51 protein-coding genes (1 of these 51 running past the window's edge) are annotated in these 57,671 nt (G+C 43.3%); 22 read left to right on the top strand and 29 right to left on the bottom strand.

Features of this window, described 5'->3' with window-relative positions; translation table 11 throughout:
* Positions 1-1,565: the 3' portion of a UbiD family decarboxylase gene (locus B4G94_RS20090; protein ID WP_286861416.1), read on the top strand. It extends 274 nt beyond the left edge of the window; the window shows 1,565 of its 1,839 coding nt (coding positions 275-1,839); its start codon lies off the left edge, out of view; it ends in the stop codon at positions 1,563-1,565.
* Between the two features lie 38 nt (positions 1,566-1,603).
* A complete protein-coding gene (locus B4G94_RS20085; protein ID WP_165309017.1) occupies positions 1,604-1,939 on the top strand; it encodes a HopJ type III effector protein in 336 nt (111 codons plus the stop codon).
* A 131-nt stretch (positions 1,940-2,070) separates the two neighbouring features.
* On the opposite strand, the gene B4G94_RS20080 is transcribed toward B4G94_RS20085, so the two are convergent.
* Positions 2,071-2,532, bottom strand: coding sequence for a VOC family protein (locus B4G94_RS20080; RefSeq protein ID WP_286861412.1), 462 nt, complete (start codon positions 2,530-2,532; stop codon positions 2,071-2,073).
* Positions 2,533-2,698: 166 nt separating this feature from the next.
* The gene (locus tag B4G94_RS20075) at positions 2,699-3,274 is read right to left on the bottom strand and encodes a Crp/Fnr family transcriptional regulator (RefSeq protein ID WP_286861409.1); all 576 of its coding nucleotides are present in this window, start codon (positions 3,272-3,274) and stop codon (positions 2,699-2,701) included.
* 238 nt (positions 3,275-3,512) lie between these two features.
* On the opposite strand from B4G94_RS20075, the gene asnB reads away from it, so the two are divergent.
* The 3 genes from asnB to B4G94_RS20060 all read left to right on the top strand — a co-directional run bounded on the left by asnB (position 3,513) and on the right by B4G94_RS20060 (position 7,227).
* On the top strand, positions 3,513-5,201 hold the full coding sequence (asnB, locus tag B4G94_RS20070; protein WP_108636831.1) for an asparagine synthase B: 1,689 nt from the start codon (positions 3,513-3,515) through the stop codon (positions 5,199-5,201).
* Positions 5,202-5,431: 230 nt separating this feature from the next.
* Positions 5,432-6,997, top strand: a complete 1,566-nt coding sequence (locus B4G94_RS20065) for a M20/M25/M40 family metallo-hydrolase (protein WP_286861406.1) — start codon at positions 5,432-5,434, stop codon at positions 6,995-6,997.
* Positions 6,998-7,014: 17 nt separating this feature from the next.
* Complete coding sequence (locus tag B4G94_RS20060) at positions 7,015-7,227, top strand: hypothetical protein (protein ID WP_286861404.1); 213 nt, start codon at positions 7,015-7,017, stop codon at positions 7,225-7,227.
* 98 nt (positions 7,228-7,325) lie between these two features.
* Here the strand turns inward: B4G94_RS20060 and B4G94_RS20055 are convergent, their stop codons facing one another.
* Both B4G94_RS20055 and B4G94_RS20050 read right to left on the bottom strand, forming a co-directional pair.
* Positions 7,326-9,503 carry a S9 family peptidase gene (locus B4G94_RS20055; protein ID WP_286861401.1) on the bottom strand — a complete coding sequence of 726 codons (2,178 nt, stop codon included), beginning with the start codon at positions 9,501-9,503 and terminating at the stop codon, positions 7,326-7,328.
* A 157-nt stretch (positions 9,504-9,660) separates the two neighbouring features.
* Positions 9,661-10,389, bottom strand: coding sequence for a 3-keto-disaccharide hydrolase (locus B4G94_RS20050; RefSeq protein ID WP_286861398.1), 729 nt, complete (start codon positions 10,387-10,389; stop codon positions 9,661-9,663).
* 183 nt (positions 10,390-10,572) lie between these two features.
* Between B4G94_RS20050 and B4G94_RS20045 the strand changes: the two genes are divergently transcribed.
* The 3 genes from B4G94_RS20045 (at position 10,573) to B4G94_RS20035 (ending at position 12,471) form a co-directional block, all read left to right on the top strand.
* Positions 10,573-10,941, top strand: a complete 369-nt coding sequence (locus B4G94_RS20045; protein WP_286861396.1) for a dihydroneopterin aldolase — start codon at positions 10,573-10,575, stop codon at positions 10,939-10,941.
* A gap of 80 nt (positions 10,942-11,021) precedes the next feature.
* On the top strand, positions 11,022-11,747 hold the full coding sequence (locus tag B4G94_RS20040; RefSeq protein ID WP_165309011.1) for an AAA family ATPase: 726 nt from the start codon (positions 11,022-11,024) through the stop codon (positions 11,745-11,747).
* Between the two features lie 280 nt (positions 11,748-12,027).
* Positions 12,028-12,471 (top strand): Hsp20/alpha crystallin family protein, encoded by a 444-nt coding sequence (locus tag B4G94_RS20035; RefSeq protein WP_121126728.1) that lies wholly within the window; start codon positions 12,028-12,030, stop codon positions 12,469-12,471.
* A 113-nt stretch (positions 12,472-12,584) separates the two neighbouring features.
* On the opposite strand, the gene B4G94_RS20030 is transcribed toward B4G94_RS20035, so the two are convergent.
* A complete protein-coding gene (locus B4G94_RS20030) occupies positions 12,585-13,022 on the bottom strand; it encodes an acyl-CoA thioesterase (RefSeq protein WP_286861392.1) in 438 nt (145 codons plus the stop codon).
* 117 nt (positions 13,023-13,139) lie between these two features.
* Here B4G94_RS20030 and B4G94_RS20025 point away from each other — a divergent pair, with 117 nt between their 5' ends.
* The 4 genes from B4G94_RS20025 (at position 13,140) to B4G94_RS20010 (ending at position 16,913) form a co-directional block, all read left to right on the top strand.
* A complete protein-coding gene (locus tag B4G94_RS20025) occupies positions 13,140-13,643 on the top strand; it encodes an RNA polymerase sigma factor (RefSeq protein ID WP_108636837.1) in 504 nt (167 codons plus the stop codon).
* Positions 13,633-14,274, top strand: coding sequence for a hypothetical protein (locus B4G94_RS20020; protein ID WP_165309008.1), 642 nt, complete (start codon positions 13,633-13,635; stop codon positions 14,272-14,274). The genes B4G94_RS20025 and B4G94_RS20020 overlap by 11 nt, the downstream gene beginning before the upstream one ends.
* A gap of 115 nt (positions 14,275-14,389) precedes the next feature.
* On the top strand, positions 14,390-16,045 hold the full coding sequence (locus B4G94_RS20015; RefSeq protein WP_286861388.1) for an ABC1 kinase family protein: 1,656 nt from the start codon (positions 14,390-14,392) through the stop codon (positions 16,043-16,045).
* 82 nt (positions 16,046-16,127) lie between these two features.
* Complete coding sequence (locus B4G94_RS20010; RefSeq protein WP_165309006.1) at positions 16,128-16,913, top strand: SDR family oxidoreductase; 786 nt, start codon at positions 16,128-16,130, stop codon at positions 16,911-16,913.
* A 129-nt stretch (positions 16,914-17,042) separates the two neighbouring features.
* Here B4G94_RS20010 and B4G94_RS20005 read toward each other — a convergent pair whose 3' ends face one another.
* Positions 17,043-17,636, bottom strand: a complete 594-nt coding sequence (locus tag B4G94_RS20005; protein ID WP_165309005.1) for a YceI family protein — start codon at positions 17,634-17,636, stop codon at positions 17,043-17,045.
* A gap of 107 nt (positions 17,637-17,743) precedes the next feature.
* Positions 17,744-18,331: a Crp/Fnr family transcriptional regulator gene (locus B4G94_RS20000; RefSeq protein WP_146191151.1), complete on the bottom strand. Its 588-nt coding sequence runs from the start codon at positions 18,329-18,331 to the stop codon at positions 17,744-17,746.
* Between the two features lie 276 nt (positions 18,332-18,607).
* On the opposite strand from B4G94_RS20000, the gene B4G94_RS19995 reads away from it, so the two are divergent.
* Positions 18,608-19,147, top strand: coding sequence for a GNAT family N-acetyltransferase (locus tag B4G94_RS19995; RefSeq protein WP_108636843.1), 540 nt, complete (start codon positions 18,608-18,610; stop codon positions 19,145-19,147).
* A 20-nt stretch (positions 19,148-19,167) separates the two neighbouring features.
* Here B4G94_RS19995 and B4G94_RS19990 read toward each other — a convergent pair whose 3' ends face one another.
* The 5 genes from B4G94_RS19990 to B4G94_RS19970 all read right to left on the bottom strand — a co-directional run bounded on the left by B4G94_RS19990 (position 19,168) and on the right by B4G94_RS19970 (position 23,179).
* The gene (locus tag B4G94_RS19990) at positions 19,168-19,569 is read right to left on the bottom strand and encodes a DUF1634 domain-containing protein (protein ID WP_108636844.1); all 402 of its coding nucleotides are present in this window, start codon (positions 19,567-19,569) and stop codon (positions 19,168-19,170) included.
* An 80-nt stretch (positions 19,570-19,649) separates the two neighbouring features.
* Positions 19,650-20,483, bottom strand: coding sequence for a sulfite exporter TauE/SafE family protein (locus B4G94_RS19985; protein WP_286861380.1), 834 nt, complete (start codon positions 20,481-20,483; stop codon positions 19,650-19,652).
* A 164-nt stretch (positions 20,484-20,647) separates the two neighbouring features.
* Positions 20,648-20,833, bottom strand: a complete 186-nt coding sequence (locus B4G94_RS19980) for a hypothetical protein (RefSeq protein ID WP_165309003.1) — start codon at positions 20,831-20,833, stop codon at positions 20,648-20,650.
* Between the two features lie 163 nt (positions 20,834-20,996).
* Positions 20,997-22,397 carry a HAMP domain-containing sensor histidine kinase gene (locus tag B4G94_RS19975; RefSeq protein ID WP_286861377.1) on the bottom strand — a complete coding sequence of 467 codons (1,401 nt, stop codon included), beginning with the start codon at positions 22,395-22,397 and terminating at the stop codon, positions 20,997-20,999.
* On the bottom strand, positions 22,394-23,179 hold the full coding sequence (locus tag B4G94_RS19970; RefSeq protein WP_286861375.1) for a response regulator transcription factor: 786 nt from the start codon (positions 23,177-23,179) through the stop codon (positions 22,394-22,396). The genes B4G94_RS19975 and B4G94_RS19970 overlap by 4 nt, the downstream gene beginning before the upstream one ends.
* A gap of 72 nt (positions 23,180-23,251) precedes the next feature.
* On the opposite strand from B4G94_RS19970, the gene B4G94_RS19965 reads away from it, so the two are divergent.
* The gene (locus B4G94_RS19965; RefSeq protein ID WP_286861374.1) at positions 23,252-25,765 is read left to right on the top strand and encodes a phosphocholine-specific phospholipase C; all 2,514 of its coding nucleotides are present in this window, start codon (positions 23,252-23,254) and stop codon (positions 25,763-25,765) included.
* Positions 25,766-25,969: 204 nt separating this feature from the next.
* Here B4G94_RS19965 and bioD read toward each other — a convergent pair whose 3' ends face one another.
* The 6 genes from bioD to bioB all read right to left on the bottom strand — a co-directional run bounded on the left by bioD (position 25,970) and on the right by bioB (position 31,803).
* Positions 25,970-26,602 (bottom strand): dethiobiotin synthase, encoded by a 633-nt coding sequence (bioD, locus tag B4G94_RS19960; protein WP_165309000.1) that lies wholly within the window; start codon positions 26,600-26,602, stop codon positions 25,970-25,972.
* 129 nt (positions 26,603-26,731) lie between these two features.
* On the bottom strand, positions 26,732-27,517 hold the full coding sequence (bioC, locus tag B4G94_RS19955) for a malonyl-ACP O-methyltransferase BioC (protein ID WP_286861372.1): 786 nt from the start codon (positions 27,515-27,517) through the stop codon (positions 26,732-26,734).
* Positions 27,518-27,534: 17 nt separating this feature from the next.
* Positions 27,535-28,242, bottom strand: a complete 708-nt coding sequence (locus tag B4G94_RS19950) for a DUF452 family protein (RefSeq protein ID WP_286861370.1) — start codon at positions 28,240-28,242, stop codon at positions 27,535-27,537.
* Positions 28,239-29,396 (bottom strand): 8-amino-7-oxononanoate synthase, encoded by a 1,158-nt coding sequence (locus B4G94_RS19945; protein WP_286861368.1) that lies wholly within the window; start codon positions 29,394-29,396, stop codon positions 28,239-28,241. Before B4G94_RS19945 ends, B4G94_RS19950 begins: the two co-directional genes overlap by 4 nt.
* Complete coding sequence (gene bioA / locus B4G94_RS19940; protein WP_286861366.1) at positions 29,396-30,682, bottom strand: adenosylmethionine--8-amino-7-oxononanoate transaminase; 1,287 nt, start codon at positions 30,680-30,682, stop codon at positions 29,396-29,398. Before bioA ends, B4G94_RS19945 begins: the two co-directional genes overlap by 1 nt.
* 41 nt (positions 30,683-30,723) lie before the next feature.
* Positions 30,724-31,803 carry a biotin synthase BioB gene (gene bioB, locus B4G94_RS19935; protein WP_286861364.1) on the bottom strand — a complete coding sequence of 360 codons (1,080 nt, stop codon included), beginning with the start codon at positions 31,801-31,803 and terminating at the stop codon, positions 30,724-30,726.
* Positions 31,804-31,966: 163 nt separating this feature from the next.
* Here bioB and B4G94_RS19930 point away from each other — a divergent pair, with 163 nt between their 5' ends.
* Positions 31,967-33,454, top strand: a complete 1,488-nt coding sequence (locus B4G94_RS19930) for a PLP-dependent aminotransferase family protein (RefSeq protein ID WP_286861362.1) — start codon at positions 31,967-31,969, stop codon at positions 33,452-33,454.
* Positions 33,455-33,924: 470 nt separating this feature from the next.
* On the opposite strand, the gene B4G94_RS19925 is transcribed toward B4G94_RS19930, so the two are convergent.
* The 3 genes from B4G94_RS19925 to B4G94_RS19915 form a co-directional block, all read right to left on the bottom strand.
* Positions 33,925-35,895: a transglutaminase domain-containing protein gene (locus B4G94_RS19925; protein WP_286861360.1), complete on the bottom strand. Its 1,971-nt coding sequence runs from the start codon at positions 35,893-35,895 to the stop codon at positions 33,925-33,927.
* A 125-nt stretch (positions 35,896-36,020) separates the two neighbouring features.
* Positions 36,021-37,280, bottom strand: a complete 1,260-nt coding sequence (locus B4G94_RS19920) for a carboxypeptidase-like regulatory domain-containing protein (protein WP_286861357.1) — start codon at positions 37,278-37,280, stop codon at positions 36,021-36,023.
* The gene (locus B4G94_RS19915) at positions 37,267-37,845 is read right to left on the bottom strand and encodes an RNA polymerase sigma factor (RefSeq protein ID WP_108636857.1); all 579 of its coding nucleotides are present in this window, start codon (positions 37,843-37,845) and stop codon (positions 37,267-37,269) included. Before B4G94_RS19915 ends, B4G94_RS19920 begins: the two co-directional genes overlap by 14 nt.
* 81 nt (positions 37,846-37,926) lie before the next feature.
* Between B4G94_RS19915 and B4G94_RS19910 the strand changes: the two genes are divergently transcribed.
* Complete coding sequence (locus B4G94_RS19910) at positions 37,927-39,789, top strand: vWA domain-containing protein (RefSeq protein ID WP_286861355.1); 1,863 nt, start codon at positions 37,927-37,929, stop codon at positions 39,787-39,789.
* Positions 39,790-40,082: 293 nt separating this feature from the next.
* Positions 40,083-40,493 (top strand): hypothetical protein, encoded by a 411-nt coding sequence (locus B4G94_RS19905; RefSeq protein WP_146191153.1) that lies wholly within the window; start codon positions 40,083-40,085, stop codon positions 40,491-40,493.
* A gap of 130 nt (positions 40,494-40,623) precedes the next feature.
* Here the strand turns inward: B4G94_RS19905 and pstB are convergent, their stop codons facing one another.
* The 5 genes from pstB to B4G94_RS19880 all read right to left on the bottom strand — a co-directional run bounded on the left by pstB (position 40,624) and on the right by B4G94_RS19880 (position 44,781).
* The gene (pstB, locus tag B4G94_RS19900; protein WP_108636860.1) at positions 40,624-41,370 is read right to left on the bottom strand and encodes a phosphate ABC transporter ATP-binding protein PstB; all 747 of its coding nucleotides are present in this window, start codon (positions 41,368-41,370) and stop codon (positions 40,624-40,626) included.
* Positions 41,360-42,217: a phosphate ABC transporter permease PstA gene (pstA, locus tag B4G94_RS19895; RefSeq protein WP_286861350.1), complete on the bottom strand. Its 858-nt coding sequence runs from the start codon at positions 42,215-42,217 to the stop codon at positions 41,360-41,362. The genes pstB and pstA overlap by 11 nt, the downstream gene beginning before the upstream one ends.
* The gene (pstC, locus tag B4G94_RS19890) at positions 42,207-43,097 is read right to left on the bottom strand and encodes a phosphate ABC transporter permease subunit PstC (RefSeq protein WP_108636862.1); all 891 of its coding nucleotides are present in this window, start codon (positions 43,095-43,097) and stop codon (positions 42,207-42,209) included. The genes pstA and pstC overlap by 11 nt, the downstream gene beginning before the upstream one ends.
* 6 nt (positions 43,098-43,103) lie before the next feature.
* Positions 43,104-43,964 carry a PstS family phosphate ABC transporter substrate-binding protein gene (locus B4G94_RS19885; protein WP_286861347.1) on the bottom strand — a complete coding sequence of 287 codons (861 nt, stop codon included), beginning with the start codon at positions 43,962-43,964 and terminating at the stop codon, positions 43,104-43,106.
* A gap of 322 nt (positions 43,965-44,286) precedes the next feature.
* Entirely contained in the window at positions 44,287-44,781 is a 495-nt protein-coding gene (locus B4G94_RS19880) for a hypothetical protein (protein WP_286861345.1), read from the bottom strand.
* Between the two features lie 130 nt (positions 44,782-44,911).
* On the opposite strand from B4G94_RS19880, the gene B4G94_RS19875 reads away from it, so the two are divergent.
* Positions 44,912-45,067 carry a hypothetical protein gene (locus B4G94_RS19875; RefSeq protein WP_286861342.1) on the top strand — a complete coding sequence of 52 codons (156 nt, stop codon included), beginning with the start codon at positions 44,912-44,914 and terminating at the stop codon, positions 45,065-45,067.
* A 225-nt stretch (positions 45,068-45,292) separates the two neighbouring features.
* Here B4G94_RS19875 and B4G94_RS19870 read toward each other — a convergent pair whose 3' ends face one another.
* Together B4G94_RS19870 and B4G94_RS19865 are read right to left on the bottom strand one after the other, a co-directional pair.
* Complete coding sequence (locus tag B4G94_RS19870; RefSeq protein ID WP_286861339.1) at positions 45,293-45,796, bottom strand: helix-turn-helix domain-containing protein; 504 nt, start codon at positions 45,794-45,796, stop codon at positions 45,293-45,295.
* Between the two features lie 431 nt (positions 45,797-46,227).
* Complete coding sequence (locus B4G94_RS19865) at positions 46,228-46,410, bottom strand: hypothetical protein (RefSeq protein WP_286861336.1); 183 nt, start codon at positions 46,408-46,410, stop codon at positions 46,228-46,230.
* A 257-nt stretch (positions 46,411-46,667) separates the two neighbouring features.
* Here B4G94_RS19865 and B4G94_RS19860 point away from each other — a divergent pair, with 257 nt between their 5' ends.
* Together B4G94_RS19860 and B4G94_RS19855 are read left to right on the top strand one after the other, a co-directional pair.
* Positions 46,668-47,555, top strand: a complete 888-nt coding sequence (locus B4G94_RS19860; RefSeq protein WP_286861334.1) for a sugar phosphate isomerase/epimerase family protein — start codon at positions 46,668-46,670, stop codon at positions 47,553-47,555.
* Positions 47,556-47,673: 118 nt separating this feature from the next.
* On the top strand, positions 47,674-48,492 hold the full coding sequence (locus B4G94_RS19855) for a universal stress protein (RefSeq protein ID WP_165308988.1): 819 nt from the start codon (positions 47,674-47,676) through the stop codon (positions 48,490-48,492).
* Positions 48,493-48,510: 18 nt separating this feature from the next.
* Here the strand turns inward: B4G94_RS19855 and B4G94_RS19850 are convergent, their stop codons facing one another.
* Positions 48,511-49,992: an FAD-binding oxidoreductase gene (locus B4G94_RS19850; RefSeq protein ID WP_286861330.1), complete on the bottom strand. Its 1,482-nt coding sequence runs from the start codon at positions 49,990-49,992 to the stop codon at positions 48,511-48,513.
* A gap of 141 nt (positions 49,993-50,133) precedes the next feature.
* Here B4G94_RS19850 and B4G94_RS19845 point away from each other — a divergent pair, with 141 nt between their 5' ends.
* Positions 50,134-52,899, top strand: coding sequence for a hypothetical protein (locus tag B4G94_RS19845; RefSeq protein ID WP_286861327.1), 2,766 nt, complete (start codon positions 50,134-50,136; stop codon positions 52,897-52,899).
* Positions 52,900-53,059: 160 nt separating this feature from the next.
* Entirely contained in the window at positions 53,060-57,619 is a 4,560-nt protein-coding gene (locus B4G94_RS19840) for a TonB-dependent receptor plug domain-containing protein (protein WP_286861324.1), read from the top strand.
* Positions 57,620-57,671: the final 52 nt, after the last annotated feature.

Raw genomic sequence — 57,671 nt, 5'->3', positions numbered from 1 at the left:
GGGCTGTTTTAAAAAAGCCATTCCAATATATCGGTTCATCCATGACCGCCCTGGGCGCCTTGCCCTGGAAGAAGAAATCAGGGGCTCCGATCCTACATGGTAAAACAAGCATTGGTAAACTTCCTCAAATTGTCAATTGGCCAATGGATGGTGGGGCCTTTGTTACCATGCCACAGGTGTATACCGAAGATGTAACTAAGCCGGGAATCATGCATGCCAACCTGGGCATGTACAGGATTCAGCTTTCAGGCAACGATTACATTCCGGATCGGGAAATTGGACTGCATTATCAGTTGCACCGCGGAATAGGTATTCATCAAACGAAAGCCAATGAGCTCGGTATACCACTTAAGGTCAGTATCTTTGTGGGCGGTCCGCCGGCGCATCCTTTGTCTGCGGTCATGCCGCTACCCGAGGGGCTTTCCGAAATGATCTTTGCCGGCGCATTGGGGAATAGAAGGTTTCGCTATTTCTATGATCATGAAGGTTTTTGCGTTTCGGCAGATGCAGATTTTGTTATTACAGGTACAGTATACCCCAATGAGAACAAACCGGAGGGACCTTTTGGTGATCATATTGGCTACTACAGTCTTACCCATCCTTTTCCCCTGATGAAAGTACATAATGTGTACCATAAGAAGGATCCGATCTGGTCCTTTACCGTGGTAGGGCGCCCGCCACAGGAGGATACAAGCTTCGGGGCACTGATTCATGAAATCACAGGGGCTGCGATTCCACAGGAGATCTCCGGACTGCATGCTGTCAACGCAGTAGATGCGGCAGGTGTGCATCCCTTGTTGTTTGCGATCGGATCGGAGCGCTATACACCTTATCAGACCGTGGACCGTCCGCAGGAAATTTTAACCATTGCCAATCAGATTCTCGGAAAAAATCAGCTGAGTTTAGCCAAATATCTTTTTATCTCGGCGCATGAGGATAATCCCAAATTGGATATCCACGATATTCCGGGATTCTTCGGTCATATCCTGGAGCGCATTGATCCGACTAGAGATCTGCATTTTCAGACCAATACGACGATAGATACCTTGGATTATTCGGGTGATGGATTAAACGCGGGGTCAAAGGTGGTGTTTGCCGCTGCAGGGACCAAGAAAAGAGTGCTTGCGCGTGAACTGCCGGCAAATTTTGATCTGCCAAGACCTTTCAACCGGGCGAAGTTTGTTATTCCGGGTGTATTGGCGGTTGAAGGTGCGGCCTTTACGAACTATGCGGATGAAGCTACGCTGATCAGGGAATGGTGCCGTGCCGCTGAAGGGCTGGCCTGGGAAGGCTTTCCGCTGTTGGTATTGTGCGATGATGCTGGTTTTACCGCTGAGACAGTCAATAATTTTGTCTGGACAACCTTTACACGCAGTAACCCCGCATTTGATATTCATGGCATTAAGAGTTTTACTGCATTCAAACATTGGGGCTGTGAAGGGCCAATTATTATTGATGCACGGAGCAAACCACATCATGCCCCGGCACTGATCAAGGATGCGGCCGTTGAGAAGCGAGTTGACCAATTGGGAGCTAAAGGGGGCTCGCTGCACGGAATTATTTAAGGACAACTAAACAAAATAAGTATAGACAATTTAATCTGATGAAAACAGAAGAATTATTAGCCAGATCAAAAGAGAATCAGCTGCAGTTTCAGGAGGTTCTGGATCATATTGCAGAAAACTATCATTATAGTCCAGCGGCATTTCAAAATGGAAGCCTGAAAAATATGGCAACGGAAAATCAGGGAAGTGCAAAAGTATTGTATTTTGCCAAACGCCACGATCTTTCGGCAGCAGACACCTTGTTTTTGTTTGCCGAGCATTATCAAAATGTGTTGGATAACCCAACAGGCGAAGGGCATCAAAATATCCGACAGTTTATGGCGAATGGCTGGAACGGTGTTGTTTTTGATGCGGATGTCCTAAGCGCTAAGTAAAATCGGGTAGCTTTGCGGTTTAGTCGAATGCAAACCAATGTCGCACAGAATGGTGTTGTTACCATAAAATAGAAAGGGGCTTCAATTGGAAGCCCCTTTTCCATATGCTGATCTATCGCATCATAATTTTTTTAGTCTTTACTTTCACAATCTTCATCTTTGCTGCCACCGAAATAGACCATCCAGCAGATGCCAAACTGATCTTGGAATGAGCTGTATAACTCCGCGAAAAATGTTTCACCCAAAGGCATTTCCACTACTTTTGCGTTGACGCTGAGGGCTTCATGGAGTGTTTTGGCTTCATCAGCATTGTCACACATCAACATGACATAAGTATTGTTGCCCTGTACATAGTGCTGGCCGAAAGCAGGAATAACGTCTGCTCCCATAAGCATGCTCTCGCCATTGATTGAAATGGCGGTATGACAGATCTTGTTTTTGGCTTCATCCGGAACTGGGGGCATTTGCGGATCAGCAGGAATATCACCATATCGCATGTACCCCGGATTTTTTGTTTTAAAGACTTTTTCGTAAAATGTGAAAGCTTCTTCACAGTTACCGTTGAAATTTAAATAAGCGTGTAATTTTGCCATGATTTCTAATTTTTGGATATATTGATTTTCTCAAATTTTTCTTTCCTATAGTATAGCAACCAGGAGGGCTATCTTCGGAAGTGAAGATAAAATTAAGCGGAACTTTCGATAAAAATCTTGCCCTAAGGCAAGATTTGAAAATAGACTTTTGTCGATGGGAAGAGCATTAATTGCCGTGAACAATTTCTTTGCGGATTCGGCTCAACGAAGTATCTGTGATGCCCAGGTAAGAAGCAATATGTTTCAGCGGGGCCTGTTGAATCAGGATGGGTTTTTCTTTTATCAGGTGCAGATAGCGGCTAGTCGCGGGCTCGGTGATCATCGCGATAGCTCTATTTTTGCTGTGAACCAGTTCCTGTGCCATCCATGAACGCCCCCATTCCCTAAATTCGGGGATGCGATGAAATAATTCCTGATGATCTTCAAATCGTATTTTCCAAAGCTTTGTGTCCGCAAGCGCCTGTATATTTTCCACGGTTGGGGTGCGCTGGAAAAAAGATGCGACCTCGATCACTACGTCATTATCACTACAAAAACCGATGGTGACTTCGTTGCCTTCGTAGTCGTGTAAAAAAGACCGTGTAAGTCCATGTTCTATTAAATAATAGGCATTGGACACCTGCCCTTTGCTTAAGATAAAATCGCCTTTTTTTATTGTAATGGCCTGGTGTTTCTCTTTTATGGAATTCAGTTCGTCCGTCGTGATAGCGAGGCCACTGTAAAAAGTTCCTATTAGATCCATTGTCCTTGGTTTATTTGATTACGTAGTGAATTTAAAGATAAATCTTGAAACGCTTTGTTAATTTGATGTGTGATTATTGTAAACAAAAAGCTGTTTTGTTGCTAATTTGATTTGTTTGAATGATGTTTGTTGATAAAAATATAATAAAATTTAAAAATTATTATGAATTTAGTTTTTAATTGTTTTACTTTGTATCAATAACATAATGTAAAAACGAAATATTTAAAATTTTCATAATATGTGTGGAATTATTGGCGCTTTTGAATTGAAGCAACCCGCAGACTCATTGAGATCCCAAGTATTGGAAATGTCGAAACGTATTCGTCACCGTGGTCCAGATTGGTCTGGTATATTCACTGGCGAGAAGGCTTTATTGGCGCATGAGCGATTAGCTATCGTTGATCCGAAATCGGGTAGTCAACCTTTGTACAGTCCAGATGGCAAAGTAGTACTGGCTGTGAATGGCGAAATCTATAACCACCATGAATTAAGAAATAGTCTTCCGGATTATGAATTTGCAACGCAGAGTGATTCCGAGGTGATATTGGCGCTTTATCTGGCCAAGGGGCCATCGTTTGTCGATGAGCTGAATGGTATCTTTGGTTTCGCCCTATATGATTCACGTGATGATTCATTTTTTGTAGCCCGTGACCACATGGGAATTATCCCGTTGTATTATGGAAAGGATGCACAGGGACAACTGTTCGTGGCCTCTGAATTAAAATCACTGGAGGGGTTCTGTGAAACGATTGAACAATTTCCTCCGGGACATTATGTATATAGCAAAGAAGGTATGGCCCCACAACGCTGGTACCAACGGGATTGGGAAACTTATGATACGGTAAAAGACAACGAGACGGATATTGCTGTTTTGCGTAAAGCCCTCGAAGATGCAGTACATCGTCAGCTGATGTCGGATGTACCTTATGGTGTATTGCTGTCGGGGGGACTTGATTCCTCGGTGATTGCTGCCGTGACCAAAAAGTTTGCGTCCAAGCGTATTGAAACGGACGATAAAGAAGAGGCCTGGTATCCACAATTGCATTCTTTTGCCGTAGGGCTGAAAGGGGCTCCGGATTTAATCGCTGCAAAAAAAGCAGCAGATCATATCGGAACAATCCATCATGAAATCAACTTTACCATTCAGGAAGGCCTGGATGCTATCCGTGACGTGATCTATCACTTGGAGACCTATGATGTCACGACCGTGCGTGCTTCAACACCAATGTACCTATTGGCGCGTGTGATTAAATCAATGGGCATTAAAATGGTGCTATCCGGTGAAGGTTCTGATGAGCTTTTTGGGGGCTATCTGTACTTCCATAAGGCGCCAAATGCACAGGAGTTTCACGAAGAAACTGTCCGTAAGCTAAAAAAACTGTATCTCTACGACTGTCTACGTGCCAATAAATCACTGGCAGCATGGGGTGTTGAAGGGCGTGTTCCTTTTCTTGATAAGGAATTTATGGATATTGCCATGCGTATCAATCCATCGGATAAGATGATCCGTGATGGTCGAATGGAGAAATGGGTCGTACGTAAGGCTTTTGAAGATTATCTTCCGGAAAGCATTGCTTGGCGCCAGAAGGAACAGTTTTCAGATGGGGTCGGATATAGCTGGATTGATACCTTAAAGGAACAGGCTGAAAGCAAGGTTTCAGATCAGGAATTTGCTGCCGCTGCAGAACGTTTTCCGATCAACACGCCAAAAAATAAGGAGGAGTTTTTGTACCGTACAATCTTTGAATCGCATTTTCCGTCTACTGCAGCTGCGCAGACCGTTCCGTCAGTGAAGTCTGTCGCCTGTAGCACGCCAGAGGCACTGGCATGGGATGCTTCATTCCAGAACCTGAACGATCCATCGGGTAGGGCTGTAGCCTCCGTACATCAGGAAAGTTATGAGAAATCCAAAGTCGAAGCCGTGTAACTAATCAACCAATCTCATATAATGTTGTAATAGGGGTATCCGAGGATATCCCTATTTTTTTTGAGCTGTAGATTCCCCAAGTCTGATCCCTGCTTCGTAAAGGCATAGGCAGCTGAAGAATTGCTTTGACATAAACAAGGGCTATGCGTATGTTTTTTGAATTATCTTTTGTAATTTTCCGAAAACCAATCCTGCCGAACCTACAGGATGCTGAACGAATTAACATACGAATGAAAGAATATACGAAACAAAGAAATCTGAGGTCTTTTGGACTGGCATTTTTGCTGTTGAGCAGCACAGCTATTTTTGCGCAAAATAAGGATGCCGTCGTTGCTGCCATTGTCCAGGAAGCTCAGGTCAATTCGCAGCTCGAAAACTATGCGTTTGAACTCGTTGATATGATCGGTCCACGTCTGGTCGGAAGTCCGCAGATGCAGCAGGCACATGACTGGGTCGTGAAGCAGTATACCGCGCTGGGTGCGGATGCACGTAATGAAGCCTACGGTGAATGGCGCTCCTGGGAAAGGGGCACCTCCCAGGTGACCATGACTTATCCGCGGATTAAATCGCTCGAAGGAACACAGCTGGCTTTTAGTCCGGCGACAAAAGAAAAAGGTGTGGAAGCTGAGGTGGTGGCGATGCCGCCATTTCGTTCTCAAGCTGACTTCCAGTCCTGGCTAAAGACAGTTAAAGGTAAAATTGTCCTGATCGGGATGAACCCCATTTCAGGTCGATCCGATGCCAACTGGAAGGAATCGGCTTCTGCCAAAGCTTATGAAAAATATCAGGCGCTCAAAAGTGAGCAGCTTAGGCAATGGGAGCTCAGTATGTCCTATACGGGGAGTACGCGACGGACTTTGCCATTGGTACTGGAAGCTGCCGGAGCTATAGGGGTAATCGATTCCTATTGGACCGAACTGCCCGGTATTACCCGTATTTTTGATGCAAAATCCAAACAGATTCCGGTCTTTAATATCGCTTTGGAAGATTATAGCCTCCTTTATCGCATGGCTGAACGTGGTGTCAAGCCGCGCATACTTTTGCAGGGAAAATCCCGGGAACTGGGAACGGCGAAGACGTATAACAGCATTGCTGAGATCAAGGGAAAAGAAAAACCAAATGAATATGTGGTCCTGTCGGCACACCTGGATTCCTGGGATGGAGCTACGGGGGCAACCGACAATGCAACAGGGGTCATCACGATGATGGAAGCCGTTCGTATCTTACGAAAAGTGTATCCCGACAACAAACGAACGATCTTGGTGGGCAATTGGGGCAGCGAGGAACAGGGGTTGAACGGCTCGTCGGCTTTTGTTGAAGATCATCCCGATGTCGCTAAAAATATTCAGGTGGTTTGGAACCAGGATAATGGAACCGGACGTATTGTGCGCATCGCTGGAAGTGGTTTTGAAAAAGCTTATGAATATATTGGCCGCTGGTTGCAATATCTGCCCGAAGAATTTCGTACTGAAATCCAGACGAGTTTTCCGGGTATGCCGGGAACCGGTGGGAGTGACCACTCTTCTTTTGTCCAAAAAGGAATTCCGGCTTTTGGTCTTTCTTCCACCTCTTGGGATTATGGAAAATTAACCTGGCATACCAATCGGGATACTTACGATAAAATTGTCTTTGATGAGGTTCGGCAAAATGCGATTATCGTCGCGGTGTTGACTTACCTCGCCTGCGAGGAACCGACCTTGGTGTCGCGCGACAAAATTGTGCTGCCCATTGATAAGGCAGGTAAACAAATGTCCTGGCCGACAAATTTACAATCCAAAAGAACAAGTGGTAATTGATGCTGAAGAATGGACTTGTGCCGTCTGTCTTTTTCCGCTGTTTGGGGTTGGTCTTCGGCCGTGTCGCCAGCGAGAAACTGCTATCTTACGGTCTGATCAGCGTTGGCTCCGATGCCTGGTTGGCCAAAGGGCAACAGGCGCACAATGGCAGCATTGTGCTGATTCCTGGCAATGGTAATAAGTTATGTTTCTTTATTGTCTTTCCCTTGCGTAACCGGATTGCAGAATAATACCAGTATCTTCTAATCGACTAATAATACCGGGCCAAATCCTTATTCAAAGGCGCCAATCGGAAAGAAAGGCGCCTTATGTTTAATGATATGCTCGTCTATTTTTTAAGGTGCTGATTAAAATAATCGGCAATTTTCTCGTACATATGAATGCGGTCCTTGCCCATTACATTATGTTCGTGGGTAGGGTATAAGAAATAATCGACCTGTTTTCCGGCTTTAATGCATGCTTCCAGAAATTCCATGCTGTTTTGTTGTACAACGACCGGATCCTGTGCGCCATGGATGATTAATAAACGTCCTTTCAGTTGATCCGCTTTATTTAGTAAAGACGTCAATTTATATCCTTCAGGGTTTTCCTGTGGGGTGTCCATATAGCGTTCACCGTACATAACCTCATAAAATTTCCAGTCGATCACCGGCCCCCCGGCGACTGCTGCTTTAAAAATGTCGTTATGATGCAACATAAATGACGTTGTCATAAAACCACCAAAGCTCCAGCCGAAGATGCCCATGCGTTGTTGATCGACAAAGGATTTTGATTTCAGAAATTCAATTCCTTTTAGCTGATCGGACATTTCATTTTGACCAAGGTTACGATGGGTAGCGGTATAAAAATCCCGGCCCCGGTAATTGGTGCCACGATTGTCCATGGTAAATACGATGTATCCCTGTTGCGCCATATAGAGATCAAAGTAGCCTGCACCACCCAGCCATTTGTTGGAAACCAGCTGGGAATGGGAGCCACCGTACAAATAGTACATGACCGGATATTTCTTGGCCGGATCAAAATCATTTGGATAGATAATGCGGCCGGTCAAAGGGTATTTGCCATCTGCCGAAGTCAGCTGGACAAATTCTATTTTTGGATTATTGATTTTTCCGTTGAACGGATTGTCAGCTTTGATCAGTACCGTTCCTTTGCCTGATTTGACCGCTTTGACCTGGATCATATTCGGCGTCTTCAGATCGCTATATTGATCATAGATATATTTTCCGTCATCACTCAGCGAGGCCTGGTGTATACCGGGTTCGTTTGTCAACTGAACCGTTTTTCCGGATTTAAGGTCTACCTCAAATAGCTGACGGTCCATGCCATTGTTGGTGACACCGATATAGCTTACTTTGTTCCCGTCCGCAGAAAAATCCAATAGATTGTCCAGCACAATATCCTGATAACCTAATTTTTTGATCAGTTTTCCTTCTGTATTGTAGAGGTACAGCTGGTTGTAGCCCTCTTTGTCGGACTGGTAAAGAAATTGGTCTGGCTTGTTAGGTAAAAATGTGAGCGGATTTTCCGGTTCTACCCAGGTTGTGGCAGTTTCCTCAAACAATGTTTTGACCAATGCGCCGTTTTCGGCATTGTATTTATTGAACTTAAGGTCATTTTGATCCCGGTTAAGTACACCCACATAGATAAATTTACCTGAAGGGTCCCAGGTTACGCAGGTCAGGTATTGCTCACTGTGGTCTCCGGTTTGTAGTGTTACCTTTTGCCCTGTCACTGTATTATAAATAACTAAAGTTACCTCTTCTGACTTCTGCCCTGTCATGGGGTATTTTGTCCATTTAATCTCGGCGACTTTAGGGCTCCATTGTGGCAGTGGATAGTTGGCAACCATAGTCTCGTTCTTGCGATAATAGAGCAGTTTGTCATTTTGAGCATTCCACCACATTCCTTTTTTTATGCCAAACTCCTGACGGTGGGTATAATCACTGCCATTGACGATACCTTTGTCGCTGTCACTGGTAACTGCAGTCACTTTTCCATCTTTGTCAACGATAGCAATGTTGTTGTCGAGCAGATAGGCAACTTTTGAAAAATCTGCGCTCAATTCACGGTTTGCTCCCTGACTATCGTTTCCGATAAAACTTTCGATGCTTTTTGATTTGACGTTGTAGGCTACGGTGTATACCTTGTCCTTTCCGTTTACCTGAAGCAACAATGAATTACCATCACGCCATTTGTAGTCATAAGGAAACATTTGCAAATGGAATGTCTCGTTTGGAATTGCGGCTTTTAAAGCTGCCTCAAGTTCTGTTTTCGACAGCAAGCTTGTTTCAGTCCAGTTGTTTTCCGCGCTTTTGGAGAACAGGTTTTGGTACGATTTATCGAGGTAAGAGAAGCTGTTTGATTTTGGGATCCAGGAAGTGGCAGGAATGGATGTTGGTGCGTAGGTGCGTGGTCCAAATACCGTTTCTTCCAAATTAAGGTTTCGTTGGGCATGGCTGGTTAGAGCGCTTGCCAACAAGAAGAATAGCGCAATTCTTTTCATTAGAATATTTTATTTTTAATGATGCTGTACCATCATAAGTGCTTTTTGTCGCTATGATGGCATTTGCTTTTAAATTTTATAGGGCTAAATTAGGTAAATAGCCCTATAAAACCTAGTACAGAATTGTTGCTTGTCTAACTGAAATTGTTGCCAATGCCTATAATTTGCGGAGCCAGATGTTTCTGAACTGCACCAGATCCCCATGATCTTGCAGGATAATAGGGCCCGGCCCATGGCTCACCTGTTTCGGTAGTCCGATGTATTCCGTTGTACCGTCAATCTGGGTGTTGTTTTGGACAATGACGCCGTTGTGAAGGACAGTAACTGTACCTTTGCTGATCAATAGACTGTCTTTATTAAACTGAGGTGCTTTGTAGATAATGTCGTAAACATGCCATTTGTCCGCTACAATAACCTGCGCTAGTGGTGGACGCTGCTTGTAAAGGCTCCCGGCGCCGCCATTGACATAGGTTGGATTGTTGTTGTTGTCGAGGACCTGGATTTCATAGAGGCCCTGCAAGAATATACCGCTATTGCCCCGACCCTGGCCTTCACCTTTGATCATTTCCGGACTTTTCCACTCAATATGGAGCTGAAAGTCGGTGAAATGCTCGGTGGTCTCTATATTTCCGCTTCCGGGTTTTACTTCAAGCGTATTATTGGCTACGGTCCAATTTGCTTTCCCCTTTTCGCTCTTCCATTTGCTCAGATCCTTGCCGTCAAAAAGTACGATGGCATCACTCGGGATTCCTTTGTCAAGCGTTACCGTAGGCGGGACAGGACTATAATATTCTGTGTCGCTAGCTTTCATATTTGTCTGGGCATAGACTGCGCTGGCGCCGCATAGGATCGCCATCGTTAGTGCCGAAGGTAAAGAAAAGTTCATCTGTTGGGTTTTTGTTGTATTTAAACTTAGGAAAATTTGTTTTTATATACAATTATAATTTCAGAATAGCGCGTATCCCGCAGCTTATGTTGGCGTATTGAGGCTGTTTGCATGAGCTGGACATCATGGAATTCGCGGAGACCATTGTTTTTTTGATTTGGAACAATTTGCTTAGGTTTGTGCATGGCAACCATTTTACAGACAGTATCCCTGAAAGAGGCGCGATTTTATGCGCCAATTGGCTATTACGAAGAAGAGCAGATTCTCGGTAATGAATTTTTTGTGTCCATTGATGTCTGTTTTCCTTTTGATAACACGGAAACAGAGGATTTGCGCAATACTTTAAACTACGAAGAGCTGTACCAGATTACGGCAAAGGTGATGCAGCCCCGACGGAAATTGCTGGAATCTGCCGCGGCAGAGATTCTGGAGCAGATTAGAACGGCCGTATCACATGCCGAAACAATCGTGGTTGTTATTCGTAAATCAAACCCACCTTTCGGCGGAGATCTGTCCTTTTCGGAGGTCAGTCTTAAATACCTGAAAGATTAATTTTCAAACTGGACCAGCGGAAGCCCGGAATGCTTGCTTAATTTTGCAGACCCATTGTATTAAAGTATTAAACTGATTAAATGAATATTTACGATCTTGTTATAGCCGATAAGGAAAAGATAGCACTAGCAGATGTTTTTTTAGCAGCTGATAGCCGGCAGAAGCTTCTGCAGCTGATCAAGGAACATCGTTATATCCGCGAACTTTCGGAATATGGCCTACCTGTAAGCAATAAGATTCTATTGCACGGTTATTCTGGCTGTGGAAAAACAACAACAGCAAAAGCGCTGGCGACAGCACTCGAGAAGCCCATCTATGTATTGAATTTAAGCAATCTGATCTCCTCCCGTATCGGTGAAACTTCACAGCATATCAAACAGGTCTTTGATAAGGCAGGTCGTGAAAAAGCGGTGCTGTTTCTGGATGAGTTTGACCAGATCGGGAAAGCACGCATCAGTGAAGAAAAAGATGTGGGTGAGATGCGACGCCTCGTGAATACGATTATCCAGCTGATCGACTATTTTCCAGCTGAAGCAGTATTGATTGCGGCAACCAATCATCCCGAAATACTGGACACGGCGATTATCCGACGATTCCAGCTTCGCCTGGCTTTTGAATTGCCGACTCAGGTACAGTTGGATGCTTATTACGATAAGTTGTTTTCGCCTTTTCCGCAATATGATGCCCTGGTATCACGCGTCTATGGAATTTCTTATGCCGAAGCAAAAGATTATACCTATAACGCCGTCAAATTTTTACTGATTGCGGCGCTGGAACATGGAGAAAAGCAGGGACAGGAAAGCTAAAGCCCTATTTTGATGTTTTGTCAAATTAAATTCTTCTGAAAACAGTTTGCCTACTGTGACGTTAATGCTATAACGGATAATGGGACATCGGCCCGTACCAATGACAAAATCGTTCAATTTTAAAGCTGTTTTAAATCTTGATGTGTCAATATGTCTTTTGTTTCTGTGATTGAATGACATTTTGTCTTTGTTTTGCGACTGGTACGTGAATTGAATATTCCCTACAAAAGAGTTAGAAAATAAAGCTTAACAAAAAATAAAAAAATTAGGAGGACAAAAAATGGCATTAATTAAATTCCCTACAAAAAGTTTAAACACCGATGCAGTAAACCCATTTGTGAATACCGTATTTGACAATCTGTTCAACGACAATTTTATCTCAGATCGTTTGGTATCACGTGTTCCTGCAGTAAATATCTCGGAATCTGAAAAATCATTTAAGATTGAAATGGCCGCTCCGGGATTGGATAAGTCAGATTTTAAAATCAATGTGGATAAAAATTTGATCACGATTTCAGCAGAGAAAAAAGACGAACAAACAAGTGAGGAAAAATTGTACAGCAAAAAAGAATTCAATTATAGTTCGTTTTCAAGATCATTTACTTTACCCGAAACTGTTGACTACAGCAATATTGAAGCAGCGTACGAAGGTGGAATATTGATCTTAACTGTCGGTAAGAAAGAAGACGCGATCATTGCAAAGCGTTTGATCGAAGTAAAATAGTTTATATAACGGGCATCGTCTGACTTAGGGTTGACGGATGTTTCATAAGATAGTTTTTAGGTTTAGTTTATGTTTTAATCCCCCGGCATCCATTTAGATTCCGGGGGATTTTTTTATCCAATTTCTTCGTATCCTGTGGCGCGTGGCACTTTGGCCAGATAGGGCTCCATTTCTTCGGGCAGTTTGGTCAGCTTTCGTCGTTTTAAATCAAGCCAGGCGCCGTCAACGTTGACCGTACAACACAGCGCTCCATCCTTGCGGTAGACCTGATGTACAAAAGAAAATCGGCTGTTTATCTTACTGTATTTGGTTAATTCGACCTTTACCTGTACATACTCGTCGAGATGTACTTCCTTGGAGTAGATCAGCTCTTCCCTGAATAGAATCGGTCCGATCTGAAACTCGGCGAACTTATCCAGCGAAAAGCCCATTTTGTTTAACATATTGCTCCGTGCCTGTGCACAGATATCCGCATAAGCAGAATGGCGCATGTGTCTATTGGCATCGATTTGCGCCCAGATGACCTGGCCTTCGTAAAATATATTTTCCATAATTATTATCCTGATTTGCCTCCTTTTTATGAACAATTTACATATTTTTAAATTAAGCTGTAACACTTTGTTTGTTTGCTATACTTATTAGCTGAAAAGATCTAAAAAAAATTACCATTGGCTCATTCGGAAACAGAATTTCTTCGATTGATTGACGAAAATAAAGGAATTATCGTCAAGGTGAGCCGTATGTATATGGATGACCATGAGGGGCGGCAGGATCTTTATCAGGAAATTGTATATCAGCTCTGGAAGTCTTACGCCTCGTTTAAGAATCAAAGTAAGTTTTCGACCTGGATGTACCGTGTCGCACTAAATACCGCGATGGTATTTTTAAAGAAAGAGAAGAAGCAGCAGATTTACGATAGCCTCGAGGAACGTCATGATTTTGCGGAAGAGTCCTATAATCCGGATAAAGATGAGCAGCTAAAAATATTCTATCAGGCAGTACATGAATTAAACGCGGTGGAAAAAGCATTGATCTTTTTATTTCTGGAAGGTCAGAGCCACCGCGAAATAGCCGCGTATTTAGGGATATCTGAAGTGAATGCGCGGGTTAAATTAAATCGTACCAAAGAGCGGATTCAACAAATCATTAAAAAATACAATTATGAATTTTGATGAATTAAAAAAATCTTGGCAAGAACAGCCCATGGATGAGGATTTGCAAAATCCAAATCTTAAACATTATAAGGAAGTCGGCAATATCATGGCCAAACTAAGACGTAATATCAAACGTGAATTTATTTCTTGGGTAGTCTGCATGTTTTTCCTGATTGCCGTACCTATGCTTCCTATCTATAAAATCTCCGGATATGCGGCTTTTGCCTATTACTTTTTTATTGTGCAGATCTCCCTGTCAAGCCTGCTTTACTATCGTCGGTTTTATTATCTGATCAAAAGTGCCAAACAAATTGATCTGCTCGCATCAAGGGAGCACCTTCTCAAACTGTATTATGATCTCAAATATGCCGTAGAGACCTATCGTATTGTCGCCTATGTCATGATTCCCCAGGGCTTATTTCTCTACCTCATTATGATTGGCCAAAATAGGGCAGTCGCCTGGTTTGAAAAATTGTATCACTTCAAGGAAACTTTACAGCAGGATCCTAACTTTATTTTATGGATCATCTTGTCTGCAATTATTTCTATCGTAATTATTGTAGTGATTACTGAAATTATGATCCGTGTCTATTACGGGGATTACGTTAAACAGATCAAAGAAAATTTGGATCAGATGGAAGCTGAATAGCTTGTTTTTGGACGGCCGAAACCTGCTGGAGTAAGTGAATTTTTACTTTCAGCAAACCGTAAAGCGAAAAAGGTAAGGTTTTTGTTCCGTATCTTGTTTTCGAAAATCCTTGTCCATGATGTACAATCCGACCAAGAAGTTACAGCGAAGTTCCCAGATATTAAGCATATTGGCAAAATATGGTTTCAAGGATGCTATTGCCCGGCTGCCCTGGAAAGGGTCAAGAGCGAGCTTAGAACGTAATATTGATGTTGACAAGATTAGTGTATACACACGTATCCGAATGGCTTTGGAGGAGCTTGGGCCTGCCTTTATTAAGTTAGGGCAGTCTGCTTCCACACGGGAAGGGCTGCTCCCAAAAGACCTGGTCGAGGAACTCAAACGTTTGGAAGACAATGTGCCACCCTTTGAAGTCAGCATCCGGGAATACCTTGCTGAGGAACTGGGATTAGACGTTACAGCGCAGTTTCAGAGCATCGATACCGAACCTTTTGCCGCAGCCTCTATCGCACAGGTATATCGGGCAACCCTAAAAGACGGAACAAAAGTCGTATTAAAAGTACGCCGGCCTGGAATAGATGAGGTCATGCGCGTCGATCTTGCGCTTATGCGGGATATCGCCAAGATCCTGACCATGTACAACGATGCCCTGGAGAATCTTAATCTTTCGTTGATTGTCGAATCTTTTGCAATGACGCTGCAGGAAGAAATGTCCCTGGTCATTGAACGGCATAACATCGAACGCTTTGCCAAGAATTTTAAAGGCAACAAACTAATCAAAGTGCCCAAAGTCTATCCTGATCTGTCTACTGACCGCGTGCTCTGTATGGAATACCTCGACGGATTCAAAGTGACGGATGTTGCTGAAATCAAACGGCGAGGAATGGACGTGGAAACCTTAGTCAAAAATGGGATCAACCTCTACCTGGAACAGGTGATTATCCATGGTTTCTTTCACGGTGATCCGCACCCCGGTAATATGATGGTAATGGCTGATGGCCGTATTGCCTTTCTCGACTTTGGCAACATGGGGAAATTGCTCGGAATTGACCGACGGCAGCTCGAAGAGTTTATTCAGTCTGCAATTTCCGAAGATGCAGTGCGACTCGCCGACGTTATTGAAGACGTGGCTGTCGTGAGCCATATCCCTGACCGAAATCAATTTGAGCGTTCCCTGTACGAAATATTCGACATGATCGATAATGTTTCCCTGGGTGATCTTAGTCTCGATCTGCTGTTCAATAAACTCTGGAAAATCATCGGTGATAATCGTTTGTATTTCCCAGAATATATCTATCAGCTGATGCGCGGCATCTCACTGATGGAAGGCATCGGCCGTCAGCTTTATCCTGATCTGAATATCATGGAAAGTATTAAGCCTTTTGCACGTCGGATTATGATGGAGCGGCTTTCGCCCGAAGCTATTTTCAAGAAAGGAAAGCATAAGATCGAATCTTTCGCACGGGATGTGGAAAAGCTTCCGGAAGACATGCGCGCTCTGGTGCGCCTTTTTCGTACCGGGAATTTTACGCTTAACCATCGCTTGATCAGCGCTCGCTCGTTCAATGCCATTCTCCGCAAAGGGGTAAACCGGATTGTGATCGGTATTATGTTTATGTCTCTCAACTTATTGGGTGGAATGGTTATTGTCGCACGTATTGAACCTCAATGGCTGGGGATTCCTGTTTTTGCCTGGATATGTCTGGGGTCAGCGTGGATCTTTGCCGTATATTTGTTTATCGCCATGATCAGGGCGAAGGATAATGATTAAATGGCTTGCTGGCATTAGCCTATTTTTTTGAATGATTTATGCAATGAGTAATCTCGGATAATCTAATAGCACAACACATATAATGGAAATCAATCTAATTGGAAAAAAGGCCCTGATCGGTGCCAGTTCTACCGGTATCGGCGCGGGCATAGCCCGAGTGCTGGCATCCTGTGGCGCTTCGGTTACCTTGGCATCACGCAGTGAAGAGAAATTGAAGCATACGTTGGAAAGCCTGGATACCTCAAAAGGGCAGCGGCACCAATATATCCTGGTCGACTACAATGATCACGAAGCCTATAAGGTAAAAATAGATGACTATTTTCAGTCAAATAAAGTGGATATTCTGGTCAATAATTCCAATGGGCCACAGGCGGGGACGATCGACCAGAAAAACCTGGCGGACTACCAGCATGCCTTTGAACTTTTGTTCCAGAATCATTGCTATACGACTTCCTGCGCATTGCCCTATATGTTGGCAAATCGATATGGACGGGTGATCAATGTATCGTCCTCTACAGTGAAGGAACCTGTATCCAATCTGGTTTTGTCCAATACCATCCGTACCGCATTGATCAGCTGGAGCAAATCGCTTTCGGATGATGTCGCAAAAGATGGCGTAACAGTCAATAGTATTTTAACAGGGTTATTCGATACCGAAAGGATTCAATCGTTGACCAATATGGATGCACAGCGGTTAGGTATATCGTATGAGGAAGCGCTACAGTTACGTTTAAAACAAGTGCCGGCCGCACGCCTGGGCAAGCCCGAGGAATATGGTTACCTGGTTGCCTTTATTTGCTCGGAGTACGCCAATTATCTCACGGGGACCAATATTCCCCTCGACGGCGGCATGTTAAAAGGCTTGTAAGGTAAAAAAGAAATTCGCCCGGGAACGGGGAGCTTTTGACTAAGTAAGCTGTAAGCTTTAAAAAAAAGTGGCTATCCAAAATCTTGAGTAGCCACTTTTCGTTAGTCTGTGTGATTTAATAATCTTTGCTTAGTTCAATACCAACTCCGTATTGACAATAATGTCGACATCAGAAGCAACAGCTTCTACACCCGAAGGTAATTTGTCGTTGTATTTTATACCAAAATCATGACGGTTAATTTTAGCTTTTGCTGTAAAGCCTGCACGTGTTTTCCCCCAAGGATCGGTAATGACTCCACCATTTTGGGTGACATCGAAAGTTACTTGCTTCGTTACATCACGGATGGTCAGATCTGCTACCATGATGTATTTACCTTTCACCTTGGCATTTTTGAAGGTAATTGATTTTAACGTCATTTTTGGAAATTTCTCTGCGGCAAAGAAATCATCCGTTTTTAAGTGATTGTCACGTGCTTCAATGCGCGTATCAATGCTATTGACATCAATGGAGAAATTTACTTTTGCATTGTTGAAACTTGTTGCGGTTGCAGTTTCAACTGTTCCCTCCACTTTGGTAAACTGACCGTCAACGAAACTGATGCCAAGGTGTTTGACATCAAATCGTGCATTGGTGTGCCCGGGGTCTGCCGACCATTTTACTTGTGCTACAGCAACATTAACCATTAACACTGCTACTGCCAGAAATTGGAAAAATCTATTCATGTTGTTTTCTATTTGTTTATTTATCAAACGTTTAATTGTTCAAAATGTTTGTTTGAACAAGCTTTTGCAAAGGTGAGATAATCTTAAATAGAAAAAATTGATGTAGGTCAAGAATTTCGATTGGGCTTTAAAATTTGTCTTTTTAAACGGCTTAAAAACTCTTGTGTGACCCCGAGATAGGAGGCCAGTTGCATATTTGATATCCGTGGATATATTTTAGGATACCTTTTGATAAAATCCAAGTAGCGTTCCTGGGCTGTAAAACCTATGCTTGATATGATGCGGTGCTGGGAGGCGATTTGTGCCCGTTGGGCCATAATTCTGGAAAGCTTCTCATAGATCGGATGGTCTTCGTACAATTTATCTTTATCTGTTTTTGATAAGGTAAGTACAACCGAATCTTCTAGGGCCTGAATATTCTGCAGGGCCGGTTCCTGATAATTGAAACTGGCAATATCACCAACCCACCAGTCTTCAATGGCAAATTGTAGGATATGTTCGATACCGTCGGCTGTGACATAGAATGATTTAAACAGACCACTGAGGACATAGGCTTCATAGTGACAGATTTCACCGGCCCTTAAAAAGTATTCCTTTTTCTTGATTTTTCTGACATGATAACGCGATACAATATCATCTAATTCTTCTTCGCTGACATTGATACGCTTTTTTACAAATTCCTTGAATTGTTCCATTAGGGTGCAAAATACAAAATTTTGCTTTGCTAATTTAATAGGCTGGTTGATTTCAGCCAATTTTAAAGCAAAATAACCTAGCGACGAAACTTTGGGTGAAAGAATAGCGGTATTTGCTGGATATGAACAATATGATGGTTCAGGTATCTAGTAATTTGGACATTTTGGTGTAATATTTGAATAAAGAAAACGTAATTCAACTTGGTTTCATCAATAATTGGTATCTTTTATTGAAATTTTAAATTTTGGTAGAAGTCCAACGTTAAACATGTTCTAATGAAGTTTGTAGCACCGAATAAACTTGAAAATGATAAGGTCGTATTAAAATTGATTGACCCGGTCGATTTTGATGTCCTGTATCAAGTGGCGAAAGATCCTTTGATATGGGAACAACATCCTAATAAAGACCGCTGGAAGGAGGATGTCTTTCGTGCTTTTTTTGATGCGGCCCTGGAGAGTAAAGCAGCTTATCTTATTTTAGATAAAACAACCGGGCAATGCATAGGAAGCACCCGGTATTATGGTTTGAATGAAGCTGAAAAGTCTATTTTCGTTGGTTTTACCTTTTATGCGAGAGCCTATTGGGGAGCAGGAATAAATCCTTTGGTCAAGGAAATGATGTTTGACTTTGCCTTTAATTTTGTGGATAGGATTTATTTGCACGTAGGAGCCGAAAATTACCGTTCACAAAAAGCGGTAGAACGTTTGGGTGCGAGCAAGGTGGCCGAGAAAATGGTGTCTTATGTCAACGAGCCCGAACGAAAGAATTTTGAATATGCCCTGGATAAGTCCACATGGCTCAGAGCCAAGCGATAAACAGCTGTTGCTTAGCTGAATTATCCCTTGACTCCGCTCAATATACTGCCGATAATAACGGTCAATACAATCAATGTAATGATGATATAGAGCTTATCTTTTTCAATAATAAAACCGAAGAGGGAGCCTATTACCCGTACAATAGGTGTACAGATCAAGAGCAAAACCCCAAGTTGTATAATTTGGGGAATATTTTTGTTGAATACCCCAACGATAATCCCATGGATGGTGGTATTGGATTTTCCCTCACCGATAAAGTCTCTGTAGTTGGGTACTGAATCCTGTCCATGGACTACCAGATACCAGATACCACCGATCACCAGGATGGAGGAGGCCAGGATAACGCCTATGCGTAAAATTTGTCCCACCAAAAGTGAGATATCCTTATCACCCCAATAGTTTTTTGAAAATACCTGTTTCATCTGCAAATAATTATTTTTAAATGTTTATCGCCAACGGAAAAACGAAACGTATTATTGTTATTCGTTAAAGATTTGCCTGCTTAAAATTTTTGTTGAAATCCATTAAAAATCATTTCGAGTGCGACCAATGTGATGGCTACAGCGAAAATAATACGCAAGGTCTTGGGGTTCATTCGTTTCAAAAGCTTTGACCCTGTAATAGCGCCACAAAGTACACCCAGAATGACGGGAAAGGCAATACCAGGATCCATATAACCCCGTTGTAGATAAACCACGGCTGAAGCCGCTGCCGTCACCCCGATCATGAAATTACTTGTTGTTGTACTTACTTTAAATGGAATTTTCATCATGCTATCCATGGCGAGTACTTTCAGGGAACCTGAACCTATGCCCAGTAGTCCCGAGAGCACCCCGGCAACGCCCATTAATGAAAAGCCACCAACGACATTAGTCAGTTTATAGGGAACAAGCTTGCCTTCCGAAGGGTAGGAACTGTTCAGTTTTAACTTTTCGGCCAAAGCCGAACCACCGGATAGCGCATGTTCATTTTTCTTGCGCACCGTCATTGCGGCCGAAAAGATCAATACCACACCAAAGATAATGGCAATGGTGTTGGTGGGCATGTAGATCGCGATAACGGCACCAATGACAGCGCCGATTGTCGTTGCGATTTCCAAAAACATCCCGAGCCGAATATTGGTGATCCCTTCTTTGACGTAGGCTGTAGCTGCACCCGAAGAGGTTGCTATTGACGCCAGTAATGCTGCCCCAATGGCGTAACGGATGTCAACGTGGAACAGGAGGGTCAGCAGTGGAATGACGACAACCCCTCCCCCTAAGCCTGTCAGCGAACCTAAGAGTCCTGCTACAAATGCACCCAAAAGGAGGATGAGTGTAAAGGTGAGAATAGTCATATAGTTGTTTGTTGCTCCGGGGACATCAGTGAGCCTCCGGAAGATAATTTGCTGTAAACTTAAGGGCTTTTTGTTGTTTTTGAAACTTTGTGGCCTGAATAGATACAAATGTTACATCAATAGGTGCCCCATTGCATCCGGTGAAAGAGATGCTGCCTTACACCTCACGGCGTAGGCAGCAGGGTCATCTTTCTGTTTGAAGATTGCAATATTGTTTTGCCAGCAGTGTTTTCAGGACTGCCAACAATATTTTGTTGACCAGTAGCATTGGCGGTTACAGCCGCTTTCTGTTGGGCGAATGCAATTGAAATTAAAAATAGAGAAAATAGCAAGGTTTTCTTTGTCATCATGATCAAATCTTATGAAGCAAAGAAAAAGGACATAGATTAAAAGCCCCTTAATAAATGCTTAAAAAAAACTTAAAATTTAACTGTTTGACGATAAATAAAAGATGGTTCGATTTGTTTTTTAGCCCATTATGGGTAAAAATGCGAATGGGTTTGAAGGAGCGGTCTATTGAGCATTGGTTAGGATATTTGCCTCTTTAGCTGCTGGTAAGGGAAACTTTAGCACAAATATATGCGTAGATTGCTGCATATCGGCTTTGTATTCAATGTTTGCTTGATGTGAGTCCATAATGCGTTTGACAATCCTTAGGCCTAGGCCCGATCCCGTAATTTCTGAAGCGTTCTCCCCTCGGCTGAAGGCCTCAAAAATACGCTTTTGATCATTCGTGCTGAGCGGGGCACCATGACTGCTGACCATTACTTTTAGCTGGCTCGAGGACTCATGGATAACAACAGTCACCTCGGGATGATAGGAATAGAGTGCTGCATTTTTGAAAAGATTGACAAATGCTATTTCAATCAGTTGGGCGGAGCAAAAAATACTCAGTGTAGGGTCGTCGACGCCTTTTATAGAAAAGTCGATCTGCAGGTCGGGAAAGGTCTTTACTGCCTTTTCATATGCCATAAAAATAATCTCATCGATGCGTTCTTCCTGATAAGTGGTCTGTAGTGTTGCCGAATCAAATTTTGAAAGCAGCATCAACGAGTTTGTTACTTCCGAAAGATGCTGTGTCTCCTTTGAGATATTGTCAAGTATATGGCTGACGTCTTCATCCAGCTGATGTTGATGGCGGAGGTTCTCCAGTTGAAATGACATTCTGGCCAGCGGTGTCCTCAACTCATGGGAGGCACTGGAATTGAATTCTTTTTGGGATTCAAATGCATTGGACAGCCGCTTCAACATGGTGTTGAATGCCTGGGTCAATACCGCGATCTCGTCCGTATTTCCGGCATATTTAACCGGATTGGTCAGCTTACTGGCATTGATCTGCGTGATGTCATTTTTTAGCCTGTCTAAAGGACTTAATAAACGTAGAATAAGGTTGTAACTAAAAAACCAGATCAGCAGGGCACTCAGTAAAAATAAGATGGTTAATACGATGGCCAGGTGGTCCAATTTTTCGTTGCCCGAATAATCCTGGGCCTTTACCAAAAGATAGTAGGCCTGTTGGTTAATCAGATAATATTTGCCCAATATTTCATATTGATCCTGTTTATAGAAGATGCGTTTTTCATTTTCCAGTCGGTTGATAATGCGCTGATCCCAGGCAATGGTTTTGTCTTTTACCGTGCTGAAAATAAGTTTTTTGTTCTTGTCCAGGATAATGACGTCTTCATAAGAAAGTCCATCTTCAATATCCTGGAAGTAGATTTTATAAGATTCGCGGTCAAAGGAAGGGGTATTGGCAATGTAATGTGAAATATAGTCCAGCTTATCTATCAGGCGCTGGCGGAATTGATCATTCCTGAAATCGACGCTGGCGTAATAGATAATTAGCATTGCAATTCCAAATAAAATGGAGAAGGCAATGCTAAAACCGATCGCTATTTTCTTTTTTAAAGTCATTTATCGGCAGCAAGGTAATAACCAAATCCGGGGCGGGTGTGGATAAGCTTATTTTCAAAATTCTTGTCTATTTTTTTACGTAAAAAATTAATGTAGACTTCGATGGTATTTTGTGTTGTCTGAAATTGATTCTTCCATACTTCTTCTGAGATATACTGCTTGGACAAGGTGCGCCCATTGGCCTGAGCCAGGATTAGTAGTAACTGAAATTCTTTTTGTGTCAGGCTGATTTCTTCATTGGCCCGGAGGACGCGGGCTTCTTCGGGATAGATAACAAGATCATCAATAACCAAAGTTTTTAAGCTGAGGCTTTCCTTATACTGTTGCCGGCGCAGGAGGGAGTTGATGCGCATCAACAGCTCATCCAGCACAAAGGGTTTGACCAGATAATCATCTGCGGCACGTAGGAATGCTTCCTTTTTGTCGTCGATGTCATCATAGGCTGAAAGAATGATGATCGGGGTCAGCGCATCATGGCTTCTTATCTTCTTACAGATATCAAGACCGTTGATCTTTGGGACATTGATGTCCAACAGGTAAAAATCATATTTTTTTTGATGCGTCTGCGCCAGAAACTCAATGCCGTCATAAGCTAGATCACAAGTAAAGCCCTGACTCAGTAAAAAGGATTTGATTTCAGTCGAAAGAACCCTGTCATCTTCGAGTAGCAAAATGTCCACCATAATGTATGCATTGTCGTTTCGTAAAAGTAAACAAATTTTGCCAACCGTATCGAAAGTAACTTTGGGATAGCTCCCTTTTGGTAAATCATTTAGTAACATAAGATTTACACGAAGAAATATGAAACAAAAAGAAATCTAAGTAGATTCAAATCGAAATTATAGATAAACATTATGGAAAGCAGAAGAGAGTTTCTTCGAAAGACCTTGTTATTTTCAGGGGCCGCTGGTATTGCCAGCTTTATGCCGGCATCCATTCAAAAAGCCTTCGCGATAGATCCCGTGGCAGGGAGCAGTTTTCTGGATGCGGAGCATATCGTGATACTGATGCAGGAAAACCGTTCTTTTGATCATACCCTGGGAAGCCTATCCGGTGTACGCGGCTTCAATGATCCACGTGCCGTACGCCTGCCCAATGGTCTGCCTGCTTGGTATCAGACGGATAAATCGGGTAAGGTATTTGCTCCTTTTCGCTTAAATCTCAAAGACAGCAAGGTGACCTGGATGGGCTCGCTTCCGCACAGCAGGGCAAGTCAGGTTGATGCCTTTAATGGGGGGAAATACGACCAATGGTTGACGGCAAAGCAATCCGGGAATAAGCAGTATGCCGCCATGCCCCTGACACTGGGTTATTTTAACCGCGAAGACTTACCTTTCCATTATGCCCTAGCAGACGCTTTTACCGTATGTGATCAGAATTTCTGTTCGGGTATGACCAGTACAACCCCCAACCGTTCGTTCTTTTGGACAGGAAAGATCACCGAGATGAAGGACGGTCTGCAGAAGGTCAATATTCGCAATGATGATTTTGGTTATGGAAAAATGACCTGGCAGACTTTTCCGGAGCTGTTGGAAAAGAATGGCATCGATTGGCGCTTTTATCAGAATGAAACAAGCTGTGGTGGCGGCTTATCGGGTGAAGAACGTGCTTGGTTGTCCAACTTCGGCTGTAATCTGCTGGAATTTTTTCAGGCCTATCAGGTGAAGTTCAAAGATACCTATGTCAGCAACCTTGCAGCGCAGGTGCGCGATCTGCCGGGGCAGATTTCGGCGCTCGAAGAGCGGTCGCCCGAATCGGAGGAAAAGGCAGAGAAAATCCGTGCTGATATCCGTAAGAAAAGTGAAGCGCTGGGACGGGCCGAAGCTGAACTGAAGGAATTCAATGCCGATCAGTATAATAAGCTTTCTGATTTCACCAAATCGCTGCATCAGCGCGCATTTACCATAAATAAAGGGGATGATAATTATCGTAAGCTTGAGACTCTGCAATTTAAGGGTCAAGGTAAAAAACGGACGATCGAAGTACCCAAGGGTGACGTGCTCGATCAGTTCCGAAAAGATGTTGATGGCGGAAAATTGCCTGCGGTATCTTGGCTGGCTGGTCCTAAAAACTTTTCGGATCATCCCAGCGCACCTTGGTATGGTGCTTGGTACGTCTCGGAGGTCTTGGATATCCTGACCAAAAATCCCGAAGTCTGGAAGAAGACTATTTTTATCATTACTTACGATGAAAATGATGGGTATTACGACCATGTGAAACCTTTCCTGATTCCCGATCTGATGAAGAAAGACACCGGGGCCTGTTCCGCGGGGATCGACAGCGAGGTGGAAATGGTGCGGTTGGACAATGAACTCAAACAGGGGATTCCGAAGAAACAGGCCCGTGAAGGGGCTGTCGGATTAGGGTTCCGTGTGCCGATGTATATTGCATCACCTTGGTCGCGTGGCGGAAAAGTCTGTTCACAGGTATTCGACCATACGTCTACCTTACAGTTTTTAGAATACTTCTTTAATCATAAATACAACAAGAATATCCGGCTAGATCATATCAGTGCCTGGCGAAGAACAATTTGTGGTGACCTGACATCGGCCTTTACACCTTTCGTCCAAAGACAGGAACAGCTTCCTTTTCTGGAGCGGAATCAATATATAGAAACTATCTACAATGCACAGTTCAAGAAAGACCCCGGCGGATTTGCGGAGATCACCGATCTGAACCGGGCTAAACAGCAGGTATGGATGCCGCAATTCAACCGTATACAGGAAAAGGGAATTCGTAAATCGCCCGGTTTGCCTTATGGCCATGATGCCGTTGGCTATGTGCAGAACGGTCAATTTCATATGACGATGCTGGTAGATACCGCTCTGTTTGGCAAGAAGACCAGTGGTGCGCCTTTCAATGTGTATAGTCCGCTTGCCTATACCGATGTGGAGGGACAAACCGAAACCTATCGAAACTGGAATTTTGCGGTTAAGGCGGGAGATCGACTCAGCTATCAATGGGATCTTAATAAGTTTGAAGGTGGAGAATATGCCTTTGAGCTGCATGGGCCAAATGGCTTTTACCGGAGGTTCGCGGGGCATAAAGATGCGCCGGCCCTCGTGGCTACGGTGTCGCCGGAATTTAAATCACTGACCAAAGCGCCAAGCGGGAAGCTGCTGCTGACTTTGAAGAACCTTGACGTCAAGACCGTTCAGGTGGAAGTCAAAAGTTTGAATTACCAAACCTATAGAGCGACAAAAGAAATCGAAGCGGGCAAAGAACTGGCCCTGATTTTGGATGTTGCCGAACAGGGCAATTGGTATGATTTTACCATTATGGGGCTGGGTGGCGCAAATTTCGGGTTGCAGCTTGCCGGACGATTGGAGACTGGCACGGAAACCACCACTGATCCTTTATTGGCCTAGTTTTTTGTTCGGCAGTATAGACGCGATAAGATTGCGGCAACAGAACTGAATTCGCTGCGAGATCTTTTGCGTGGTTAATTAGGCATTGGCTAATTATGAATAGAATACCGCTATGTGAAGATACCGTGACTTGCCTTAACGCGTGGCAGATAACGGTAAAGTCGGATCTGCGAATTGCCAAACGGCATTATAAGGGATCAACTGTTATATGACAATAAAGTTGGTTTCCGGAAACCGGGTTTGAATATATGTCCGCAGATAGCGCTGCGTATCTGCGCTAATGGTATTGTCTTCAGGTACAGGGAATGTGTTGTAGATCACTGTGTGCAGTTGAATCCTACGTCTGGCAATCGCCTCCAGGCTAAGAAGGGTATGGTTGATGCTACCTAATTTTCCGGACGTTACAAAAAGCAAAGGGTAGTCCATTTCCTTGATATAGTCTATAATCAGATAATTCTCAGTGAGCGGCACCATTAAGCCTCCGGCGCCTTCAATCAGTACAGCGTCATAACGTTGGCTTAATTGGATTGTTGCCTGCCTGATTTTTTCAAAATTGATTTCCCGTTTATCTATGCATGCGGCCAGATGAGGAGAGGCCGGGTAGCTGAAAATTTCAGGCATGGTTATTTTTTGCATGTCCTCTTCCGTAAAAGTGATTCCCATAAGTTTACGGTGTAGGATAATATCTTCTGAAATTGACGTATTTCCTGTCTGTACCAGTTTTTGGGTTATTGTGCGCAGCCCCGCTGCATTCCATTGTTTTGCGATAAAGCCGGTTGCATAACTTTTTCCGATCCCTGTATCTATGCCAGAGACAAAATAAATGTTGTTGTTCATTTCTTTTTTATCATTTAATTTCTACTAAATCGTTGTTGTTAATCAATTACTTGCATTGATTAACTGCTTGCTTGTCTTTCGATAGATTTTCTTTCGATCAGCCGATGTGTATACATGCATTTTTTCTGTTTAGCGGTCCTTTCTTTTCTTTGCAATGATATAGATGGGATGGTAGGTCAGTGTAACCTCCCTTCCTACGGTATAGCGTGCCGTATAGGCGTTACAATATGCCTGCAGTTTGCCTTTTGTCCAGCGATGACTTGTTATGCCTGTCACGCCGGTTTGTTTCAGGTGATTAAGTACCTGTAAAGGGCCGTCAAGGTATAGTCTGAGCAGTTCTTCTTCCGCGAGCAGGATTTCATAACCCAGGGCGACTAGTTCTGCCACAAGTTCTGATTTCGAACCATAGCTGAGACCGACCTGTGTTGTTGCACTCATCTCGCGCATATTTTCCTCGCCAAAGGTGCTAAAAGCCAGAATGCCATGTTCAAGGAGGGCGGAATGACAGCGTGCAAAGAAAGAACCGCGGCGTTCAAACCATTGGATTGTGGAACAGGAAGCAATCAGATCCAATTGTTCGGGGAGGGGACAGCTTTCGGCGTCATCACAGATAAAACTGTATTGGCTTGAAGGGTGTTGCGGCTTCACCATATCCGTCACCCGGGTTATCATTTCTGGACTGGTGTCATTGAAGATGATATGCTTTGGTAAGAAATGTTGGAGCAAAAGGCTGGAGAAAAGGCCGGTTCCGCAGCCTATTTCCAATACACGGTCTGGTCTCATTGGAATAAATCCCTGCAACAGCGTGATCATTTTTTCGGCAATTTGACCTTGGATCACCGCTGTGGAATGATAACTCATTGCGGCTTTGGAAAAGCGGGATCTAACCCGCTGTTTGTCGATCGCTATTTTCATTTTAAACTATATGCATTTTAAACCTGCAGCAAAAGCTCTTGAACTAATTTTTGGGGGTAATGGCCAGCATCGAAAAACCTATGTGGGGTATGATTCCAGGCGCGTTGCTGATTTTCTGGACTAAAAATTCTGTCTTCCGTTCCGATGTAAGCCTGATCCCATTGAAAGGCTGTGCCTGAACACGCTGCGACCTGCTCCCCAATAGCGATCAGCTCCGTTCGCAGGCTTTCGATATCACGCTTGGGTGTGTTGGCAAGAAATTGTTGCAACAGCTCCCTTGAGCCACACATCCGTAGCCGGAATTTATCCAGTGTCCATTCGCTCAGGGTAGCGAGGGTACCTTTGAATACTTGGTTGGGAATACCTTTTTCATCATCGATCGGAAACGCTGTACCATTGATGGCTGTACAGGTACGAACCGGGTAATTTCTGGATTTCAGTCCGGGTAATACCTGTGCGGCAGCCCATACCCCCATAGACCAGGCAAAAACCTGAATCTCCTCATATCCCCGGAGCAGGCTTTCGTCCAGTGCCAGGGAATGGTAGTCATAGGCAATGATCAGATCCCGGTCGGACCTACCGTTTGCCAAAAAGGGCTGTTCATCCATTCCCCAGCCCGCAAAGAATAATACGAGCTTTTTGTTGGGCGGGCTGGTATAATCCATCAGAATTGGATTGTCCGGGGTTACGACATGAAGCACCGGGGGGATTTTTTTGAGTATCATAAGCTTGCTGCAAGTTGATGGATGAGTGACGTTTTTATGCCTGCTGTTAATGAAATGCGTATCCTTGAGGTTCCTTCCGGTACAGTGGGTGGGCGGATAGGGAGTACATAAAACCCCTTCCGTTGTAGGTCTTCGGCTTTCAGTACCGCCGTCTTGCTGTCTCCGATAATCAGGGGAAGAATATGGCTTTCCGAACGACATTCATAACCTTTTGCGAGGATCTGCTGTTTGAGCAATTCGCTGTTTTTATGGAGTTGCTGACGGCGCTCTGTGAAACCGTCCAAGCGTTTTAGGACAAATAAACTCCACATGAGATTGACCGGAGGAAGAGCTGTTGTAAACAGTAGTGTTCTCATTTTATTGACCAGATAATCGCGGATAACTTGCCGGCAGACCAGATAGCCGCCCAGGGAAGCCAGCGCTTTTCCAAAGGTTCCGGTCAGGAAATCAATCTCAGCAATGCAATCTTGTTCTTCGGCACAACCCAGCCCCTTTACACCGCGGACACCCACGGCATGGGCCTCGTCGACATAAAGCAGAACGTTGGCATAGCGATGTTTGAGACTGACCAGGTAACCTAAGTCTGTGCAGTCGCCGTCCATACTGAAAATACTTTCGGTGACGATAATGATGCGCTCAAAGCGGGAAGCATACCTTGCCAATAATTCTTCGAGATGGGCGTGGTCGCCATGCCGGTACCGGAAATGCGGAGCCTTCGAAAGTCGGATGCCGTCAATTAGACTGGCATGTACCCATTTTTCGGCCAGGATGAGGGTGCCGCTATGGCAAATGGAAGGAAGGATACCCATGTTCATGTGGTAGCCACTGTTAAAAACCAGTGCGTTTTCAGTCCCAAACATCATGCTGAGCTGCGTTTCAAGTGCTGTGTACAACATATGGTTGCCTGTCAACAGGCGTGAAGATGAGGCGCTGAAAAACGCATTGTCCTTATCGAGCGACTGAAGGAATTCTTCGCGTAGTGCGGTATCTCTTGCGAGATCCAGGTAGTCGTTTGAGGAAAGATTATAGCTCGTTTGCTCTCCCTTTCGTATGATACTTCCCTCTTGGGTAATCCAGGGGAGCTCGCGGCTATTGCCTTGTTTTTCGAGTTCGTGGAGCTCTTCCGCGAAGCTATGCAATCGGTTTTTTTCCATTAATTGATTTCTTTGACAACCCGGAGCAAAGCCTGTGTTAACCTGTCTAGCTCCGCTATACTAATGATAAAGGGCGGCATGATATAAATCAGTTTGCCAAAAGGCCTGATCCAGACACCTTCCTCAATAAATCGTTGTTGTATTTGGGCCATGGAGACTGGGCTTTTCATCTCGATGACAGCGATGGCGCCCAGCACCCTTACATTTTCCACCTGAGGGAAGTCTTTTGCTGGAGCAAGCGCTTGAAGTAGCTGTGCTTCGATGGATTTTACCTTTGCTTTCCAGTCTGTAGACAACAATAATTTGACCGACGCATGGGCTACAGCACAGGCCAGCGGATTTGCCATAAAAGTCGGGCCGTGCATAAATGTGCCGGGATTACCATTGGAAATCGTTTCTGCAATAGCAGTAGAGGTAATGACGGCCGATAAGGTCATATACCCACCTGTCAATGCCTTGCCGATGCAGAGGATATCCGGTTCTACGGCGGCATGTTCGTAGGCAAAGAGCTTTCCCGTGCGGCCGAATCCCGTGGCAATTTCATCAAATAGCAGTAGGATGTTATGCTCTCTGCAAAGTTTAGCTGCCCGGCGCAGGTATTCGGGATGGTAGAAACGCATCCCGCCGGCACCCTGGACAATGGGTTCAAGGATTAGTCCGGCCAGTTCGTCCCGATGTGTTCGGATCAGTTCTGCCAGGGAAGTAATATCGCTCTCGTCCCAGGATTCATCAAACCCGATCTTAGGGGCTTCTGCAAAATAACGTATTGGAAGGGTATTGCCGAAAATGCGGTGCATTCCGGTTTCAGGATCGCATACGGACATGGCATTCCAGGTGTCACCATGGTAGCCTGAACGAACGGTGACAAAATTAGTTTTGTGAACCATGTTTTGCGCTACCCAGTATTGTACGGCCATTTTAAGTGCCACTTCCACGGCAACGGAACCGGAATCGGCGTAAAATATTTTGTCGAGCGAAGGTGGAGTGATCTCGAGAAGTGTTTTACCCAGCGCAATTGCCGGTTCGTGTGTCAATCCGCCAAACATCACATGGGACATGCTACCGAGCTGGGCAGTTACCGCAGCATTTAGTACCGGGTGGTTATAGCCATGGATGGTACACCACCAGGATGACATCCCGTCGATAAGCTGCTGCCCGTTGTCCAGTTCGATCGTACAACCCTCGGCGCGACGGACCTTGTAGGCCGGTAGCGGATCTGTGATGCGGGTATATGGATGCCATAAATGCTGTCTGTCGAAATCGTCCGTAGCGTTGTATTGTGTCATTATTTTTATTTTGTTTTCAAAAGCTGAACACTGACTTTGTTTTATTTCTCCTGTTGTTTGGCAAGGTTTCGTTCAATGCTATGATCAGGTCTCGACCATTGCGGGCGTTCGCCCAAAGCATGATATTGGGCAGCTTCTGCCGCGATGGTTTCGGGCTGGCTTTTTTTCTCAAAGGGCTGTTGCGGAATCAGGCCCAGGGTTTTGAACATCGCGAGGTCTTCATTGATGTCGGGATTGGGGGTCGTAAGTAGTTTGTCGCCTGCAAAAATCGAGTTGGCACCCGCAAAAAAGCATAGTGCCTGTCCCTCGCGGCTCATGTTACTACGGCCTGCGGATAGACGGACCTGTGTCTGTGGCAGTAAAATACGTGCGGTAGCCACCATACGTACCATTTCCCAGATGGATACTGTCTCCATTGCTTCCATCGGTGTGCCCGCGACGGGAACCAGCGCATTGATTGGTACTGATTCAGGTTGTGGTAGGAGAGCGGCAAGTGTAATCAGCATATCCGCACGGTCGGCTATGGTTTCGCCCATACCTATAATACCGCCGCTGCATACAGTAATGTTGGTTTTACGCACATTTTCGATGGTCTCAAGACGGTCACCGTAACTTCTGGTCGAGATGATTTCTTCATAATATTCGGCAGAAGAGTCCAGGTTGTGGTTATAGGCATAGAGTCCGGCCTCCGATAGCCGTTGTGCCTGATTTTCGGTCAGCATCCCCAAGGTGCAGCATACTTCCATGTCAAGCCTGTTGAGTGTACGTACCATATCCAATACCTGGTCAAACTCAGGCCCGTCTTTGACATTACGCCAGGCAGCACCCATGCATATCCGCGAACTCCCGCCAGCCTTGGCGGCCAGGGCCTGCGCTTTGACCTGCTCAACGCTCATCAGTCGTTCGGCCTTCACATCAGTATGGTAGCGCGCCGCCTGGGGGCAGTAGGCACAATCCTCCGGACATCCTCCTGTTTTTATGGAAATCAATGTGGAAACCTGTACTTTATTCGAGTCATGGTGACGGCGGTGGACTGTCGCCGCTTCGTACAGTAGTTCCATAATCGGCTTGTTATATAGGGCGACGACTTCGGCTTGTGTCCATTTTCTTTCTATACTCATGTTCTTCTGTTTGATCGTTTGTAAACCAGTGTGTTGTTGTTGTTGTTGTTGTTGTTGTTGTTGTGAAATTACCTGTGTTTTAATTTTTTATAGACGTGTTTTTGTTGATGAATTGCAAAGATTACAGTTTAAACATTAACTTTGGTAGTCCGAAATAAACATAATGAGTAGTCCGGTAAATATAGCTTTTCATTCAATTATTAAGATTGATCGCCGCAAGGAGGATGCTGTTTATATACAGATCGTCTATCAATTTATTAATGCTGTCAAACGCAACCTGCTGGAGGAGGGGGATCTTCTCCCGGGAAGCCGAAAGGTTGCCATGGAACTGAAGGTACACCGGAAAACCGTCGTCGCCGCGTTAGCCGAACTGCAAGAGCAGGGCTGGGTGGAGATTCTGCCAAACCGAGGTACCTTTGTGAAAAACCCCGAACGTGTTGTTAGTGCAGCTTCTCCGGCTGCAGCTTTTCGGCAGCCTCCGGATCGGGCTCCATATCCTTTTAGACGGGAATTGATTCTGGATACGCCTGTGTTTGAGATTCCCGAAAAATATTATTTTACAGACGGTACCCCGGATTACCGGATCATAGAGAGCGAAGAACTGGTACGTTTTTATGCTTCGATGGTGAAACGGAAAAAGAAGAGCGATGAATTGCCGGCCACGGCTGACGGCAATCTGTTTTTCAGGGATCAATTGAGTTATTATCTCAACCTAACACGTGGGTTTCATCTCTCCCGCAACTTTTTACTGCCCATTGCCAGCCGGGAACAGATCTTTTCTATTTTATCACGTTTATTGATCCAGCAGGGAGATATCGTGCTGATTGAGAGTTTAAGCTATTTTTTGCCGAATATGATCTTTAGCCAAGCCGGCGCCAGGCTTAAAACGGTACCTTTGGATGCCGCGGGGATGGATATTGATTACATCGCGGCACAATTTAAGCCGGGTGAGATCAGATGTGTGTATATCAATACAAAATGCCAGTACCCGACTACCATAAGCCTTTCGGAAAAAAGAAAAATACAACTGCTGCAGCTGGCCGAGCAGTATGATTTTATAGTGATCGAAGATGATGTTGATTTTGAGTCTTCGCTGGTCAAGGGCAAAGAGGAATCCCTTTTTCGGAAGAATGGCGGTCAGCGTGTCATTTACACAGGTACTTTCGGCCGTTTTCTGGATCCCGGCTTTCAAATGAATTTTTTGATTGCCCCCCAGGATCTTTTGGAAGAAGGAAAAAAATACCTCAGTCTCTTTGGGAAGCCCAATTTTATGATTGAAAAAACATTGGGTGAAATTATCCATCAAGGTGATATTTTTCGTTATCAGCGCAAGTTTCAAAAAATAGTCGCTGAGCGAAAAGACTTATTTGCGCAACTGCTGCATAACCATTTTGGAGATCAGATCACCTTTGAGGTTCCGGTGTCGGGATTGGCCTTTTGGGTCCGGTTTAATTCCAGTTTTTCGCTAACCGCCTTGCAGGAAAGAGCAAAAGAAAAAGGTGTGTTGCTGCCCAGTAATTGCCTGTATCAGAACAGGACCATTACTGCTCTCCGATTAGGTTTTGCCCATCTCGATGAAAGGGACCTATGCGAAGCAATTCAGCTACTGCATGAGGCTTATCAGGAACTGGAATCTGTGCTTGTAGTCTAAAACCTATTATGCCCTATGCTGAAGATATATGGCGGATTGTAGAATTATTGACGATTGTTATGTTTGTAGGGATGGGGTAAATATGACTAATTATAAAATCCGGGCAGAAAATCCTACGCAAGCCGCATTCGGAGAAGGAGAGAAGATCCATCGAAGATTGATTGCTGTCGGAGTGAGCATCATGCCGGGGAAGCGAAAATAAAAATGACAGGAAAAAGCCCGGAGAGGAATCAACCGGGCTTAGAGATTATATAAGGGGAATAATACTTGCTTAGAAAAGTGAAGACCTAGTCTTCATCGGTGATAATGTCATCACCATCTAACTCGAAACCTTCACCAAGGAAGGTATGTTCTAGTTCGAATAAATCTGAATCTTTAATCATTTTATTTCTTCTTTTTTGATATTCAAATTTATCACCCTTATTTAAGCTTATCGTCAATATAACATGAAGTTTTTGTTAAGGTGTCGATTAGATTTTCTTTAATGAAATATCCAGTTTCTGTGCTTGGATGATCCGGCTAAAAAACTCTTTTAGATCAAAATACTCTTCGGGTAGAAACAGTGGTTTGTTGAATTGGGTTGCGCTCTCAATAAGAAGGACATTCGGATCTGTATTGCTGACCTTAAAAATATAACGGGCTGCACGTTCCGGTAAGGCCATGCTGATATTTTTTAATTTTGTTTCGGGAGCGTAGGTGTATCCTTTGGGCAGTTTTATCTCCATGTAACTTTCTTCCTGGATCAGGGAGCCAAAATCAATCGGGTAATTACGTTCGGTCAGATTAAATGGGTTTTTGGTGGTTTTGCTATCAAGATAGGGATTAAATGCCAGTTGGTCATTTTGTAGATTGGCAAAATTTTCAATTTCAATTTCAAACTCTTCTTTAAGCGGTTTGTCCAGGGAATCCCGATTGGATACCTTAAAGTTGTTGATTTTGATCCGGTTGTTTTCCTCATCCCATTTTTCGTAAAACTCCTCTTCAGAATTGCTTTCTTGTAGACGTTCACGCATTCTTGACGCCATATAGCCATTCCGCGAGGTTATCCATTTTCCTTTAAGCGTGCCATTCTCCATTAATTCACCGGAAAAGAAATTATGTTGCGAGGAAGACAGTTTTGATTCCAGTTTCACCCAGTCGGACTCGCCGCTCAAAGGAATAGATCGGCCTTGATAATTGACGCATTTTAAGGGGATGTTTCCGAAGGGTTCATAGGGCGAAGTGGCATCCAATAAATAATATTCCTCCCCAAGTTTTACCTGGGCAACGACATGGTTGAATTCCGATATTGCGGGTGCATACAGTCCTGCATAACCATTGTCGCGAGTTGATAAGATCACTGGGATGGCCTCCAGTTGGGCGTAACGCAGCGCATTGACTAGTCCAAGATTGATGTCGGCGCTGTTGCCCGTTCTTTTCTCCAGCGCTTCTTTAATGTTTTTTGCGTAGATGGAGTGCTTATTGTTCCATTTGATCTGTTTCTGGAAGTAGGTGTAGAGACGCGACGCCTTTGCGATGTCATTATTTGCCCCCCGCAATATAGGTTCAATAAAATCCTTCAGCGCACCTTTTCGTTTAACCTGGCCACCAAAACTTTCATCTGCGACCAATTTTTCCCGCACATTCTCCCAAGTAAGAGAGAAGTCTTTTGTGGGACCCATTGGGATACTATACCGCCCGAGTTCAAAAAATAGAATAGACCGAAAGTTTTTCGAAGAGGTCATATAGTCTTCACTGTGGAAGGCCGGAATATTCTCCATGATATAGGTCGTTCTATTGCCCAGAATATCACCGATTTCACTATGCAATCCTGTGTTGTAATTATCTGTTTTGCGGTCTTTGATAGGAAATCCCCCCTTTAAATTGGATTTATAATGACAGATTTCCGGTATACGCGTGACATACTCACTATAGATTTTGGGGATTTCCTCCTGAAATTCCCAGGCATTGAGGTTGAAAATAAAGGGTGATTCCGTTTTATAACGATATTCAATAATTGTTCCCTCCTGGACCTGTGGGATGGCTGCCTTGGTTAGGGAAAGGTTTTCCGATGAATTTTCGTTAAAGATATTGGCCTTTGTCATTTCGGTTTCGACAACTTTGTCTCCCTGAAGATGATAGGAGGCTCCTTTGATATCAGTGACAGTTTCGCGGTCATTTCCACTTTTGTAGAGTGGGATGCTGAAGTTTGCATGCTGGTAACCTTCCTTGTTCAATATTTTGATCCGGACGTGTTTGACGAATTCGACAACAAGGCCGGCATGCGAAGTGTAGTTGACCTGGGCGGAACCGTATTCTCGGATCACAAATGCATTGGCTGCGGTGTCCAGCTTACCAATATCAATGGCGAAATCCTCTTTTTTTACTTTACCAAATGAAAAATCTTGGGCATGAGCCAAAAAACTGCCGAAAAGAAGCAGGCCGGTGAAAAAACATTTCATAAAAAGTCACTATATGGTTAAGAATTATATAGCGAATGTATGAAATAATTTTAAATTTTATCAACTAAAATTTCGTGTTGATGCTAATTATATAGGCTTTATTATTGCCCCGGTTTTGTCGGACTTTAATAGGTGAAATCGAAGGTTAGTGTGACGTATCGGTTGTCTTCACCTTTCCATTTTGGCCCTGAAAGTAAGATCTCTTTGGCTTTATTGTCCAAATAATCATTTGCACTTTGTAAGATGTTGATATTGGACGGGAACCCATCTTTATCTATATAGAAACTTAGGCGTACCGTGCCTTCATATCGGCTGTTGGCTGTTTTTTTCTTGACGTAATTGTTAAATGATTTCCAGCCCCAGACCGGTTCTGCGCTTTTTGTTTTCCGGGAGGACATGGTTGTGACGACCACCTCGTCCAGTGTTGCGCCGGAAGGCTGTAGTTTTACGTTCAGGTTCTTGTTGCGGCGCATATTTAATGCAACTGTATTATAGCCCACAGCCATAATATCAACCAGCGAGTCTACTGTGCTTGGCTGAATAGTGGCTTTGCCTTGTGCATCGGTATTTGTAGCCAATTTACTATTTGGCTGCATGATCGTAACACCCGATATCGGCAGACCTGTCTCTTTATCACGTACAGTGACCTGTAAAGGGCTTCCGCTCGTTTGCGGGCTAACATTTATGCCAGCTACACGGCCGGCAAGGGTATTAAGCTGGTCTCCTCTGATAATAACATTACTTTCTGTGACACGCTGTTTTGCTTTTGGAGCGTAACCGTAAACAACGGCACTGTCCATCAATTTTGAATCGCGATTGGATCTATCCGATTGAATACCCCTGTTCATTTCAACCGGGGCTACACGCAGGGATTGTTCCTTTAGAGGGGGGATGCTCTCCTCCTGTCTGTGCTGAGGGATATCGGACGGCTTGCTGTTGTTAGCCAAACGAGGATTATCCGGTTCCTTGAGATCGGGTTCAATAACAGTTGAGGCAGCAGAATCCGCTTGAGGGCTTAATTTTGATGACGGTGCATCAGCCGGCAAGGCAACATCGGCTGTACGGTTTGCTTCGGACGGGCTTTTCTGTTGTTGGAAATAGATAATTCCTATGCCTAAAATAGTAACCACACTGGCGGCAATGGCCAGTCGTTTCCAGTCAAAGACTTTTACTTTTGTCTTTCTATCGTCTTCGACACGTCGTGCAATACGTGCATTGAGATCGGAAGGAACAGCGTTTTTTTGATCTATTTCTATACCCATAAGAATATCTGCCAACATGGGATCACGTTGGGCCTCACGTTCAATGGCGTACATCTCTTTGGGAGAAAGTAGGCCGTTGACGTATTTCTTTAAGTATGCTATGTCGTAATTACTGTCGCTCATTCCAAGCCTCCATGCAATTTTTTAAATTCCGCTTCCCATTCTGGATATAACTCTTCACTTCATTTAAGCTATATCCTGTCGAGTCGCTGATCTCTTTGTAACATTTTTCCTCCAGAAAAAAGAGCCTGACGGACTGTTGCTGTTTGTCCGGTAGTTTTTCCAGACAGCCTTCCATGGCCGTCAATTGTTCCTCTTTTTCATCATGTTGTTCATACTGATGCAGATCTTCGGGATATTTCACAAATTCATCCAAAGAAATTTGTGATTTGTTCTTTTTCGATCTTAAATACATCAGGCAATGGTTTTTGCTCAATACATATAACCATCGTGGAAAGTCTTTGATTTCTTGTTTATTAACTTTGTAGATGAGCTCTTCAAAAATATTCATCACCGCATCTTTGCTCAGTTCCGGATCTTGAAGATACCGTAAACAGACATAATATACCATTTCAGTATGTCGTTGATAGAGGTCGCCCAATACCTTGAGATCTGTTGTCTCCTGATATTGTTGCAAGAGCTCATGGTCTTGCGTTGAATCCTTTTTTGACGACTTGAATGCGAACATTTTATTTGCTAAAAATATTTTTTTTTTCTGGTTTATGGAAATTTAATATTTGTCGCATCCCTTGACAAAAATTTGAAGGATATGAGAACAATACTTTTTTTAATGAGCCTGCTGTTATCCATCGGTGGATATGCCGGGCAAAAATATGAGGTGAAAGGGAAAGTAACGGATGCAACGACAAAATTGGCGCTAAGTGCCGTGGTGGTAACAAATGTGCAAACGACAGAAAGCACATCCACCGATCGTGATGGGAATTACCGGATCAAGGTCACTCCCGGTAAGACAACTTTGGAATTCAGTTATCTCGGTTATATTACACAACGTATCCAGGTAAAGAGCAAGACGAAAATGGACGTAGCCATGGTGCAGGATAATCGTGCACTTGATGAAGTTGTCGTTATGGGGGATCGTAAAGTTGCGAAAAGAAATACAGCAAATATGATGACTGCCTCTACGGCCTTAGCAGGCCAGACTCAGGGACTCTATATTCGTGGAGGGTATATACCCGATCAAAATCAGGAATCCTATCAAAAAATCAAAGAAAATAAGTTTATCAATCCACTGAAAGAGCCGCTGTCAACATTTGCTGTTGATGTGGATGCTGCTTCATATAGCAATATCCGTCGGTTTATCAACGCTGGCAGTTTACCCGATAAAGATGCCGTACGTGTTGAGGAGATGATCAATTATTTTCAGTACCGCGTAGCAGGACCGAAGAACGGCGAACCAGTAAATATTGTAACCGAATTGACCAAGGCCCCCTGGAACAATCAGCATCAGTTGATGCGTGTGACGTTAAAAGCCAAAGATATTCCAACGGACAAACTCAAAGCCTCTAATTTAGTCTTTTTAATTGATGTATCCGGATCAATGATGGGCGCCGGGCGATTGCCTTTGGTAAAATCTTCCTTAAAAATGTTGGTGGATCAGCTGCGCGATATTGACCGTGTTGCTATTGTCACCTATGCTGGTTCGGCCGGCGTGAAATTGGAGAGTACCAGCGGTAGTCAGAAAATGAAAATCAAAACGGCCATAGACGAGCTGGAGGCCGGAGGAAGTACCGCCGGTGCTGCGGGGATCAAAAAAGCCTATGCCATTGCCCGCCAAAACTTAATCAAGGGTGGAAACAATCGAATTATTCTGGCCAGTGACGGCGATTTCAACGTAGGGGAGAGTAGCGATGAGTCTATGGAAGAATTGATTGGTAAAGAGAGCAAATCGGGGGTTTTTCTGACCGTGCTCGGTTATGGTATGGGAAATTTGAAAGATAGTAAGATGGAGATTTTAGCCGATAAAGGACATGGCAATTACGCTTATATCGACAATATTTCCGAAGCCAGGAAAGCGATGGTCACCGAATTTGGCGGCACATTATTCACAGTGGCCAAAGATGTCAAGATTCAGGTCGAGTTTAATCCAAATTATGTTCAGGCCTATCGCCTGGTCGGTTATGAAAACCGCCTGCTTGAAGCGGAAGATTTCAACAACGATCAAAAGATGGGCGGCGATATGGGGGTAGGTCATGTGGTTACCGCGCTTTATGAGATCGTTCCTGTCGGGGTCAATTCGACGATGGTTGGGACAGTAGATCCATTAAAATACCAGAAAAATTCGACGAAATACATTGAGGTCAGGGGAAATGGGGAATTGGCAGCAGTCAAATTTCGTTACAAAGAACCCGAGGGTGAAAAAAGCAAATTGCAGCAGCAGGTCGTGCCGACTAAGGTAACTGATTTGAATAAGGTCAGTGAAGATTTACGCTTTGCAACTGCAGTGGCCGAACTGGGACTTTTACTTCGTGATTCGGACTTTAAACAGCAGGCTGATTTTGATCGTTTGATCGCACGGGCGAAGACCGCAAAGGGAGCAGACGATGAAGGCTACCGTGCCGAATTTATCCGGATGGCTGAAAATGCACGTGACTTATCGAAAGCAAAATTGTAGTTAATTTCCCTGTTTAAATTTAAAGGAATAACGTGTTGAGGAAAAGAAGGGGAAAGACCCAGTGCAATTGATTGATAAATTGCACCGGGTTGTTTCATTTTAAAGTGTTGTACAGATAGAATAGCTATTAATTTGTTGTATGTTAAGTTTGTGCAAGCAGACTTTTGAAAAATAGGCATCGGAAAATCATAAATAAATAGATATTTTTAAGGCCGAATAATTGCTTACCGTTTTGTGTGCCGGCATGAACACCAGCACAGATTCAGAAAGAGCAGATAAATAACAAATTTCGAATGAAAAATTTCCTTTTATGTTGCTTCCTTTTAATAGGAATGGGGACACCGTCACAAGGGCAACATACGGCGCTCAACAAACAGCAAACCATAGCCTATATCAACAAGCTGTATAAGATGGCTTACCACTACAAAGAAACCAAAATTGACACCGTTACGGTGGACGGGAAAGTCCTGACTGTATTTCTGTCAACAGGGCAACATTACCGGAGTGATATTTCTAAGTCGGAACCCCTTATCATCGCAAGGGTAAAGGCCGGCTATCAGATCCGCTATAAATCGGCTGCGAGTACCGAAGAAATCTTATGGGCTATCCAGACCGAAGATGATGCCAAACGTTTGCAAAAGGCCTTACAGCATCTGATCGGGATCCTGAAAACAGAAAAGAAGACTGATCCTTTTGGAAGCTAATAGCTGAATAGGGTACCGTTGTTAAATTTATTTTGTGTTCTAAGATGTTCGGCGATACACGAACTCGCCGAACATAAGAGAAAGCAGTGGACCTCCACACAGAAGGTGTGTTTCGGAGTTGCTGAGTGGGTTAACCAAAATGTCCACTGATATAATTACGGGTGGTTTCGTGTTGTGGGTTGTTAAAAATCTGCTGTGTATCCCCCTGCTCGATAATCTCACCGAGATACATAAAAACTGTTTTGTCGGCCACACGCTGTGCTTGCTGCATATTATGTGTGACGATGACAATCGTATATTTTTTTTTCAAATGGTGAATAAGTTCCTCAATCTTCAGGGTACTCACCGGATCTAATGCCGAACACGGTTCGTCCATCAAAATAATTTCGGGGCGCAAGGCTACCGCGCGGGCGATGCAGAGTCTTTGCTGCTGTCCACCGGAAAGCCGGGTAGCAGGCTTTTTGAGATCGTCCTTGACCTCTTCCCAGATATATGCTTCTTCCAATGCCTTTTGCACGGTTGCCTTGTCAGCAAGCAGATTGTTGATCTTGAGGCCATAGGTGATATTCTCGTAAATACTTTTGGGGAACGGATTGGCTTTTTGGAATACCATTCCCACACGCTTGCGCAAGTCCGTGACCTCCACATCCTTTTGATAGATCTCGCGGCCATCCAGTTTGATCTGTCCTTCTATCCGGGCTTCCGGATAGAGGTCATGCATCCGGTTGAGGCTTCGCAAGAGGGTACTCTTGCCACAGCCGGATGGCCCGATCAATGCCGTAACTTTATTTTCTTCAAATTCGATATTGATATTCTTCAACACCTGTTTGCTCCCAAACCATAGGTTGAGATGTTCAGCGACCAATTTACTTTTCATTATTTCTAAACTTATACCGAATATAGAAAGCTGTTAAATTCATAAGGAAGACCACGACGATAAGAACTAAAGCGGTACCGTAGGCGATGGGTCTGACCTCTTCGATAGACTGATGTTGTGTTGACAACATATATAGGTGATAGGGCAGTGCCATAAACTCCTGATTGATGTTGCCAAAGGAATTGGTGATATAGAATGCAGCCCCTGTAAAGAGAATGGGGGCTGTTTCGCCGGCAGCTCTGGAGAGTGTCAGGACAATTCCCGTCAGTATGCCGGGCAAGGAAGCGGGAAGCACTACGTCTTTGATGGATTCGAATTTGGTGGCACCCACGGCCAATGCTGCCTCACGCATGCTCCGGGGTATACGGAGCAGGGCCTCCTCAGTTGTTGTGATAATATAGGGAAGGGACAAGAGACCCAAGGTCAGTCCAGCTGATAAAATTGAAGTTCCGAAATTCAACGCCTGAACAAACAACGCCAGACCAAAGAGACCATAGATAATAGATGGGACACCGGATAAATTACGGATGGAAGCACGGATCGTTCGGGTCAGCCAGGTATTCTCAGCATATTCGTTGAGGTAAATGGCGCAACAGATTCCAAAGGGAATGGAGAAGATCGCTGTGATCAATGTCAGAAATACAGTACCAATAATTGGGGTTAGAATGCCGCCCTGTGTCATGCCACTGGTAGGCAGTTTGGAGACAAATTCCCAGGACAGCACGTGATAGCCTTTGGTAAAGATATCGTATAGGATCACGCATAAAAAGAAGCAGACTAGTCCTGTGGAGAGGAGAAGTGTACCCCATTCGACGAGCGGCGCCAGTTTTTTGAATTTATGCTGCATGATATTTTCTAAAGCGGTTAATAAAATATTCACCAATTAGATTGGCTACCAAAGTCATAAAGAATAAGACAATCGCTATGGCAAATAGGGCATAATAGTGTGTTGTCTGATAAGGTACTTCACCCATTTCAATGGCGATCGTTGCAGTAATGGTCTTGACCGAATCAAAAAATCCTTTGGGAAAGATCGCTGCATTGCCGGTTGCCATGAGCACGGTCATGGTTTCGCCGATCGCTCTTCCCAGTCCCAGCATGACTGCTGCAATGATTCCCGGAGCTGCTGCCGGGATCGTAATCTTGCGCAATGTCTGCCAACGCGATGCGCCGAGGCCATAACTTGCTTCACGATAGGTTTGTGGTACCGCATGAATGGCGTCTTCGGAAATGGTAATGATGGTTGGCAGGGCCATAATCGCTAGTAAGATCGCACCATTTAACGCATTTAGTCCATTGGGCAAGTTGTTCAGATCTGCTATTCCGGGGCCAACGAGCACGATTCCCAAAAAACCGATCACGACGGAAGGGATTGCGGCAAGCATCTCTATGGTCGGTTTTAAAACTGTTTTGAGTTTGGGACTCGCATATTCGGAAATAAAAGCTGCTGTTCCCACACCAAGTGGAATGGCAATTAGCATGGCGCCCAGCGAAACAATCGAGGTGCTCACAATTAAAGGCAGGATACCGTATGCAGGCTCTGCAGCAGTGGGATTCCATTGGCTTCCAGTAATAAAATCGAGCGGTGAAACTTCCAGAAAGAAGGCAATGGCGTTATAGAGCAACATAAAGAAGATGCCTCCTAGAAGCGCAAGAACCAAATATCCGGTAGACTTGAATATGATTTTTGCGATCTTATCGATGGTTATTCGTTTTTTGTACTGCATGTTATTTTATTGGATAAGGTAATAACCTGAGTTTTCAATAATCTTCGTTCCTTCCCCTTTGGTCTCGAATTGGATAAATGACAGGACCTTGTCCCATGATTTTTCGGGAATAAACTGATAGAGGGGCCGTTGGAAAAAATACAACCTATTTTTTATAGCTGTCGGATCTAAGGGGGAAATGGCATTGGAATCTACTTCATTTTTGATTTTCAATACCTTGATTCCTTTGTTGTCCTGAATCTTTTTGGATATATAACCTGCACCGACATAACCGATACCTGATTTGTCGATTTTGATGGCTTCCAATATCTGTGCATTACCGGTCATTTCTTTGGCCTTTTGGCTATAGGCTATTTTTAGCTTCTTGCGAATAAATGAATAAGTTCCCGAACTGCTCTGTCTACCATAGATATTGATCGGGACATCCTGTCCAGAAATTGATTTCCAGTTTTCAACCTGTCCACTCATGATTTTTGACAGTGTTTTTACATCGATTTCCGTGATCGGATTGTCGCTATGAACAACGAAAGCGGTAGCATCTTCGGCAAAAACAACGGTTTTCAGCCGTATATTTTTCTTTTGGAAGAGTGTCTGCTCTTCGTCGGTAAGTGGGCGTGAGGAGTTGGCAATATCTGCCTGTCCATTCAAAAGTGAAGTAATACCCAAACCTGAGCCGCCGCCGGAGATGGCTATGCTGAAGGTTGGATCCGTCTTGTTATATGCTTCGGCAAGATTAACAGCAAGGTTGACCTCGGTATCGGAACCTTTCATCTTGATGGTATGGTCATTATTGCCACAGGCGCATAAGAGGATACTGAAACTTAAAAGTACAGTAGAAATAAGACGATGGAAAGTCATGTTATTCATTCTTACTAAGTTAAACAGAAGAAGAATGATTTTGTGTTAGCGTTATGTTATCTTATTGTGAAGTCATATTTTGTAAATATATTTTCTGCTATCTGCCCATTGCACTCCTGAGTCCCTTTGGCGGAAAAACGATCACTTTTTTATGAACTTTTTAACAAAAAAGGGTAAGCGGACACGAAAAATGAAGAAAGATATACAATAGGGTTTGCATGTAGGCTTTGATGTTGGACGGGAGGAGGAGGGGATGTGGATCGTGCAAAAAAAAAACAGGCATAAGCCTGTTTTTGTGTTATTATATCATAATGAATTTCTGTAGGATGTTTTAAAATAAGAGTACTGCGAAGATTGGGATCAGTGCAAACAAGGAATACATGACAGCTGTTCTTTTTTGGAGATAAAGACTGATGGATAGTAATAGCTCGTTGTTTTCCACACTCGCTATTGTTCCACTATTTCCCATAGCGGAGGGACTTACTTCGGCAATTTGGCCCTGTTCGTTTTCGATTTTCCAGGCTGACATCCACATATTCCGCGGGCTCCATTTGTATTTCCTGTCAATGAGGCTAATGGTCGCTCCACCGGTCCAATCGTTGTATTCGATGTCACCGATCAGTTCACCATGTTTATTGCGTATTTCAGTATATGGGTTGAAAAGCCCTTTGTTTTTAAAACTATATTGATCTGAGCGAATAGAAACATTGGCATCTAGTGTCCAATCATTGGATTCCAACGAGCCGATCAGGCTATCATTGTTATATAACTTTGATTTATTCCCTAATAAATTGCTTTTCCAGTTGTAAATAGATCTCTTTTCCATAATTGTCTAGTTTAATATGTTTATTTTTCAAATTAGTATTCGCATCGGGAATTGTGTTACAGTTTTTTTTAGGAATGTGATAAATATCTTATAGCCATCCCTATTCTAATAAAAAGAGCGGCGATGTAAAGTGACCAATGGCGAGCCTGGGACGATCAAACGCCTGTTGATAACGGCGGATGTCGTTTTGGGCGGTCTATTTTGTTTGCATCGTATGTTCAGTGATATGGACCGGGAGGTCGAGAAAGGAAACTCTTCTTTTCTGATGTTCTATTACGCTGTTTAAATGGGTGTTATGTTTTAGTAGTGAGTTTTCCACACTATGTGGATAACATGTTGATAAGTATAAATGTGGCTATCTGTACTTTTTTGTTTCTTTTTTGGCTGGACACACAGCATTCATCATTTTGTCGTCAATAACTTTCAATGTATGTCATATCGGGCAAGAAAACTCAGGAAGTGCTACGGAAGTACGGTGTTCGATTTAATGATCCAGGCACTTTCAAAAGGGCTAACCGTTTTCGGAAGGTTTCGAAGTAGTGCTGCTTTTTTTTCGATATTCCTTAAAATTACCCCGTTGTTTATATTCCAGTGTCCCCTCTTCGCAGTAAGCGGAAAGATGCACGGAGAACTTGTTGCTTTGGCTTTTATCCACTCCCAATTCATCTAGAACTTCTGCTACGCGCTTAGGGGTAAGAAAGAAATCGGAATGATAGACCAGATTGTCTAACTTTTTGCTAAGGGCAATTCTTTCCCGTACATCCGGAGGTAGGGAATAAGGAGGCTTGAATTCGATATCTTTTTCAAAGAAAATTTTGGGCTGGATCTGGAGACTTTGACATAATAACAAAAAGTTCGTTAGGGTAAGGTCTTTTCCCTTTTCTATTCCATTAAGTGTGCCTGTCGAAATCCCTGTCAGGTTTGACACATCCCGTAAAGAATAATAAAGCTCATGCCGTTTTGCGCGAAACCGCAGCCCTATAGCTCGAAGTTTTTCTCTATCGTTATCCGTCATGCAACGAATTGAATGATAATTTGCGCAATAATTTTATTAAAATTTTGTTTAAAAATTTGCAATTATATCTTTCTTCGTTATATTCGTTTTAATATGATGTTTAGAGAAGATTTCGTATTTCAGTTAGTTGTTATGTATGTTTATTAATTTTAAGATTTTAAATTCATTTCAATTATAAATGCCTGTTCTTTTATTGATATGTTGTTAAAGTGATTTTTCTTTTTGTCAGTACATTTAAAAAAATGCAACATTTCCCTATATCTGTTGTTCCGGGTTAAACTGGAACATACCAATGAAAAACAATAGAAATAAGTCGACTTGCCCAGCTCCGGCATTCCCTGGAATCCGTCAATTTCGCCGAAGCTGGAGTAAGTTGCACAAGAGTATACATGTAATGTAAGGATTTAGCGCGCGAACTACCTAGCCCGCCTTTAATGCGCACTCATAAAATAATAGATCAAATAAAATACAATCAGCACACAAACGGCAATAATTAATGTTCGTTTGATATTGCGGCCTGCAGGCGCATCGTCTTTTTCTTCAACGACAACATCAGGTAATTTTTCCTCCTGCTTCTTCTGGCTATGCTCCGGGGTGTTGAATTGATTCTCCATCTTTTTTCGTATTTGTCCTATGTATAGAACATGTTTGGCTGTAAAATCGTTTAAATTGTTCGATTTTTCGGGAGAAAAAGACTGTCCTAACTTTTGAATGTATGGCGGTGTGAATAAAATAAAAGTCCAAAAGCGTTGCGTTTTTTAGAGTATTTGCATACATTGCAGCTGCACTTAACACGAATAAACCTAAACAACCCGTAAACGTATGTTTACCATAACTTTCGTGTTGGATAGGTCTGTAATAAATAAAACACATGAAAAGAAGAACGCTTATCGGATCATTCATGGCTGGCTGTATGCTATTGGCCATCAATCCGACTTTTGCGCAACAGAAAGCCGCAAAAAAAGAAATTGGTCTACAGTTGTACTCCGTACGTGAGGAAATCAGCAAGAACCCAAATTTCGATCAAATTTTACAAAAGATTGCTGCACTTGGGTATACGGGCGTAGAAGCCGCTGGTTATAATGACGGCAAGCTATACAATCTGAGCCCGCAGGAATTTAAAGCCAAGGTAGAAAAAGCAGGGATGAAGGTCCTTTCTTCCCATGCAACCAAAACATTGTCTGCGCAGGAGCTTGCCTCTGGAGATTTCTCCGAATCCTTGAAATGGTGGGACCAATGTATTGCCGCCCACAAGGCCGCTGGAATGAAATATATTGTAACACCTTGGATGGATGTGCCTAAGACACTCAAAGACTTGGAAACACAATGCCGTTATCTGGATGCTGTAGGTGCAAAATGCCGTGAACAGGGATTGCTTTATGGATACCACAACCACGCTCATGAATTCAAAAAGATTGAAGATAAAGTAATGTACGATTACATGCTGGAGCATACCAATCCCGAAAATGTATTTTTCGAAATGGATGTCTACTGGGCAGTAATCGGTGATGTCAGTCCGGTTGATTACTTCAACAAATATGCGGGTAGATTTAAGGCTTTACATATTAAAGACCACCGTGAAATCGGTCAAAGCGGAATGGTCGGATTTGATGCGATCTTTAATAATGTCAAAACAGGTGGACTGAAATACTTGTTTGTTGAATTGGAAGAAACACATAATGATATTTACACAGGTCTTGAGCAAAGTATAGACTACCTGAAAAGGGCTCCTTTTGTAAAGGCCAGCTATTCTAAATAGCCGTTAATCGGGAGAAAATTGACGATGCTGAGACAATTGTCCGGTTGATAGATTTATTATTTTTCGTTAACTTGAGTGGATTAAAAAGGGATTTTTTAATCGTATTAAAACGGAAAATATGAAACGGATTATTGTTGCTACAGACTATGCTGAAGAGGCAGAACATGCCCTAAAGTTTATACTCGAAGTTTTTGCTGGTAAAAAATATGAGATCATCTTGTTCTCCCTGCAGAACCCTTCAATACATGCGATGAACGCACGTCTTTCTCCCGATTCCATGTTCAAAATTTTTGAACATCAAAACAAGGTTTTAACCGATAAAGCGGAGGGTATCACGCGGCAAAGTGGGGTGCCTGCTGTTCCTTATCTAGCAACGGGTTTATTCTACGATCAGATTACAAAATGTATTCAGGAGACGGGTGCCGATCTATTGGTCATGGGTATGGCCAAACGCTCGTTTGACCAGGATATGTTGGGTAATACTACTACGTCGGCCATCAGTAAACTAAAAATTCCTATTCTATCTGTTCCACTTGGGGCACAATTTAGCGGGCTTAAGCATATCCTCTTCGCCTGCGACATCGTACGCGGCGTGCAAAAAGAGATTCTTGAAAAGGTGAAAGATTTCGCAACTGACTTTAATGCCGTATTGGAAGTGCTTAATATCCGTAAAACCGTTGAGCAGCTAAATGAAGAAAAGGGAAATGAAACCCGGGCGGCAATCGGAGACGTCATGGGCATTGTCAGCTACTACTATAAAAATGTAACGTCTAATGAGGTGGTCAAAGCCATTCGTGACGAGGTTAAAGAAAGTAATACTGATCTTTTGGTCATGATTCCCTATAAATATGGTTTCTGGAACTCACTGACGCATCGGAGCAAAACGCGTATGATGGCCTCAGGCCTGGATGTTCCGCTGCTGACCATTTCAATATAATTGGTCAGGTCTCCTGGATTATTTGTAGTGTCTATAAAACTTGTTGTTGAAGAGTTCCGAAGGATCGTATTTTATTTTAGTTCTGAAAAAACTGCCTGCTTGCGGATAGACTTTTCTCATTTTGTCTTTTGCGATATGTAGGCGATAGGGGAGATAGTATGTCCCCTCGTTTTTAATGGCTGCATCTACCAGAAGATTCGTGAGGCTATGCATATCAGTCTCTTGCAGGGCTGTTTTTTTCTGATTGAACAAGAGCACAAAACCAAATACATCTTCTCGCGCATAATTTAAATAAGCGTCATGGTCCCGATTGACGGCGCGGATGGTAATGTTCAGCAGATCCAGTTTCGATTTTAATAAAATAGGTTTTATGTCCTGAATGAAATTCATGAAATTTCGTTCAGGAATAAAGTATTCGTGGAGCAGATCCGTCGATGTGGTATCTTTGTTTTCGATTAAGGAGACTTGGCTATCCATGATCTCATTTCGGGTAAATGTGAGATGCCGTGCAGGAATGGCCGAAGATGTTTCAAGATCCCAGCGGAGCCGCTTTCCATATTCGCTATTGACACTACCCCTAAATATCAGTCTTTTGGTTTCTTCAATTTTCTTTTCCTGTCGGAAAAGCTGTATCGGCGGTTCTTCTGTCTGTTCAAAATAATTGAGTGTCGCCTCCGCTAGAAAATGTTTTTTGGAAACGCGTAATCGCCCAAAAACCAGATCTACTTTCGGATTGTCAAGAATATATTTTTTATAATACTTCGTATAATTTTCTGGAGCTAAGTTTACGTAATGATATTTTAGGGACTGATTATCGACAACTTTGAGCTTTACATCGAGTATAATACCAAATAGACCATAGCCACCAAGCACATGATGAAACAGTTCCGTGTTTTTGTCGCGGCTGCAGTGGAGTACCTGACCTCGGGCATTCATTAGTGTAAAGGAAAGTACGCTGGAAGCTAAGGGCGGCGAATTCTTTTGCCATCCATGTCCATTGACACTCAGTGATCCGCCAACAGAAAATGAACTAAAAGCTTGCATCACAGCAATTGATTTACCATAATGGTCTAAATAGTGAATGGCATCCGTCCAAAGTGCACCTGATCCGATGCTCAGTATATTGTTTACTGTGTCAAGCTGCATGTGGTTATAAGGGAGCATATTGATCACTATTCCACCGGGATACATTGTATGCCCGCCCATACTGTGACGGGCTCCAGCCAGCGCTATTTTTAACCTCTCGGTGTTTGCATAATGCAGAATTTGCCGCAATTGATTTTCAATTGCCGACCTGTCTTTTGGTATAGCAATGATGGTATCGACTCTGGTCAGGTTAAGCGCGCTAGCATCATCCACATGCCGAGCAGGAAGCACCCTGTGATTATCTGTTTCTCTCCATTTGGTTCTGAGGAGATGGATAATGGGGAATGCAATAACCACTAAAAGAATAAGCAAGGTTAGCAATGAATAACGTTTGGTTCTTTGGGTTATACGCATGGTCTCCGTTCAATTTAATAAAGTGAACGATCACAAGGATAGTTCACTACCAAAATAATATAAATTTATTGTTTTTTAATTTTATTTTTATCCGAAAAGATAGTTAACCGAGTTCTGTAAAAAGTCTCAAAAAAAAATAATATGCGTTATGGAATTCCGTTGCTTGCTGCATCCCTGTTCAAATTATTACTTGAAAAGATGATAAAATATACCTCTTTGTGTTTATTTATCTGTGCTACTCAGACGCTATTTGGTCAGGTACAACGTTACGAAGGTAAGATTACAGACGCCTTCGGAAGGCCATTGAAAGATGCTGCAGTGATTCGTGTTGCCGACAATGTCGTATCCAGTTTTGACGAACTGAATGCCGGATTACATAAAGGCAAGGTGATACACACTGATATCAATGGTGTATTTGGAATGGATCTCAATGACCGTGATAAAATACAGTTATGGAAATATCCAGTTCAGTTACCTAAGGCTTACCAGTTATATGAGTTTCGATCGGATCCCTTTGATAAGTCCGGAGGTTATCTTGTGGAGCTTGTGGCGGCAAGAGAACAACATACCGACGTGAATTTGTTTCCAATGGATACCTCAATCGCCAGAAGCTCCTCCAGACCTGTCGTTTTGAGAAATAATGGCGGTTCTTACTATAGCATGAGTGAGAACAAAAATCGAGTGTATATCTATCAGAACCCAAAGCCGGGGTATGGATTACTAGATATCAATCTGACACTTGGTGGATCTATCAATAAAGCGGATGATCGTGTAAAATTACAAAGGGATTATGTACAGGGGCATGCGCTGAGTGGGCAATTGGTGGCTTCGAAAGATGTTCCTTATAGCTGGGGACCTTTGGTCGCCCAGACAGACCTACCTACAGTTTACAATAACAAAAATATCTATCGGAGCGGATATCAAGCCTCCACGACACTGGATATGACCTATAAGCAAGATGGCCTGGGAAAATTCTATGGAGAAGTCGAATATAGCAAGAAGCAGGGGGTATTTGATCCGAACAAAACTAATTCCTGGGGGACACAGCTAAATTATTCCCGTCAATTTGGAATAGGACATCGGCTCCAGGTTTTGAATAAATTCAATCAATCCGATGAAAAAATGCCTATGATAGGTAATAACTACGCTAATGTACTCATGGGAGCTTATCTATCGCCAGTAAATTTTGATGCTAAATCACAACCGAATGCTAATATTTCAACTGTATATACCAATCCCTGGTTTTTATTAAAAAATAATCGCGATAATCAATTCAATCAGAAATATCTAGGTACACTGAAATATGATTGGGATCATAACCGTTTTTTTTGGGGGGCACAGCTCAGTTATCAATACCAACAAAATACATTAAACTATGGCCTTGTTGGAAACATGGACGAAGGGGACCGGGATATATTTGTCAACCGTAAATTAAAAACAAAATTGTTTGATACGAATATACAGGGTAAGTATTATTTGGCGGCAGGCAAAAAGTTGTATTTACAGGGGAATTTCTGGTACAAAAACCAATGGATGTCTTTAAACCGTTCTGTAGCGAGTTTTGCGCCGGTCTCTTTGCTACATCGGTCTTCGGAATTCCAGGCCGGACTGGTAGCGAAGGAATTTGGTGGTTACAATAACAACTGGACCTTTGACCTATTGCCGAGTATGTTGGTAAGCAACAAAAGCAAAAATAAGACAGTCTTCAATTTTGTTGGCCAAGTGGAAAGAAGGTTTGATTTTGATTTGTTTGACCGGGGAGATATTATCGCTAATGTATGGGGGCAATTCAATCTTTCACATCTTGAACCCAATCAGATCAATAATGATATACAATTTGGTCTGATGCGATATTCCATCAAGGATTTTCAATCCTTCCTACCCATGGACGAATTGCTATTGCGGGATCCTGTGGATAAATTGCAACGGAAAGTTAATTATGAGTTCGGTGCTTCTCTAAAACGACATGGGTGGAGCCTTGAAGGGAATTTTTATCAATTTTATGTGAAGAACGGTTATGCCCCAATTTGGCAAGACAATCAATATCGCTTGAACAATGCGGTTGATTATCAACAAAAGGGATTTCGGATGGCCATTTCTTCTCAGTTTGGAATCTTCAATAGCCCGTTGAACTGGTATCCAAGACTGGATTTTCACCGCTATATCAATAAGGTAGATAAAATCCATTTGGAAGCTGATCGTATCCAGATAGCTGGTATGCAGGAGATCAGTAGAAACTATATTGTTGGACAACCAGTCGGCGTGATTATGGGAACAGCATATGCGCGTACCGCTGACGGCCAGCTACAGATTGATGGAGATGGCTATCCTATTGTGGCCCCTGAGCAAAAGATTCTGGGAAACCCAAATCCCGATTTTGCTTTGATCTTTGGCAATACATTGCAATATAGGGGAATCCGTTTCGATATTGATCTCGAATGGAGCAGGGGAGGTAAAGTCTGGAATGGAACACGACAAATGCTCAATTATATGGGGCGCTCGTTAGAAACCGCCTCCGGACGATTGTTAAAAGATCAATTATTTCCGGGGATTGACGCACAGGGAAATAGAAATAATAAATTGGTAGACTATTATGATCCAGCAGCGGGTACTGAAAATAATAGGTGGGTGCGTTACGGTCTATCAGGAGTGGCAGAAGATGTTATCGAAGACGCAAGTTACCTACGTCTTTCCAGAATAAATCTCTCACGTAGTTTTGATATATCCTGGCCATATCTCAACAAAATTGATCTGACGCTTTATGCGGAGAACCTGATGTATTGGAGTAGATATAAAGGGAATTATCCCGGGGCATCCCTCTTAGGGCAGAGTAATGCCGTGGGCTTGGATTACTTTAACTCACCATTGATGAGGACTTTTGGTTTTAACGTTGTACTGAATTTTTAACCTAGATGCCATGATTAACGACAATATAAATGCTAAGGGAAAAAGGCTGGATAAAGGATCTGTGTTTGAGACCAGATCGCGGCTAAGCAAAAAGGGAAAGCACTATGACCTGAAAAATTATATCGGATCTTTTTTGTGTTGTTTTTTTACAATAACATATGTGTTATTTACAGTTAGTGTTTTTGGTCAGGCACAGATAGTCCAAAATAAAATAAGGGAGTACGCAGGTGTTCTGCCTTTGGAACGTGTATATGCACATACAAATAAGACGATTTTCGCGCCGGGAGAGACAATTTATTTTACAACTTATCTCTGTAATACTGACTTCGGTGAATCCGATCGGAGTGATCTTGTTATTGTAGACTTGATTGCACCAAATGGACAGGTCATTCAACATAAGCAATTTGCCGCAAATGCAATTTATGCCAAAGGAAGTCTCCTATTGGAGAGACAGCTTGTAAGAGGTATTTATAAATTGAAAGTGCAGACTCCTTGGATGGTCAATTTCCCAAATCTCGCTTATGAGAAAGACATCACTGTCATGCGGACCAATCCACCACGGCTCATCATGCAGTTGGAACTTGAAAAGGAATCTTACGGAAAAGGAGAAACTGTCGCTGCAGATTTTGTGATTAAAGACCTGGGGAATCACCCACTTTCAAATCAGTCTTTTGCTTATGAAGTGAGTATCGGTGGTCAGTTGTATCTTTCACAGGTGGCTAAGACTGACCATTTAGGTAAATCCCAAATAACATTTGCATTGCCGGCAGTTTTGGAAAATAAACATGTGAGCTTGAATGTCCGTTTTGTACACCAGCAGCTGATTGAGTCGATATCTAGGAATGTCCCTATTATTCTCGAAGATATCGATCTTAAATTTATGCCTGAAGGTGGCTATCTTCTGGAAGACTTTTCTAACGTGGTGGCATTTAAAGCTTTGAATGCAGAGGGATTTCCGGCTGATATCGCGGGGGCCATCTATGACGATGGGGGGAATAAGATCTGCAATTTTTCCTCCTTTCATCAAGGTATGGGAAAGTTTTCATTCATCCCTAAAAGAGGACGAACCTATTATGCGCAATTGGAAAAGCCTTATCTTACCAATAAGCCCATTGCGCTGCCTACGATGAAAAACAGCGGTATAAAGGTGCAACTGGAAGAGCAATCAAAAAATGAATTGAGCTTGCGGGTCATCAGTAGTATGGACAGCCGAGTGGGTTATTTTATCCGGAAGGAGGACAAAATCTTTCGTACAGGCGAGATGACAGTAACTAAGGGGACAAATTCGCTCAGGTTATCAAAAGAAGGCTTACCACAGGGGGTACTAAGTATCTCTATTTTGCAGGGTAGGCAAATCTTGAGCGAACGGTTATTCTTTAATACGATGAACGATGGACTACAGATTCATGTAACGAGCGATAAAGCGATCTATAAGACTCGTGAGGATGTGAAGCTGACGATTGAGACTCAGGATGGTAGGGGTAAATCTGTGCCGGCAGCGATATCACTGAGTGTTGTCGATGATAAGGTTTTAAGTTATCTGAACGATAAACAGCATGATATACGCTCTTGGATGTGGCTGGGCGCCGCAGTGCAAGGCGAAATCTATCAACCCGCCTTCTATTTTGATCCAAGCAAAGACAAACGTACACAAGCCCTCGATATGCTTATGCTGACACAGGGCTGGCGAAATTATACCTGGGATAAGGTGTTGAGCAACGAAGAGCTTACGGTGGTCAAGACACAACCGAATAATATGCTCAAGGGAGTAGTCTATAGACAGGGCAAGGGACGAAATACGGCATATTCTTCAAAAATGTATGTCGTTGCAGATAGCTTGTTGTACACGGTAACTCCGGATAAACAAGGGCGTTTTGCAATTCGCACTATCCCGTGTGATTTCTGGCGAATCTATATCCCCACACATCGGAAAAATGAGTTTTATTATGTTGCTGCATCTCAAGATGAAGTCGCGGTCTCAGTAAGGCAAAAGCGGCAGGCGACTGATCCTGTTTTGGTGAAATTGGAGACGACTCCATTGGTCCAACACATCAATGATGAAATGCCCCTTCCGCCGAAAATAGAAATGGAGCCACAGGCACCTGATGGGGATGCGATCCTGGAAGAACTGGTTGTCCTCGGCTATAATGTAGATCGAAAGACAACAGTGACGGGGTCAACAATGGCGATCAGTAGCAGCGATCTCTATGCACAAGCGAATTTAATCTCGGCCTTATCGGGCAAGGTCGCTGGAGTGATTGTCAGCCCTTTGGCTGAAAGGTCAAATGCGCCAGTTGTAATTCGTGGGATGAACTCCATTGGTGGCACCGGTGGTCCTCTTTTTGTTGTGGATGGGGTAGCCTATAACGAAGCCAATATGACGAATTTTGCTGGATTTCCACCTGAATTGATCCAAAGTATTTCGATATTAAAAGATGCATCGGCAACAGCTATTTACGGTGCCCGTGGAGCCAACGGTGTGATTCTTATCACAACGAAAGGCGGGAAAGGGATTGAGGGAGATGCTCGGAACCTTTTTAGCAATAGCCATCTTGTCGGGGGGCAAAAATACCTGGCCTTGAACACGGTATATCGAAAGGTTCGTTTTGATCAGCCACAGGAGTTTTATGTACCCAAGTATAAAAACAGACAGGCCTTGATCAAAGATGATTTTCGGGATAATATCTATTGGAATTATCATATCGAGACCGATGTCGAAGGGCGAGCCCAGATTACCTTTCCCAATGCGGATGAGCATACTTCTTATCGGATCATAACGGAAGGGGTTGGTAAAAATGGTCTAATAGGACGTAGTCAACAGACAACATATCAAGTGAAAGACGAAATAGGCTTAGACGTCAAACTCCCTTTGTATGCTTCTCAGGGAGATTTGATCAATGCGCAATTACTGGTTGATAATACAAGGAAGGAGCCGCTATCCGTCAGTAGCCGGGTCGACTTGATTGGAAACAACCTTGAATGGAAATCTGAGGTTAACGCTACAAAAATAGGGGCACAGGAACAAAGCCCACTGCTTGTACCACTTGAAGTAAAGCAGCCTTCGAATGAAAAAGACAAGATCCGTTTTTCTATCCGTAGCGATTCCACGGTACTGGGAATTATAAAGGATATCAAATTGTTTAATAAAGGATTTCCTGTGGAGTTCGGGCATTCAACATCTAAATATCTGGAATATGAATTTGAACTTAAAAATGCAATCAAGGGTTCGCAACGGCTTTCGGTGGAGCTATATCTCAATCCATTGAAGCAGATTACGCAGGGACTGGAACGCATTGTACGTGAGCCATACGGTTGTTTCGAGCAGGTTTCTTCATCCGTCTATCCCAATATATATGCACTTTCCCTCCTTCAGCAAATTAGGGGGGATGAATCCTTGCAACGCAAAACACAAGAGTTTTTGACTAGTGGTTATAAAAAATTAGCGGCCTACGAAATCAAAGGAGGGGGCTTTGATTGGTATGGAAAACCGCCGGCACATGAGGTGCTTTCAGCTTTTGGTTTAATTGAATTTATGGAAATGAAGCCATTTATCGCTGTAGATCAAAAGATGATCGAACGTACTCAGAACTGGCTTTTATCAAAAAAAGATGGTCGGGGTGGATACCATCAGGGAGCGGGAAGGTACGCTTTTTCGGGGAATCGTGAATTGATAAATAATGCTTATATCACTTATGCGTTAAGCGTTGCAGGTGTAGGGGCGGAGATCGAGCTGGAGTTTCAAAAGGCTTATCAGGAAGTCCTGGGGTCAAAAGATCCTTATCGTATGGCAATAATAGCGCTTACCGCAAAAAATCTCAATAAAGCAGAGCAATTGGAAAGCCTGAAATTACGCATCAAGGAACTGCTTCCCATGGTAATTGAAGATAAGAAAGGCTTGGCCGAAGGAAGTATTACGAATTCGGATGGACGCTCGTTGCGAAATGAAACGCTGGCCTGGATCGCTCTTGTTTTCCAATTGGAAAACAAAGCATCCCAGGAATTGACTGCTTGTATGGATGCACTTGTAAAATCTGCAGATCGGGGCTACTATGGTTCAACCCAGGCAACGGGACTCGCTTTGAAAGCTGCAACAGGATATTATCAACTGTTTGATCAGGATATGCGCGCGAAAAAAGGAAAAAAGATGGAGCTATGGCTGGACGGTCAACTACTGATCCGCGATACCACACTCCAGGCTGATTCGCTGAGCAGACTATTTTTGACAGAGCTGCCTGCAGGAAAGCATCAAATCTCCATCCGCTTGGAAAACATGGATTATGCTGTGGCTTCCTACCGGTTTAATTATATGACAACGGTGCCGCCAAGCGCTAGGGATCGCGTATTGGATCTTTCGACATCATTATCCAGCAATCGCATTCGTATGGGCGATAATACAGTACTCAAGGTACGGCTATACAATACACGGGATAAGGCGGCTTCTATGCCATTGGCGAAGATCGGTATTCCAGGGGGACTAACTCCCGAACCACAGCAATTGAGGGATTTAATGGAAAAAGGTTTTGTGGATTATTATGAAATTTTTGAGAATTACCTGGTGTTATATTGGCGCGGAATTGACGCCAAAGAAGCTAAAGAGCTGTCCATAGACCTCAAAGCCCAGGTACCGGGAAAATATCAGGGCGCCGCATCTTCGGGCTATTTATATTATAACGAAGAACTAAAAGATTGGCAAGAAGGATTAAAAGTCGAAATTGAGTAATCAAATAAACTATTTGTACGATCGGATTAAAGAAAGAGGCTGTCTCAAAAAG

It is taken from the genome of Sphingobacterium sp. UBA7625, assembly GCF_002484085.1.
Classification (GTDB): domain Bacteria; phylum Bacteroidota; class Bacteroidia; order Sphingobacteriales; family Sphingobacteriaceae; genus Sphingobacterium; species Sphingobacterium athyrii.
This window is presented reverse-complemented; position numbering and strand designations above follow the sequence as displayed.

What these genes read in the sequence shown, in the direction of transcription:
- B4G94_RS20085 (WP_165309017.1), top strand. Translation starts at nt 1,604, where the DNA reads ATGAAAACAGAAGAATTATTAGCCAGATCAAAAGAGAATCAGCTGCAG.
- B4G94_RS20080 (WP_286861412.1), bottom strand. Translation starts at nt 2,532, where the DNA reads ATGGCAAAATTACACGCTTATTTAAATTTCAACGGTAACTGTGAAGAA.
- B4G94_RS20075 (WP_286861409.1), bottom strand. Translation starts at nt 3,274, where the DNA reads ATGGATCTAATAGGAACTTTTTACAGTGGCCTCGCTATCACGACGGAC.
- asnB (WP_108636831.1), top strand. Translation starts at nt 3,513, where the DNA reads ATGTGTGGAATTATTGGCGCTTTTGAATTGAAGCAACCCGCAGACTCA.
- B4G94_RS20065 (WP_286861406.1), top strand. Translation starts at nt 5,432, where the DNA reads ATGAAAGAATATACGAAACAAAGAAATCTGAGGTCTTTTGGACTGGCA.
- B4G94_RS20055 (WP_286861401.1), bottom strand. Translation starts at nt 9,503, where the DNA reads ATGAAAAGAATTGCGCTATTCTTCTTGTTGGCAAGCGCTCTAACCAGC.
- B4G94_RS20050 (WP_286861398.1), bottom strand. Translation starts at nt 10,389, where the DNA reads ATGAACTTTTCTTTACCTTCGGCACTAACGATGGCGATCCTATGCGGC.
- B4G94_RS20045 (WP_286861396.1), top strand. Translation starts at nt 10,573, where the DNA reads ATGGCAACCATTTTACAGACAGTATCCCTGAAAGAGGCGCGATTTTAT.
- B4G94_RS20040 (WP_165309011.1), top strand. Translation starts at nt 11,022, where the DNA reads ATGAATATTTACGATCTTGTTATAGCCGATAAGGAAAAGATAGCACTA.
- B4G94_RS20035 (WP_121126728.1), top strand. Translation starts at nt 12,028, where the DNA reads ATGGCATTAATTAAATTCCCTACAAAAAGTTTAAACACCGATGCAGTA.
- B4G94_RS20030 (WP_286861392.1), bottom strand. Translation starts at nt 13,022, where the DNA reads ATGGAAAATATATTTTACGAAGGCCAGGTCATCTGGGCGCAAATCGAT.
- B4G94_RS20020 (WP_165309008.1), top strand. Translation starts at nt 13,633, where the DNA reads ATGAATTTTGATGAATTAAAAAAATCTTGGCAAGAACAGCCCATGGAT.
- B4G94_RS20015 (WP_286861388.1), top strand. Translation starts at nt 14,390, where the DNA reads ATGATGTACAATCCGACCAAGAAGTTACAGCGAAGTTCCCAGATATTA.
- B4G94_RS20010 (WP_165309006.1), top strand. Translation starts at nt 16,128, where the DNA reads ATGGAAATCAATCTAATTGGAAAAAAGGCCCTGATCGGTGCCAGTTCT.
- B4G94_RS20005 (WP_165309005.1), bottom strand. Translation starts at nt 17,636, where the DNA reads ATGAATAGATTTTTCCAATTTCTGGCAGTAGCAGTGTTAATGGTTAAT.
- B4G94_RS20000 (WP_146191151.1), bottom strand. Translation starts at nt 18,331, where the DNA reads ATGGAACAATTCAAGGAATTTGTAAAAAAGCGTATCAATGTCAGCGAA.
- B4G94_RS19995 (WP_108636843.1), top strand. Translation starts at nt 18,608, where the DNA reads ATGAAGTTTGTAGCACCGAATAAACTTGAAAATGATAAGGTCGTATTA.
- B4G94_RS19990 (WP_108636844.1), bottom strand. Translation starts at nt 19,569, where the DNA reads ATGAAACAGGTATTTTCAAAAAACTATTGGGGTGATAAGGATATCTCA.
- B4G94_RS19985 (WP_286861380.1), bottom strand. Translation starts at nt 20,483, where the DNA reads ATGACTATTCTCACCTTTACACTCATCCTCCTTTTGGGTGCATTTGTA.
- B4G94_RS19980 (WP_165309003.1), bottom strand. Translation starts at nt 20,833, where the DNA reads ATGATGACAAAGAAAACCTTGCTATTTTCTCTATTTTTAATTTCAATT.
- B4G94_RS19975 (WP_286861377.1), bottom strand. Translation starts at nt 22,397, where the DNA reads ATGACTTTAAAAAAGAAAATAGCGATCGGTTTTAGCATTGCCTTCTCC.
- B4G94_RS19970 (WP_286861375.1), bottom strand. Translation starts at nt 23,179, where the DNA reads ATGTTACTAAATGATTTACCAAAAGGGAGCTATCCCAAAGTTACTTTC.
- B4G94_RS19965 (WP_286861374.1), top strand. Translation starts at nt 23,252, where the DNA reads ATGGAAAGCAGAAGAGAGTTTCTTCGAAAGACCTTGTTATTTTCAGGG.
- bioD (WP_165309000.1), bottom strand. Translation starts at nt 26,602, where the DNA reads ATGAACAACAACATTTATTTTGTCTCTGGCATAGATACAGGGATCGGA.
- bioC (WP_286861372.1), bottom strand. Translation starts at nt 27,517, where the DNA reads ATGAAAATAGCGATCGACAAACAGCGGGTTAGATCCCGCTTTTCCAAA.
- B4G94_RS19950 (WP_286861370.1), bottom strand. Translation starts at nt 28,242, where the DNA reads ATGATACTCAAAAAAATCCCCCCGGTGCTTCATGTCGTAACCCCGGAC.
- B4G94_RS19945 (WP_286861368.1), bottom strand. Translation starts at nt 29,396, where the DNA reads ATGGAAAAAAACCGATTGCATAGCTTCGCGGAAGAGCTCCACGAACTC.
- bioA (WP_286861366.1), bottom strand. Translation starts at nt 30,682, where the DNA reads ATGACACAATACAACGCTACGGACGATTTCGACAGACAGCATTTATGG.
- bioB (WP_286861364.1), bottom strand. Translation starts at nt 31,803, where the DNA reads ATGAGTATAGAAAGAAAATGGACACAAGCCGAAGTCGTCGCCCTATAT.
- B4G94_RS19930 (WP_286861362.1), top strand. Translation starts at nt 31,967, where the DNA reads ATGAGTAGTCCGGTAAATATAGCTTTTCATTCAATTATTAAGATTGAT.
- B4G94_RS19925 (WP_286861360.1), bottom strand. Translation starts at nt 35,895, where the DNA reads ATGAAATGTTTTTTCACCGGCCTGCTTCTTTTCGGCAGTTTTTTGGCT.
- B4G94_RS19920 (WP_286861357.1), bottom strand. Translation starts at nt 37,280, where the DNA reads ATGAGCGACAGTAATTACGACATAGCATACTTAAAGAAATACGTCAAC.
- B4G94_RS19915 (WP_108636857.1), bottom strand. Translation starts at nt 37,845, where the DNA reads ATGTTCGCATTCAAGTCGTCAAAAAAGGATTCAACGCAAGACCATGAG.
- B4G94_RS19910 (WP_286861355.1), top strand. Translation starts at nt 37,927, where the DNA reads ATGAGAACAATACTTTTTTTAATGAGCCTGCTGTTATCCATCGGTGGA.
- B4G94_RS19905 (WP_146191153.1), top strand. Translation starts at nt 40,083, where the DNA reads ATGAAAAATTTCCTTTTATGTTGCTTCCTTTTAATAGGAATGGGGACA.
- pstB (WP_108636860.1), bottom strand. Translation starts at nt 41,370, where the DNA reads ATGAAAAGTAAATTGGTCGCTGAACATCTCAACCTATGGTTTGGGAGC.
- pstA (WP_286861350.1), bottom strand. Translation starts at nt 42,217, where the DNA reads ATGCAGCATAAATTCAAAAAACTGGCGCCGCTCGTCGAATGGGGTACA.
- pstC (WP_108636862.1), bottom strand. Translation starts at nt 43,097, where the DNA reads ATGCAGTACAAAAAACGAATAACCATCGATAAGATCGCAAAAATCATA.
- B4G94_RS19885 (WP_286861347.1), bottom strand. Translation starts at nt 43,964, where the DNA reads ATGAATAACATGACTTTCCATCGTCTTATTTCTACTGTACTTTTAAGT.
- B4G94_RS19880 (WP_286861345.1), bottom strand. Translation starts at nt 44,781, where the DNA reads ATGGAAAAGAGATCTATTTACAACTGGAAAAGCAATTTATTAGGGAAT.
- B4G94_RS19870 (WP_286861339.1), bottom strand. Translation starts at nt 45,796, where the DNA reads ATGACGGATAACGATAGAGAAAAACTTCGAGCTATAGGGCTGCGGTTT.
- B4G94_RS19865 (WP_286861336.1), bottom strand. Translation starts at nt 46,410, where the DNA reads ATGGAGAATCAATTCAACACCCCGGAGCATAGCCAGAAGAAGCAGGAG.
- B4G94_RS19860 (WP_286861334.1), top strand. Translation starts at nt 46,668, where the DNA reads ATGAAAAGAAGAACGCTTATCGGATCATTCATGGCTGGCTGTATGCTA.
- B4G94_RS19855 (WP_165308988.1), top strand. Translation starts at nt 47,674, where the DNA reads ATGAAACGGATTATTGTTGCTACAGACTATGCTGAAGAGGCAGAACAT.
- B4G94_RS19850 (WP_286861330.1), bottom strand. Translation starts at nt 49,992, where the DNA reads ATGCGTATAACCCAAAGAACCAAACGTTATTCATTGCTAACCTTGCTT.
- B4G94_RS19845 (WP_286861327.1), top strand. Translation starts at nt 50,134, where the DNA reads ATGCGTTATGGAATTCCGTTGCTTGCTGCATCCCTGTTCAAATTATTA.